Source organism: Actinomadura gamaensis, assembly GCF_042652125.1.
Taxonomy (GTDB): domain Bacteria; phylum Actinomycetota; class Actinomycetes; order Streptosporangiales; family Streptosporangiaceae; genus Spirillospora; species Spirillospora gamaensis.
This window is the reverse complement of record NZ_JBHSIT010000003.1, coordinates 1-57267: the sequence shown is the minus strand read 5'-3', so window position 1 is coordinate 57267 and position 57267 is coordinate 1. Positions and strand designations below refer to the sequence as shown.

Genomic DNA, 57267 nt, shown 5'->3' with positions numbered 1-57267 from the left:
CCGGTGCCGTTCCTGCGCCGGACGGTCCGGGGCGTCGTCCGCGGCTCGTCGATCTACCTCGTCCCGCGCGCGGACGGCGAGATCGTCGTCGGCGCGACGCAGGAGGAGCTGGGCTTCGACACGCGGGTGACCGCCGGGGGCCTGTGGGAGCTGCTCCGGGACGCCCGCGAGCTGGTGCCGGGCGTCACCGAGCTCGACTTCGCCGAGGTCACCGCCGGGCTGCGGCCCGGATCCCCGGACAACGCGCCGGTGCTCGGGCCGTCCGCGCTGCCGGGCCTGGTGCTCGGCGTCGGGCACTACCGCAACGGGATCCTGCTCACCCCGGTCAGCGCCGACGCCCTGAGCGCGGCGCTGCTGGACGGCGCGCTCCCCGAGGTCGCCCGGCCCTTCTCCCCCGACCGTTTCCAGGAGGGCTCATGAAGATCACGCTGAACGGCGAGCCGCGCGACGTCCCCGAGGACGCGAGCGTCGCCGACGCGGTCGCCGCGGTGACCGCCGCCCCGAGCGGGGTGGCCGCGGCGCTGAACGACGAGGTGGTGGCGCGCTCCGCGTGGGCCGCGACCAGGCTGAACGAGGCGGACCGGCTCGAGGTGCTGACCGCCGTGCAGGGAGGATGACGGTGACGGAGTCGGCGGACCGCGGCAAGGACGCCCCCCAGCCCCCGGAGACCGCGGCGGACGCCCGGAACGCGGCGGCCCCGGCCAGCGGGCAGCCCGCGCAAAGCCAAGGCGCAGACGGCCTGGACGCGCCGGGCCGCGATGATCGGGACGCGCTGGTCATCGCGGGTGAGGAGTTCGGCTCGCGCTTGATCATGGGGACGGGCGGGGCGCCGTCCATGAGCGTGCTGGGCGAGGCGCTCGCCGCGTCCGGGACGGAGCTGACCACGGTCGCGATGCGCCGGGTGGACCCGGCGGCGCGCGGGTCGGTGCTGGACGTGCTGCGCGAGCACGGCATCCGGGTGCTGCCGAACACGGCGGGGTGCTTCACGGCGGGCGAGGCGGTGCTGACCGCGAAGCTGGCCCGCGAGGCCCTCGGGACGAACTGGGTGAAGCTGGAGGTCATCGCCGACGAGCACACCCTGCTGCCGGACCCGATCGAGCTGGTGGACGCCGCCGAGCAGCTCGTGGACGACGGTTTCGTCGTGCTGCCCTACACCAACGACGACCCGGTGCTGGCGCGCCGCCTGGAGCAGGCGGGCTGCGCGGCGGTGATGCCGCTGGGCTCGCCGATCGGGTCGGGGCTCGGCATCCGCAACCCGCACAACATCGAGCTGATCGTGGAGGCGGCGAACGTCCCGGTGATCCTGGACGCGGGGCTCGGCACCGCCTCGGACGCCGCGCTCGCGATGGAGCTGGGCTGTGACGCCGTCCTGCTGGCGACGGCCGTGACGCGCGCCCAGTTCCCGGCGCGGATGGCGGCGGCGATGCGGCATGCGGTGGAGGCCGGACGGCTCGCCCGGCTTGCCGGCCGCATCCCGAAGCGCCGCTATGCTCAGGCGTCGTCGCCGTTCGAGGGCATGGCGAAAGGAAACGCTTAAGCACTTCTAACCGGTGGGTTGCAGTTTTACTCACTGGACCTCAACGGAGATCCGGCCCCACACTGGATCGACACTCCGGGCGAACGCCCTGCTCAGGCGTCCGAAAAGGTTCGACCGCCGTGGAAGTGTCCCGGATCTAGGTTGGGGCTCATGACGAAGCGGCAGGTGGACAGGCGCGCGATCCTCGCGGCCTCGGTGACGGTGCTCGCGTGGGCGTCGGCGTTCGTGGCGATCCGCAGCGCGGGCACGGAGTACACGCCGGGGGCGCTCGCCCTCGGGCGCCTGGCCTGCGGGTCGGTGGTGCTGCTGGCGATCCTCGCCGTCCGGCGCGAGGGGCTGCCGCCGCGCGCCGCCTGGCCGGGGATCCTGGTCTCCGGCGCGCTGTGGTTCGGCTTCTACATGGTCGTCCTGAACTGGGGCGAGCGGAAGGTGGACGCGGGCACGGCCGCCATGCTGGTCAACATCGGCCCGATCCTGATCGCGCTGCTCGGCGGCTGGCTGCTGCGGGAGGGCTTCCCGCCGCGGCTGTTCGCCGGGCTCGCGGTCGCGTTCGGCGGGGCCGTCGTCGTGGGGCTCGCCACGTCCACCGGCGGCGGGGCGTCGGTGCTGGGCGCGGTGCTGTGCGTGCTCGCCGCGATCGCCTACGCCGGCGGCGTGATCGCGCAGAAGCCCGCGCTGAGGCACGGATCGGCGCTCCAGGTCACCACGTTCGGCTGCGTGGTCGGGACGGTCTTCTGCCTGCCCTTCGCGGGCCAGCTCGTCTCCCGGCTGCCGCACGCCTCGGCGTCCGCGACGCTGAACATGGTCTACCTCGGCGTCGTCCCGACCGCGCTCGCCTTCACCACCTGGGCGTACGCGCTCGCGCGCACCTCGGCCGGACGCCTCGGCGCGACCACCTACGCCTCCCCCGCCCTCGTCGTGCTGATGTCCTGGGGCTTGCTGGGCGAGGTTCCCGTGGCCGGGGCGCTGGCCGGCGGCGTCCTGTGCCTGGCGGGTGTCGCGGTCGCGCGCAGCCGTCCCCGGAAGGCCGCCGCACCCGCCCCTGCGGCCCCGGAGCCGGTGGCCTCCGCACCCCGGTCCTGATCGCCGCAACCCCTGCCACGCACGACTCGACCGGCATGTTTTCGCTGGTCAGACGCCCTTTCGGGGCAGGGGTTCCGAAAAGGATCAGCCTCCGGTCCGATCGATGCTCATCCTCCCGGCTGATGAGATCGGTCCGGAAGCGCCTTTAGACTCGGCGCGTGGACACCACGGTTGCAGATCCCCTCGTCGGGCAGGTGCTCGACGGGCGCTACCGCATCGAGTCCCGGATCGCCCGCGGCGGCATGGCCACGGTGTACGTGGCCCGCGACGTCCGGCTGGACCGGGTCGTCGCGATCAAGGTCATGCACGCGGGCCTCGCCTCCGACGAGGAGTTCGTCGCGCGGTTCATCGGGGAGGCGAAGGCCGCGGCGGCGCTCTCGCACCCGAACGTGGTCGCGATGTACGACCAGCGCACCGACGGCGAGCACGCGTTCCTCGTGATGGAGTACGTGCCCGGCCGGACGCTGCGCGACCTGCTGACCGAGCGCGGCCGGATCGGCCCGCGCGAGGCGCTCGCCCTGCTCCAGCCGGTGCTGGCCGCGCTCGGCGCGGCGCACCGCGCCGGGATGGTGCACCGCGACGTCAAGCCCGAGAACGTCCTGATCACCGAGGACGGCCAGGTCAAGGTGGCCGACTTCGGGCTCGCCCGGGCCGAGACGGCGAGCAAGATGACCAAGACCGGGCTGATCATCGGCACGGTCGGCTACCTCGCGCCCGAGCAGGTGGTGTCCGGGCACGCCGACGTCCGGTCCGACGTGTACGCGGCCGGGATCCTGCTCTACGAACTGCTCACCGGCGGGCTGCCGCACCAGGCCGACTCGCCGCTCGCGGTCGCCTACAAGCACGTCAACGAGGTCGTCCCGCCGCCGTCGCAGGTCGTCCAGGGGCTGCCGCCGCAGGTGGACGCCCTGGTGACGCGGGCCACCTCGCACGCGCCCGACGAGCGGTTCCAGGACGCCAACGCCTTCCTGGCCGCCGTCGCGGAGGTCGCGGGCGGCCTGCGCCCGGACATCGACCAGCGGATCGCGGACGCCCGGCTGCGGCCCACGTCCGTCCTGGAGAACCCGGGGGATCCGGGCGCCGGCGGCGAACCGGGCGACGCGCGCGGCGGCCGGACCGCCGTCTACGAAGCGGGCGCCCTGCCGGACGAGGTCCCGCCGCGCCGCACCGGCGTCGACCGCGCGATCGGCGTGATGACCGGCCGGTACGCGCTGATCGCGGTCGCCGCGGTCGCGGCCGTCGTCCTCGGCTGGGCCGTCTGGTGGCAGACGTCCGGGCAGTACGACCACGTCCCCGACCGCATCGTCGGGATGAAGCTCGTCGACGCCAAGCGCGACCTGCGCGGCAAGGGCCTGAACATCCGCGTCGGCGAGGCCGCCTACAGCGACCGCGCGCCGAAGGGCACCGTGGCCGCGTCGAACCCGGCGGCGGGCGCGCGGGTGTCCAAGGGGCAGACGATCACGCTCACGCCGTCCCTCGGCAAGACGCCCCGCAACGTCCCGGACGTGGCGGGCGCCTCGCTCGACGACGCGCGGAGCAAGCTCAAGGACGCGGGTTTCACCGTCGGCGACGTCCGGCAGGCCACCTCGCAGACCGTCGCGAAGGACAAGGTGCTGCGCACCGACCCGGCGGCGGGCGCGAAGGTCTCCCCCGACGCCGGTCCGGTCGACATCGTCGTCAGCACCGGGATGACCATGCCCGACGTGGTCGGCCGCAGCGCCGACGAAGCCGTCAACACGCTGCGCTCCATGGGCCTGAAGGTCGAGACCCGCAAGCGCAAGGACAAGGGCAAGCCCGCCGACACCGTCCTGGAGCAGCAGCCCGCGCAGGGCACCGGGCTGTCCCGCGGCGACAAGGTCACGCTGGTCGTCAACAAGCAGGACTGCTGGGTCAACCTCGGCAGCTGGCACTTCGGCTGCGACGGCAACGGCGGCGGCGACCAGGCCGACCAGCTTCCCGTCCCGGACGTGACCGGCCGCTCGGTGGACGACGCGACCAGCGCCCTGGAGGACGCCGGTTTCAAGGTGAAGGTGCAGGGCTTCGGCGGCGACACCGTCCGCGCGCAGTGGCCCGCGGGCGGCGGCCAGGCCGGTCGCGGCAGCACCGTCACCGTCGTCAAGGGCCCCTGAACCCCGGCTAGGCTGGACGGTCTATGACCGTTCAGAAGAGCCCCGTCGGGGGGCACGTGCCGGTGGCCGGGGGCCTCGCCACCGGGGGGCTGAAGTACGCGGAGAAGATGGGCGCCGAGGTGATCCAGGTGTTCACCTCCAACCCGCGCGGCTGGGCCCTGCCCGAGGGCAACCCCAAGGAGGACGCCCTCCTGCGCGAGCGCGAGGACATCCCCGTCTACGTGCACTCGCCCTACCTGGTGAACTTCGGCTCGCCGAGCGGCGAGACGCTGGAGAAGTCCCTCGCGACCGTCCGGCACTCGCTGCGGCGCGGCCGGGCCGTCGGCGCGCGGGGCGTGGTCGTGCACACCGGTTCGGCCGTCAGCCAGACCTACGACGCGGCGATGGCGCAGATCCGCGAGCACGTCCTGCCGCTGCTGGACGAGATCCCCGAGGACGGTCCGGACCTGCTCCTCGAACCGATGGCCGGCCAGGGCGCCATGCTCTGCGCCGTCGTCCAGGATCTCGGCCCCTACTTCGACGCCCTCGACCGCCATCCGAAGCTGGGCGTCTGCCTCGACACCTGCCACGCGTTCGCCGCCGGCCACGACCTGGCCGCTCCCGGCGGCGTCAAGCAGACCCTGGACGCCCTGGTCGCCACCGTCGGCGAGAACCGGCTCAAGCTCGTCCACGCCAACGACTCCAAGGACGTCTGCGGCGCCAAGAAGGACCGCCACGAGAACATCGGCAAGGGACACATCGGGGAGGCCGCCTTCGCCGAGCTCTTCCGCCATCCGGCGGTGGCGGGCGTCCCCTTCGTGATCGAGACGCCGGGCCGGGACGCCGCCCCGCACGCCGAGGACGTGGCCACCCTGAAGCGCCTGCGCGACGGCGGGAAGTAAAGAGCTCGGGCGCCGCTGAACAACCCCCCGACTGTCCAGCGGCGCCCGAGCGGTAGGCCAGTGGATCCCACCCCCCCGGTACGGGATCCTCTGGCGCGATCCGGCGTTCGACTGGCGAGTGCCGGATCTCCGTGGTTGCCTTTGCGTCCTCCGGGAACGGTGTCGCTTCCCGGTGACACTGAGAACACTAGAGGTGAGAGGTCACGCGGCGGGGCTAGGGAAGGCCGGGATTCGGTAAACGGTGCGTAGTCAGAGTTATACGTAGCGTAGTCATACGACGAACGGTCGATCTTGTACGACGAACGGTCGTCCTGATCGCTCCCCGGACGGCGTCAGTGGACGACGAACTCTTCCGGGAGGTGCATTCTCGCCACCGCGCGTCCGGCGCGCGGTGGGACGTGCCGCGGGAAGGCCAGCGACACCCCGACCATCACGGCCACCGTCGCCGGGGCGAGGACGAGGGCGGGCTGGGCGAGCAGCGCGGCCGTCCAGCCGTGCCGGGGCCCGAGGAACAGGCCCGCGCCGCCCGCGGCGACGGCGAGCCCGCCGCCGAAGACCAGCCCGACGCCCGCGCCGAGCGGGGTGAGGCCGCGCCACCACAGCCCGAGCAGCAGCAGCGGGCACAGCGAGCAGGCTGAGACGGTGAGGGCGAGCGTGACCAGGCCGGCGGCGTTCCGCGTCCCGACGCAGCCCGCCACGCACAGCGGGACGGCCAGGGCGAACACCGCGCCCGCGCGGAAGCTGCCCGTCCCGCCGCGCAGGAACTGCGAGATCGTCCCCGCGATCGCGACCACGACGCCGCAGGTGGTCGAGATGAACGCGGCGAACGCGCCCGCCGCGACCAGCCCGACCAGCAGCGAGCCGGACAGTCCCGGCGCGAGCTTGCGCGGCAGGGTGAGGATGGTCGCGTCGGTGTCGCCGGTCATCAGGAGCTCGGGCGTGTAGAGGCGTCCCAGCGTCCCGTACAGGGCCGGGAACAGGTAGAACAGCGACAGCAGGGCGGGCACCATCGCGGCCGTCCGGCGCGCGGCGCGTCCGCTGGTGTTGGTGTAGAAGCGCATCAGGATGTGCGGCAGGCCCATCGTGCCGAGCAGCACGGCCAGCAGCGCCGAGTAGGTCGTGAACAGCGCGTGGTCGCGTCCGCGCTCGGACGGCATGGACCACAGCCGTCCCGACCGCGTCGGCAGCCGGGCCGCGTGCGGGACGGCCGCGCCCCGCGGGAAGACCAGCTCCGCGCCCTCCCCCACGGTGTGCTGCCCGGCCGACAGCACCACCCGGTCGCCGTCGTGCCGGTCGCCGTCCAGCTCGCCCCGGACGGTCACCGCGGTGTCCGCCGAGACCCGGACGGCCGACTCGGTCTGCACCCGGATCGTCGTCGCGCGGCCGAAGACCGGCGGCCCGGCGGGGGTGCCCGCGCCGTCCAGCCGCCACAGGACCAGCAGCGCGACCGCGGGCACGGCCACGGCGAGCAGCTTCACCCAGAACTGGACGGCCTGCACCGCGGTGATGCTGCGCATCCCGCCCGACAGCGTCAGCGCGAGCGCGACCGCGACGACGACGGCCCACCCCGCCCAGACGGGCGCGCCGGTCAGCACCCGCAGCGTGACGCCCGCGCCCTGGAACTGCGGCAGCAGGTAGAACCATCCGATGAAGCAGACGCACGCGGACACCGTCCGGCGCACGGCCACCGACCCGAGCCGCCATTCGGCGAAGTCGGAGATCGTGTACGCGCCGGAGCGCCGCAGCGGCGCGGTGACGAACGCGACGAGCAGCACGAACCCGCCGGTCGCGGCGACCGGGAGCCACAGCGTGTCGGTGCCGTAGGCCAGCACGAGCCCGGCGGTCCCGAGGAACGCCGCGGCCGAGATGTACTCGCTGCTGATGGCCGCCGCGTTCCAGAGCGGCGTCACGCCGCGCGAGGCGACCAGGAGGTCGCCGGGCGTCGTCCCGCCCCGGCGTCCGAGCGACCCGAGGCCGAGGGTCGCCGCCACGACGGTGAGCACCGACAGCGCCGCGGCCACCGCCGCGCCGGTCACGGGCGGCGCACCAGGCGGACGAAGTCCCGCTCGGCGGACTCGGCCAGCCGGGACTGGCGGTGCGCGGCGAGGACCCAGAGCGGCTGGATCCCCGCGGCCAGGACCAGCCAGGGCAGCGGCAGGCCGAGCAGCCGGCCGCGGGTCAGGCCGGGCAGCAGCTCCAGCAGCGGCAGCGCGGCGACCACGGCCAGGACGAGGCCGCCCGTGCCGAGCGCGGTGCGCAGTTGCGCGCGGACCAGCGTCCGGACGAAGACCGCGCCGAGTTCGGTCTGCTCGTCCAGGTCCGCCGTGATGTTCCAGTCGTGGTCGAGATCGCCGTACGGCCCCGCGTACGGCGCCTCGACCGGCCGCGGCGCACCCGACCGCGCGGCCCGCGTACGAGGGCTGGCGACGACGACCCGCCGCGGCTCACTCATCCCCGCCCCCACGCCCACCCTCCGAACGCGCAGCATCAGAACGCGCAGCATCAGAACGCGCAGCATCAGAACGCGCAGCATCAGAACGCGCAGTATCCGGACGCGCCCCGTCAGCGCGGACGGCGTCAGGCCGCACAACATCGCGGCGCGCCGCATCGGCCCGCGCGGCATCAGACCGCACGTCATCCGAACGCCCGCCCTCAGCGCGGACGGTGTCGGGACGGGTGATGTCGGGGCGGGCCGTGTCGGGGCGGGGGGCGGGTGAGTCGGGGGGGTCGGCTTGGCGGAAGCGGCGGACGAGGAGGTCGCGGACGGCCCGGGTGTGCCTGCGGCTCACCGGCAGCAGCTCGTCGCCTATCTGGACCGCCGCGCGGCCGCCGTCGAAGCGCAGCTCGGTGATGTGCTGGGACGCGACGAGCGTGCTGCGGTGGATGCGGATGAAGCCCGAGTCCTCCCAGCGGCGGGCGAGGGAGGCGAGCGGCATCCGGACGAGGTAGCTGCCGTCGGCGGTGTGCAGCCGGACGTAGTCGCCCTGCGCCTCGACGTGGGTGACCGAGCGGCGGGACACCAGCCGGGTGCGGCCGCCGAGCTCGACCGGGATCATCTCGTCCTCGTCCGCCGCGTCGGCCGGGCCGGCGGCCGGGTCGCCGTTCGCGCGGGCGCGCGCGACGGCCTCGTCCACCCGCCGGACGGCCTCGGCGAGCCGCTCCCGCCGCACGGGTTTCAGCAGGTAGTCGAGCGCGCCGAGCTCGTAGGCGGCGACGGCGCAGTCGTCGTGGGCGGTGACGAACACGACCTCGGGCGGGGCGGCGAACCCGGCGAGCAGGCGGGTGAAGTCGAGGCCGTCCAGGCCGGGCATCCGGATGTCGAGGAACACGGCGTCCAGCCGCTCCCCCGCCACCAGCATGCGGGACAGGTCGCGCAGGGCGCACGCGGCGTCGCCCGCGCCGCCCACCCACTCGACCCGCGGATCCTCCCGCAGCAGGTAGGACAGCTCTTCCAAAGCGGGCACCTCGTCGTCGACGGCCAGCACGCGCAGCATGAGACGACCTTGCCTCTCCTCACCGTCCGTCCGCAATCGGTTTCGCCAGGTAACGTTCGGCGGTTCCACGGCGCTCCGCGGCGGACGGCACGCGGATCAGCCGGGAAAGGCGGCGGGACGGTACTTCGGGACGCGGAGGTTCACCTTCGTGCCCGCGCCGAGCGCGGTCTCGACGGTCAGTCCGTATTCGTCGCCGTAGACCTGCCGCATTCGCTCGTCCACGTTCGCGAGGCCGATGCCGGCGCCGCCGCCCCGGCCGTGCGGGCCGCCCGCCGCGCGGCCGGAGCGGTCCCGCGTGCCGGTGCCGGGCGCGAGGATGCGGCTGAGCCGCTCGGGGTCCATGCCGACGCCGTCGTCCTCGACGCTGATCGCGGCCTCCGCGCCGTTGTCGCGGGCGACGATGCGGATCCGGAACTCGTCGCGGGCCTGCCCCTGCATCCCGTGCCTGATCGCGTTCTCCACGAGCGGCTGGAGCGACAGGAACGGCACCGCCACCGAGAGCACCTCCGGCGCGACCTCCACGCTGAACTGGAGCCGGTCGCCGAACCTGGCGCGTTCCAGCAGCAGGTAGCGGTCGATGGAGCGCAGCTCGTCCGCGAGGGTGGTGAAGTCGCGCGGGTTGCGGAACGAGTAGCGCGCGAAGTCGGCGAAGTCGAGCAGGAGCTCGCGCGCGCGCACGGGGTCCGTCCGGACGAACGAGGCGATCGTCGTCAGCGAGTTGTAGACGAAGTGCGGGGAGATCTGTGCCCGCAGCGCCCGCATCTCGGCCTCCGCCAAGCGCGCGCGTGAGGAGTCCAGTTCGGCGAGCTCGAGCTGGCCCGCGACCCATCGCGCGACCTCGCCCACCGCGCGCACGCGCGTGGCGGACGGCTGCGGGCCGTACGCGACGAGCGCCCCGACCACGTGCCTTTCGATCGCGAGCGGCGCGACGACCGCGACACGGATCGGACAGGACGGGTCGTCGCAGGCGAGCGGGTCCGTGCCGACGACCCGGGGGCGTCCGGTGGCGAGCACCGGACGGGCGTGCCGGGTCGCGTCGCACGCGTGCTCGTCCGCGCCGACGCCGTCCCACGCCAGCAGGACGGCCGCGGAGAGCGGGTCGTCGTCGTCGGCATCGTCCTCCGCGCCGACGCCGAGGAACGTCGCGACCCGTCCGGACGCCGCGGACGGCGCGATCGTCCCCGGCGGGGCCGCGACGAGCGCGATGGCGTCCGCGCCGAGGAGCGCGCGCAGGTGCCGCGCGGCCTTGCGGGCCGACTCGCTGGTCAGCCCGGCGCGCAGCGCGGGCGAGGCGCGGGAGATCGTGTGCAGGGTGGCGAAGGTCGCCTCGTCGGCCGGGTTGGCGAAGCCGCGCCGCCGGGTCCGGCGCAGCCGTGACAGGGCGACCGATCCGGCCGCCACGGCGGCCATCGATCCGGTTCCCATGACGTCGAGCACGGACGGTGCGTCCATGACGACCTAACGTAACGTCCCCGCGCCGCGAACGTCACCACTTCCGCGCACCTCGCCGTCGCGCCGGTCCGGGACTGGACCGGCAGCAGGCCGCAGTTGGCAGACCGCAGTTAGCGGGCGGCAGACCGCAGTTAGCGGCCGGCCGACCGCAGCCGGCAGATGGCAGGTGGCGTTAGAGGGGCGGAGCGTCCGATTCGTCCTCCTGGTAGGAGTAGCGCTGCTCGCGCCACGGGTCGGCGACGTTGTGGTAGCCGCGCTCCTCCCAGAAGCCGCGCCGGTCCTTGACCATGTACTCGATGGCGCGGACCCACTTGACGCTCTTCCACGCGTACAGGTGCGGGACGACCAGGCGGATCGGGAACCCGTGGTCGGGCGGCAGGCGCTCGCCGTCGCGGTGCGTGGCGAACATCGTGCCGTCGGCCAGGAAGTCGCCCATGCGGATGTTGGCGCTGTAGCCGTACTCGGCCCACACCATCACGTGCGTGACGTCCGGCTCGGGCGGGGCCAGCTCGACGATCGCCGAGCCGGGGACGCCCTCCCAGTGGTTGTCGGGGATGGTGAACTTCGTGACGCAGTGGAAGTCGGCGACGACGGAACGGCGCGGGAACTCGTCGAACTCGTCCCACGTCCAGCGGTACTGACCGCCGGTGGCGGTCGCGCCGAAGACGCGGAAATCCCACTCCTTGGGACGGAACTTCGGCACCGGCCCGTAGTGCAGGACGGGCCAGCCGCGCGGGACGTACTGCCCGGGGGGCAGCGTCTTCCGCCCGGCCTGCTCCTCGCCCTGGCTCTCGGGGCCGGGCCCGGAGTCCGCCGCCGCGGTCGCGCCGGGGCTCGGCTCGGGGGTCTCGTCGGACGGTGTCTCGGGTGGCGACATGACGCGGCCATCCTGCCATCCGGCGTGAGCTGAGCCATATTCGGGTCCCTCGCCTCCTGCACCCGCGCCGATGGGCTACTGTGAGCACGTGCGCAACGTCGTCTATCTCTTTTGGTTCGACCAGCCCGGGCGGCTGGTCTGCCAGACGTTGCGCTGACAGACCTCAAGCGGAGAAGCCCCGGGCCTAGACAGGCCCGGGGCTTTTTCGTTTCGCCGGAAAGTTCTCCGCGGGATCCGGCCGGGCTCCCGCACCCGTACGAGAGGCAGCAGCAGCATGGTCATCGTCATGGCTCCGGAAGCCAACGAGACGGATATCAAAGCCGTCGTCTCACTGGTCGAGACGGCGGGCGGCGATGCGTTCGTCAGCCGGGGCGTGGAGCGCACCATCATCGGGCTGGTCGGCGACGTCCAGCAGTTCGGCACGCTGAACCTGCGCTCGCTGCGCGGCGTGAGCGACGTCATCCGGATCTCGGCGCCGTACAAGCTCGTCAGCCGCGAGAACCACCGCGAACGATCGGTCGTGCGCGTCGGCGGCGTCCCGATCGGGCCGGGCACCATGACCCTGATCGCCGGGCCGTGCGCCGTCGAGACCCCGGAGCAGACGCTCGCCGCGGCGCAGATGGCGCAGGCGGCCGGCGCGACCCTGATGCGCGGCGGCGCGTTCAAGCCCCGCACCTCCCCGTACGCGTTCCAGGGGCTCGGCGAAGCGGGGCTGCGCATCCTCGCCGACGTCCGCGCCGAGACCGGCATGCCCGTGGTCACCGAGGTCGTGGACGCCGCGGACGTCGAGCTCGTCGCCTCCTACGCCGACATGCTCCAGATCGGCACCCGCAACGCCCAGAACTTCGCGCTGCTGCAGGCCGCCGGGGAGGCCGGGAAGCCCGTCATGCTCAAGCGCGGCATGAACGGGACGATCGAGGAGTGGCTGATGGCCGCCGAGTACGTCGCCCAGCGCGGCAACCTCGACATCGTGCTGTGCGAGCGCGGCATCCGCACCTTCGAGAAGGCCACCCGCAACACCCTGGACATCTCCGCCGTCCCGGTCGCGCAGCGGCTCGGCCACCTCCCGGTCATCGTCGACCCGTCCCACTCGGGCGGCAGCCGCGACCTGGTCCTGCCCCTCACCCGCGCGGCGATCGCGGTCGGCGCGGACGGCGTGATCATCGACGTCCACCCGCACCCGGAAACCGCCCTGTGCGACGGGCCGCAGGCCCTCGTGGACGGCGACCTGCGCGAGCTCGCCAGGGTCGTCCGCGACCTGCCGCCGCTCGTCGGGCGCACCCTCACCACCGAACCCGACGCCGTCCCCGCCTAACCCCCCGATCACGCCGACAGGCAGCGCGCGAGCGCACAGTCCGTCAGCGGCAGACACGCGGCCGCAGACGCGCTGGCGCAGAGCACGTCGGCCGCAGGCACGCGGGCGCAAGGCACGTCGGCCGCAGACGCGCGGGGCAAGGCACGTCGGCGGCAGGCGCGCGGGCGCAGAACACGCGGCCGCAAACGCGCGGGCGCAGGGCACGTCGGCGGCAGGCGCGCGGGCGCAGAGCACGCGGCCGCAGACGCGCGAGCGCGGGGCACCTCAGCAGGGGACGCGCTCGTGTGGGGCACCTCGTCGGCAGGCGCGCGGGCGCAGGGCACGTCGGCGGCAGGTGCGCATGCGTGGGGTATGTCGGCGGGGAACGCGCTCGGGTGGGCATGTCGGTGGGAGATGGGCGTGTGTGGGGCATGTCGGTGGGCGGGTTATGCTGCGGACGTGGAGTACTGGACCCCTGACTGTGGACCGCCCCGCTCCTGACCGGGGCGCGGCGACCTCCTTCTGAGACCTGACGACCGGGCTCGGCGCTGATCGGCGCCAGGCCCGTGTCCTCCCGCGTCCCGAACTCGGATGCCACCCTCCGTTTTCGAGACCGGGAGCGTTCTCTCCATGTCCCTGCGTCCTGCTCTGACGCGCTCTGCCACCACGTCCGGAACCCGGCCCCGCAGGGGCGGCGCCGCCGACGTGCTGCTCGCCGCCTCGTTCTGGGGCACCACCGGAACCGTCCGCACGTTCGCCCCGGACGGCACGTCCAGCGTGTCGGTCGCCGCGCTGCGGATGGTGCTCGGCGGGCTGATGCTCGCCGGGGTCGTCCTCGTCACCGCGCGCGGTGACCTGCGGCGGCTGCTGCGCGCGCCGCGCGCCCTGCCGATGCTCGGCGGCGGAGCGCTCGCGATGATCGTCTACCAGACGGCCTTCTTCGTCGCCGCCGGACGGACCGGAGTCGCCGTCGCGACCGTCGTCACCATCGGCAGCTCGCCCGCGTTCACCGGGCTGATCGGGCTGGCCACCGGGCGGTCCCGGCCGGACGCCCGCTGGCTGCTGGCGACCGCCGGGGCCGTCGCGGGCTGCGCCGCGCTGGTGATCGGCGGGCGCGGCGCGGGCGTCGAGCCGCTCGGCATCGTCCTGGCCCTGCTCTCGGGCCTGGCGTACGCGAGCTACGCGACGCTCTCGTCCGTCCTGATCATGCGGGGCGAGCGGGACCGGTGCGTGGTCGCCGCGCTGTTCGGGCTGGCCGGGCTGGCGTCCCTGCCCGTCCTGCTGCTGGACTCGCCCGGCTGGCTGGTCACCGGCACCGGCCCGGCGGTCGCGCTGTACCTGGGCGTGGTCGCGACCGGCGGCGCGTACCTGCTGTTCGCGCGCGGGCTGCGCACGACGCCCGCCACGACGGCGACGACCCTCACGCTCGCCGAGCCCGCCGTCGCGTCCGTGCTGGGCGTCGCCGTCCTGGGCGAGCACCTCGGGCCGGTGGCGCTGTCGGGGCTGGCCTTCCTGGCCGCCAGCCTGGTCGTCCTGGTCGTTCCGTTCCGGTCTTCGGGCCGATCTTCGGGGCGATCTTCGGGGCGATCTTCGGCCCGGCGAACCGAGCACGGCTGACCTGGTCCGACTTGGGGCGTGGTATCCGAGACGCCACTCTTCGGGGGATTTCGCATAAGGAAATGGTCTGAACCACTCGCCACGGCCCGTGCGCGCGAGGATGATGACCGGCATGACTACGGGCGATGGGGACGCCGGGGGTCGGTTGTTCCCCGAGGACCTCGACCGCGTCGATCCGGTGGCCGCGGTGATGCTGGCGGACGCCTGCCGCGCCATCAACGCCTATCCCGAGCTCCGGGTGGTGGGAGCGCTGTTCACCGCCGCCGAGCGGGTCGAGCGCGGCTGGCAGGTGGTGACGCCCTGCGACCCGGTGCCGGAGGGCGCGCGCGAGCTGCTCGCCGACCACCTCGGCGACCGCGCCGCGCTCACCGGCGGCCCGGACGGCCGGGACCTGCTGGCCGCCGCCCGCGAGCTGCGGATCGGCGCGCGCGACGAGGTCCGGGCCGCCGGGCGGACGTTCCGGATCGTCCGGATCGAGCAGCTCGTGCGGTCCGGACCGGACGGGCCCGAGCCGCCGCGGCCGAGCGACCTCGACCCGCGGCCGACCGTCCGGCGGGTCGCCCCGCGCCCGTACGAGCTGCTCGACGACGACCGCCTCCCGCCCGACATGGCCGCGTCCGAGCTGCTGTGCCAGCTCCTGGACGCGGCGGCCCACGCCGGGGCCGAGCCCGCGTCGGAGGCGTTCCTCACGCCGCTGCCGATGAACCCGGCGTTCGCGGTCGCCGAGCGGGCGGGCGGTTCGTGGCGTCCGACCGGGCGGCTGCACGACAGCCCGCGCGCCGCCCGCGACTCCCTCGCCGTCTACTTCCGGCACGTCGTGCCCGCCGTCGAGGACCCGGGCGAGGACGAGCGCGCGGCCTACACGGCGGCGGCCGACCTGATGGCCGACGGCACGCGCCGCAACGGCATCGAGGTCGCCGGACGGCGGTTCCGGATCGTCCGGATCGAGCGCATCACCCTCATGGGCCCGGACGGCCCCGAACCGCCCCGTCCGACCGATCTCGACGGCTTCTAAGCTCGCGAAGAACGGCCAGCCGGGGTCGGGGTCGGGGTCGGGGTCGCGGTCGTCAGGCGTCGCCGTAGACCGGGCGGTGCTCCTGGACGCTCTCGACCAGCTGCTCGGCGAGCTCGTTCACGTCCAGCCGCTTCTCGATCTGGCGGAGGTCGTCGATCTTGGCGCGGGTCTCGGCGCGGCGCGGGGCGAGCATCGTGCAGCAGTCCTCGTCCGGCAGCTCGGAGATCGTCAGGGTGCGGATCTTCCGCGCCTGGTCCATGATCTCGGACTTGTCCATGCCGACCAGGGGACGCAGGATCGGCAGCTCGACCGCGTCGTCCAGGGCGGTGATGTTGGCGAGGGTCTGGCTGGAGACCTGGCCCAGCGCGTCTCCGGTGATCAGGGCCGCGCCGCGCATCCTGTGCGCGAGCAGCTCGCCCGTCCGCAGCATGAGGCGGCGCTGCGCGATCACCGCGAGCCGGTCCGCGCCGGACGACTTGATCTGCTGCTGGGCCTTGCCGAACGGCACGACGAACAGCCGGGACCCGCCCTGGAACTTGTCCAGCTCGCGGACCAGCGCGTACGCCTTGTAGATCGACTCGGGGCCGGTGAACGGCATGCCGGAGAAGTGCAGGTAGTCGACCCGCAGGCCGCGGCGCATCATCCGGTAGGCGGCGACCGGCGAGTCGATGCCGCCGGACATCAGCACCAGGGCCCGGCCGCTCATCCCGACCGGCAGGCCGCCCGCGCCGGGGACGCCGCCGGAGAACACGAACGCCTCGTCGCGATCGATCTCGATCGAGACGGTGATGTCGGGGTTCTTCAGCCGGACCGGGTTGCCGTAGACGTCGTTGATCTTGCCGCCGACCTGGCGGTCCAGCTCGGTGGAGGTCAGCGGGAAGCGCTTGTCGCGGCGCTTGGACCGCACGGCGAAGCTGCCCTCGCGGTCGGCCATCAGCTCCAGCGCGGCGCGCTCGACGCTCGCCACGTCCTTGCCGACCCGCCAGGCGCGGTGCACCCAGACGATGCCCATGACGTCGGAGATCCGCTGGACGATCCGGTCGACGAGCTCGACCGAGGCGTCCTTGGTGCGGACGATGAACACGCCGTGGCGGCGGATCACGTCCACCTTCGCGATCGGGCGGACGGCCGTGCGGACGTTGTCGGCGAGCCGCTTCTCGAACAGCTCCCGGTTCTTGCCCTTGAGGACGACCTCGCCCAGCTTCAGCAGCGCGCACGGTTCACCGTCGACCGGCGCGTTCTCCCGGACGGCGACGGTCGGCGCCTCGAGCGTGGACATGCGGCTTCCTCCTGGGACGACATTCGGGGAAAGGGCCGAACTTCTAGTGTGGCCCAGGAACGCCAACGCCGCGACCAGAGATTCTCTTCCCGACCTTCGCCTCGACCGCGCTCCCTCCCCGTCGCCCGCGTTCTCTCCCTCGCGGACGTGCCCCTCCCCCTCGGCCGCGTCCCCTCACCCGCGGACCCGGCGACACCCCGCAACCCCGGCGCCCCCGCGGACCCGACGCCTCCCCGCGGACGCGGCGACGCTCCCGCGGGCCCGGCGAGGCTCCCGCGGGCCCGGCGACGCTGCCGCGGACCCGGCGACGCTGCCGCGGACCCGGCGACGCTCCCGCGGACCCGCCGACACCCCCGCAGACCCGCCGACACCCCCGCAGACCCGCCGACACCCCCGCAGACCCGCCGACGCCCCCGCAGACCCGGCGATGGTGCCGCGGACGCGGCGACGCCCCGGGCCGTGTGGGCTCCGGGGCGTCGGCGATCACTCGTCGGGCGTCGGGAGGGCGGGTCAGCCGAAGAAGACCTCGGCCTCGGCGTAGCGCTCCAGCGGGACGGTCTTCAGCTCGGCGGTCGCCTCGTCCAGGCCGACCCGGACGATGTCGGTGCCGCGCAGCGAGACCATCTTGCCGTAGTCGCCGTCCCGGACGGCGTCGATCGCCTGGAGGCCGAAGCGGGTGGCGAGGACCCGGTCGAACGCGGTCGGGGTGCCGCCGCGCTGGATGTGGCCGAGGACGGTGGCGCGGGCCTCCTTGCCGGTGCGCTTCTCGATCTCGGCGGCGAGGGCCGGGCCGATGCCGCCGAGCCGGACGTGCCCGAAGGCGTCCTTCTCACCGGTCTGGAGCTCCATCTGGCCGTCCTTGGGGTGCGCGCCCTCGGAGACCACGATGATCGGCGCGTACCGGGTCTTGAAGCGGGACTCGACCCAGGAGACGACCTCGTCGATGTCGAACGGCTTCTCCGGGATGAGGATCACGTTCGCGCCCGCGGCCATCCCCGCGTGCAGCGCGATCCAGCCCGCGTGCCGGCCCATGACCTCGCAGATCAGCGCGCGGTGGTGGCTCTCGGCGGTGGTGTGCAGCCGGTCGATCGCCTCCATCGCGATGTTCACCGCGGTGTCGAAGCCGAAGGTGTAGTCGGTGGCGTTCAGGTCGTTGTCGATCGTCTTCGGGACGCCGACGACGTTGACCCCGTGGGTGTAGAGCTGGCTCGCGACGCCGAGGGTGTCCTCGCCGCCGATGGCGATCAGCGCGTCCACGCCGAGCCCGGCCAGGTTGTCCTTGATCCGCTCGATGCCGCCCTCGACCTTGACCGGGTTGGTCCGCGAGGAGCCGAGGATCGTCCCGCCGCGCGGCAGGATGCCGCGCACCGCCTCGACGTCGAGGGCCATGGTGTCGCCTTCGAGCGGCCCGCGCCAGCCGGCCCGGAAGCCGACGAACTCGTAGCCGAACTCCTTGACGCCCTTGCGCACCACGGCGCGGATGACGGCGTTCAGGCCGGGGCAGTCCCCGCCCCCGGTCAGCACTCCGACGCGCATTCCCTCACCTTCCGACAGGACTATCCGCTGGTCTCGACACCGTCAGCCTAGTGCGCGGCGGAGCCGCCGCCCGGCATTCGATTGGTCTAGACCATAACGTGTCCGGACGGCTCAGGACTCGCGATCCAGGCCCTTCTCGATCGCATACCGGACGAGTTCGACGCGGTTGTGCAGCTGGAGCTTCCCGAGGGTGTTCTGCACGTGGTTCTGCACCGTCCGGTGCGAAAGGACGAGCCGCTCGGCGATCTGCTTGTAGGTGAGGCCCTTGGCGACCAGGCGCAGCACCTCGGTCTCGCGCTCGGTGAGCCGGGGCGTGCCGTCGTCGCCGCCGTCCGGCCGCGCCGGGGCCGCCGCGAGCCGCCGGTACTCGCCGAGGACGAGCCCCGCGAGGCCCGGCGTGAACACCGCGTCCCCGTTCCCGGCCGTCCGGACGGCGGCGAGGAACTCCTCGCGGGCCGCGGATTTCAGCAGGTAGCCGGTCGCGCCCGCCTTCACCGCCTCCAGCACGTCCTGCTGCTCGCCGCTCGCCGACAGCACCAGCACCCGGACGGGCGGGTCGGCCGCGACCAGCCCGCGCGTCACCTCGACGCCGCTGATGTCGGGCAACTGGAGGTCCACGACGGCGACCTCCGGACGGGCGGCGGCCGCCACGCGCAGCGCGGTCCGGCCGTCCCCGGCCGTGGCGACCACCTCGTGACCGGCCTCCGCCAGGTCGCGGGCCACGGCGTCGCGCCACATCGGATGGTCGTCCACCACCATCACGCGCAGGGATCGGGTGCTCTCGTCGCTCACCGCACCACCCTAGGGGACACCCCGCCCGAACCACGAGAAATACGAACGTCCTGGCCACCTTCGAACCAGCCCCCGCAAACAAGACAATCCCCCGCCGCCCGACCGAACCTTCGGCTCTTCGAACGAACTCGCCCCGGCGCCAACGAACTCTCACCGCACAAACGAACACCCGCAGCGCTCAAGTGATCCCGCCCTGCTCAAACGATCCTGCGGCGCTCAAACGAACTGGCGCCGTTCAGGCGAGCTGGAGACGGGTGCCGGGCTCGGCCGGGGCGAGCCGACCGGACATCCCGGCGGCGTCGAAGGCAGCCCGGACGTCCGCCGCGTCCTCGGTGAAGTGGGACCAGGAGTCGCAGTGGACGGCCACGACGTGCCGGGCGGCGAGGATGCGGGTCGCCTCGACGAGTCCCGCGGCGTCGAGCGTGAGGTTCGCGTCGAGCCCCGGCGTCCGGACGGCCCCGCCGAACAGCACCGCGACGTCGATCCTCGGGAAGCGCTCCGCGATCCGGCGGACGTGATCGAGGCACGCGTTGTCCCCACTGACGTACACGGTCGGCAGTCCGCCGGATCCCCCGAGCACGAACCCCGTCACCGTCCCGGTGAGGCGTTCGCAGCCCGGCGGACCGTGCCGCGCCGGGACGGCGGTCACCGGCACGTCGCCGAGGTCGTGCCGCCACCAGGGCGGCAGCGCGGTCACTCCAATCCGTGCCGCCGCCTCGACGGTGCTGAGCGTCACCGGGACGGCCCGTACGAACTCCCGCCCCAGCGTGTCGAGATTGTCCGGATGCTGGTCGTGGCTCAGCAGCACCGCGTCCACCCGTCCGAGGTCGGCGGGCGACAGGGCCGGGCCAGCGGTCTTGGTCAGCGTCACCGATCCGAACGGGTACTCGCCCGGCGGGTCGAACGTCGGGTCGACGACCAGCCGCAGCCCGCCGATCTCCAGCACCGTCGTCGGCCCGCCCACGACGGTGACCCCCAGCGCCCCGGCCATGTCTCCGCCAGTCATGTCTCCACCAGCCGTGTTCCCGCCGGGCATGTCTCCGCCGGGCACGTTCGCACCCGGCACGTCCGCGCCGGACATGCCTCCGCTGGTCGTGTCTCGGCTGGTCGTGTCTCCGCTGGCCATGTCCGCACCCGGCACGTTCGCACCCGGCGCGTCCGCGCCGGACATGTCTCCGCTGGTCGTGTCCGCGCCGGGCAGCTCCGCGCGGGTCATGTCTGCGCCGGGCATACTCCCGCCGGCGGCGTTTCTCCCGGGCATGTCCGCGCCGGGCAGGTCTGCGCTGGTCATGTCCGCGCCGACTCTGCTCGTAGCGACGCCTGGTACGGCCGTTGCACGAAGACCGCGTCGTCGATGAGCAGGTTGAAGATCGCGACGACGGTGTGCGGGTCGGCGTCCAGCCGCTGCGCCAGCCGTTCGGCCCGCTCCAGCACCCGGACCTCCTGCCGCAGGTCCCGCACCGGGACGCGGGCCCGCCGCTTGACCTCGCCCGCCAGCCGGGCCAGGGACCGGCGGTGCGCCACCAGCTGCACGATCTGCGCGTCCAGAAGCCGCATCCGGGACCGCACCGCCGCGAGCCCGAAACCCGCCCCGTCCGGCGCCACCTCCCCCGGCTGCGCGGACGCCGCCACGGCGGGGACTTCGGCTGCCGGTGCGGCGGTCGCGTTCGGCGGTGGAGCCGCGTCCGCAGGAGGCCCCGCGGTGGTGAGGAGCAGCGGGAGGACGGACGCCAGCGCGGGCACGTCGGCGGCGGACACCCCGCCGTCCTCCGTGATCTGCGCGAGGACGCCGTCCGCGCCGACGCCGGCCGCCGTCAGGGAGAGCGGCGCGAGCAGTCCGGCGTCCACTCGCGGGCCGCGCAGGTCGAGGATCACCGGACGTCCGGTCCGCTCGCGCACCGCCCAGGCCTCGGCGGCCCCGGTCGCGCCGAGCCCCAGCACCACCTCCCCGATACCGGCGTCCGCCAGGTTGCGGACGGCCTCGTCGAACTCCTCGGCGGACGGGTCGTCGCCGGGCTTCCCGGTCAGGAGGACCGGAAGCCCCGTGGCGGCGACCGCCCGGACCAGCTCGGGTCCGGGGGCCGCCACGCTCAGCAGGTCGGCCCAGGGCAGGGCGTTCCGGACGTCCTCGGGAGACGAGACGGCCACCATGAGCGGCAGTCCCGCCTCCCGCGCCACCCGCCCCAGCACCGCCGCGGAGGTTGCGCCGTGCGCGGGCGCCCCCGCCAGGACGCTCGCCCCCGCCGGGACGCTTTCGCCCGGCAGGACGCCGCCGCCCGTCAGGACGTCCGCGTCCGGCAGCACGTCCCCGCCCACCTGGACGCCAGGCCCCGCCGGGACGCCGGCCCCGGGTGGGACGCCAGGCTCCGCCGAGACACCCGCGTCCGGCAGCACGTCCCCGGCCGCCTGGACGTCAGCCTCCGCCGGGACGCCAGCCCCGGGTGGAACGCCAGGCTCCGCCAAGACACCCGCGTCCGCCAGCACGTCCCCGCCCGCCTGGACGTCAGCCCCCGCCGGGACGCCGGGCCTCGTTGGGACGCTAGGCCCCGCCCAGACGGCTGCGCTCGGCGCCATGGCCACGGTTGCCAGGATGTCCGCGCCCGCCGCGCGGGCAGCTTGCGCCGCGGCGCGGAGCGGCGCCGCGGACGCGGCTTCGGGGAGCGCCGCGATCACCGTCGGGGCGTCCGATCCGAAGACGGCCGATCCGACCTTCACCACCCGCGCGTCCGGCATGGGTCCTCCTCAGCTTCGCGTCGTCGTCGGACGGGTCACACCGGCAGGATCCGCAGGGACGGATGCGCGACGGTGTTCAGGTAGAGCTTGTCGGTGCCGTGCTCCTTCTCCAGTTCCAGGACGAACCGGTACCGGTACACGCCCGGCGGGGCGGTGCTCATGACCGCGCCGGCCCAGTAGTAGTAGACGGCGGTGTACGGGTCGCGCATGAGGTCCGGGCCGCCGTACACCTTGAGCTCGGTCATGACGCGGCGCTCGGCGACGTCCTCCTCGTCGCCCTTCTCGATGTCCAGGAAGACCAGGTTGTTGATCTTCGGCATGGGCGGCCAGGTGCCGTCCGGGCGCTTGTGCATGTCGATCGGGCGGATGATCCAATTGATGACCTGGCCCTGCTTGCAGACGGTCTCCACGTGGTCGGTGCCCTGCCCGGTGCCGCCGATGCTGTTGTCCATCATGCAGAGGCAGCCTTCGAGGGAGCCGGTCGCGGCGGCCCGGTCCATGTCGACGAGGGTCACCACGTTCAGCTGGACCGAGTTGAGCTGGCCCCGGCCGGACAGGTCGGCGGCGGCGTACTGCGTGCTCATCGGGTCCCCCTCCCGTCGCCCATGGCGCCGACCAGGTGCGCGGCGGCGTCCGGGACGAACGGCTTGTCCACGGTTCCGAGCAGGAAGGACAGCCGGTAGGAGACCGGCTCGGTGAGGTCGCGCCGGACGGTGGCCGTCCAGAACACGATGTCGGTTCCGGGGTAGACGCGGCGCTCGGGCTCGGCGACGTCGCGGGCGATCTCGACGTCGGCGATCGAGACGTAGGTCTCGCACTCCAGCGGGACGACGTTCCAGAGCAGCGTGTCGCCCTTGCGGACGCGGGTGCGCAGGCCCGGCGTGCCGAACCCGGTGGAGCCGGAGGTCCGGTTGGTGTCGTACAGGTACAGGTTCTCGTCCAGGCGCCCGGACGCCAGCGCGGCGACGGGGTCGACGACGGCGGTGATCGTCACGGGCCGGACGGAGCGGCGCTCCGAAGTTCTGTTCCTCGGGGGCATGACGCCTCCTCCACTGTTCGGGGATCGGGACGGGTCGGGGCGTGGTCAGGGCGACGTCGGGACGGACGGCGCGGGCGGGACGGGCGGGAGGGGCAGCGTCCCGACGCCCGCCCCCGTGAAGGCGTTCCGCTTCGGGTCCTTGATGACCTTCAGGCTCGACCCGCACTCCACGTCCACCGGCTCCCACACCAGCTCGCCGTCGTCCTGGTGCAGCTGGTGCAGCTGGACGTGCATCGTGTACGCGTAGGTGCCCGGACGGCTGGTGTCCACGGTCGCGGCCCAGTACCAGCCGTCGTAGACCATGTCCGGCGAGCCGTACTGGGCCGGGTAGATGACCTTCTCCTCCACGGCCGGGCCGGTGATGCCGGTGATCACCGGCGTCGGGTAGTCGTAGGCGGCGGGGGCGTCGGCTCCGGCGACGCGTCCCATGACGTCCAGGACCTGTCCGGTGCCGAGGCTGCGGCTGCTGCGCGGACGCCGCGCCCGCACGCCGACCTGACGCGCGACCCGCTCGACCTCCGCGCCCGTGGTGGCGGGCGCCGCGCCGGCCGTCCCGCCCCCGTCGGACGCGCCCGACCCGCCGGACCCGCTCGCGAGCGCCCGCAGCTCGCGCAGCGCCGCCTGCTCGCTACGCCGCGCCTGCTCGACGTGGTAGTTGCGCGGGACGGTCGGCGGGATCGCGCCGAGCGCCGCGGGCAGCCAGTTGAGCACCTGCTCGGTCGCCTGCGAGCCGTCCATGTAGTAGGTGCCCGGGACGATCGTCACCAGGTTCGCGGTGCCCTGCCCGGTCGAGCCGAGGAACCGCATGTTGTCGAACCAGTACGCGTTGCCGTCGAGGGACCGCGTCCGCAGTGCGTTCTCGACGTCGATCATCAGGATGATCCCGTGCTGTTGGGCCATGAGTGCGCCTCCCGGGGCTCAGCCGCGCAGCAGCGCGGGCGAGTCGATGGACATCACGCTGTGCACGCCGTCGTGGATCCGCAGCGTCAGCCGGTACCGGTAGGGGACGCCGAACGCCATGGTGAACGGCACGAACCCCTCCCAGGTGAGCAGGTCGTGGTTCTCGAACCCGTTGGACGCGGTGGCCACCGGCCCCAACGCCGTCCCGTTCTCGGCCGCCGTCCCGGAGACCGCCGTCCCGGGGGCCGCCGCCGTTCCGGAGGTCGCCGCCATTCCGGACGGCAGAGCGCCCTGCGCCGCGTAGGCGGGGGCTCCCGCGAGCGCGGCCTGCGCGGACGGCGCCAGCGGCGTGCTCGGGCCGCCGGACGCGGCCTGTCCCGCGTAGACGGGCTGGACGCTGTATCCCGGCTGCGGCGCGTAGCCGGGCGGCGCGGCGGCGGTGGGCTGCTGCGCGGGCGCCGGGGTGCTCAGGAACTCGATGTTCTGGATCTCGACCGGGGTCTGGACGTCCACGGCGATGGGCGTCCACTGGACGACCTGTCCCGGCCGGACGACCGTGACCAGGTCGGGCGTGCCGCGGTTGCGGCTGCCGAGCGGGTTCTGGAGCGGACTGTCGTCCACCATGGAGAGGTTGCCGTTGTGCAGCGTCCCGTCGGAGAGGGCTCCGACGGCGTCCACCAGGACGACGATGCTGACCTTGGGTTTCACTACGTCTCCCGTCTGTGTCGGGGCAGGGTTTCGAAGGGGGCCTGTTTCGGAGGAGGGCTGTTTCGGAGGAGGGCTGTTTCGAAGGGGGGCTGTTTCGAAGCAGGGAACTGGGCGGCGCGGACGGTCAGGTGCGGTCCCGGACCAGCGGGACCTTGCCGACCGCGGTCCGCTCGATCTCCGGCGAGGCGCGCGGCACGAACAGCAGCCGGAACCCGTAGCCGGAACGCTCGATCGTCTCGGGGGTGGCCTCGCGGTCGTTGAAGAGCGAGAGCGCGCGCGGCAGGGCGGCGGTGAACAGGCGGGCCGGGCCCGCGGGGCCGAGCGCGGCGTCCAGCTCGGCGGTCCGCCCGTCGGCGTCGTCCACCGCGACGACCAGGCACAGCACGCGGCTCTCCCGGTGGTTCACGAACTGGACGTCGTGCGCGTCGCGGTCGAGGTCGATCCCGGCCGCCGCGCGCAGCTCGTCGCGCAGCGCGGCGTACGCGAGGGCCGCCGAGTACTGGCTGTCGTTGAGGTGCAGGACGTCGCCGCTGCGTCCGGCGAACTCGAACCGGGCGGTGCGCGGGCCCGGGCCGTCCGTCGGACCGCGCCGGATCATGCGGTCGCCGAGCTTGAGGCGCAGCAGCGGCGTCTCGTGCGCGTGCAGGCGCGTCACGACGAGCTCGCCCTCCTGGCCCTCGGGGACGGCCCGTCCGTGCTCGTCCACGATCTCGACCAGGTGCAGGCCGGGGACGGCGGCGAGCTCGGGCCGCGTGTGGTCGAGCTGGAGCCCGACGCACTCGGCCTGGGTGGCGGCGAAGTAGCTCAGCACCGACGCGTTCGGGTAGACGGCGGCCAGCTCGGTGCGCTTGCGCTGCGGCAGGAGCCCGCTGCCGTACATCGCGACGCGGAGGCTCTCGCGCGCGGGCGCCGGCATCGCCGCGCCCATCTCGCCGAGGATGCCGATGCTCGCGGTGATGCCCATCACCGCCTTCGGTCCCGGATAGGAGAAGAGGTGCGCCAGGACGGGCGGCGTCACCGGCCCCGCCCCGATGTAGTTGACGCCCGGCACCCGCGACAGGACGCCGCCGACCATCGTCCCGCTGCTCCACATCTGGTAGTCGGCGAGCGTGGTGGACAGCCAGCGCGGCCCGGGTCCGTGCAGGTAGCGGGCGAGCTGGTAGGCGCCCATGAACGCGCCCGCGATCCGGTAGGTGTCGCGCAGCTCGCGCAGCGAGTACACGATCTCCAGGGGCATCCCGTCGCCGGTGCCGCCGCTCGCCACGACCTGGAACCCGCCGCGCTCGATCGGCACGACCATGCCCGCCCGCGCGCCCATGAACATGTCCCGCTGGACGGTCCGGTCGGAGAGCGGGATGCTCTCCCAGTCGGCGAGCGTGTCCGGGGGGCCGGTCACGCCGAAGTGGTGCAGCCGCTCCCGCCACAGCGGGTTGAGCAGGACGGTGTTGACGATCTGCCGCAGCCGCCGCAGCACCAGCGCGTCCTGGACGGCGGCCGGCGCCTCGCAGTACGGCACGCCGACGAGCCGTCCGCACTCCTCCAGCTTGGCGGCGAACGGCGGCAGCGCCGCCACCTCGTCCACCGACCGGGGCCGCAGCTCCCGCTCCGGGATCAGCCGCGCCGCGATCGCGGCGGCGGAGTCCCGGTCGAGCTCGACCATCGTCGTCACGGTCTCCTCCTCTCGTTCGGACACCCCTCGCCGTCCGGACGTCCCGGACCCTCAGGGCTCTTGCGGACGCTCGAAGCTCCCTACGCCCCGCCACCAACGAATCCGTCACCGTCCGCGCGCCCGCCCCGCCCGTCGTCATCCGCGCGGCCGCCCAGACCGGCACAGCCGTCGCGGCCGACGCGATCGTCCAAGCCGTCGCGCTCGGCGCGGGTGGTGCGGTCGGCACGGTCGGCACGGTCGGCGCGACCGTCCAGACCGCCGCGGCCGTCCAAGCCGGCGTGCCCCTTAGGGCCGTCGTGGCCGGCGCGACCGTCCAGACCGGCACAGCCGTCGCGGCCGACGCGATCGTCCGGGCGGTCACGGTCGGTGCGGGGGGCGGGGGGTGTGGGGGGCTTCGGGGCGATCGCTTCGGAGAGGGCGCGGCGTCCGGTGGCGCGGGTCTCCTCGATGAGCGCCGCCAGGTGCGGCGCGTCGATGCGGTGGTTCATGATCACGAGGCGGAGCGCGGCGACGCCGTCCACGTTCACCTTCGAGATGAAGAAGCGGCCCGCGGTGCGCAGCCGGTCGCGGATCGCGAGCTGGAGCCGGTGGGTCTCGGTCCGGCCGAGGCGCGCGGGCTCGTAGCGGAAGCAGAGGATGTTCGCCTCGGGCTCGTGCAGCACCGTGAAGTCGGGCTCGTCGCGAAGCATCCGGTGGGCGAGCCGCGCGGTCGCGCAGAGCCGGTCGAGCTTGCGCTCGAACAGCGCGGGGCCGTAGAGCGCCCAGAGCGTCCACAGCGGCATGATCATCGGACGCTTCGTGCACTCCAGCGTGCGGTCGCCGCTGTCCAGCGCGCTGTAGGGGTCCGGCTCGTCGTCGAAGACGTAGCTGGCGCGCTGCCGGAACGCGCCGCGCGCGGCCTCGCCGTCCCGGTAGAACAGCAGCGTGCAGGCGGCCGGGACGAACATCATCTTGTGCGCGTCCCAGGTCAGCGAGTCGGCCTCGGCGACGCCGCGCAGCAGGTGCCGGTGCCGTCCGGAGACGAGCAGGCTCGCGCCGTGCGCGCCGTCCACGTGCAGCCAGATCCCGCGCGGGCGGGTCAGCGCGGCGAGCTCCGGCAGCGGGTCGAACGCGCCCATGGACGTCGTCCCGGACGAGGCGACCAGGCAGAACACGTCCAGCCCGCGCCGCCGCGCCGCGTCCAGCTCCCGCTCGGCGCGGGCCACGTCGATGCGCCCGCGCCGGTCCGCCGGGAGCCGGACGAGTTGCTCCTCGCCGACGCCGAGCACGCCCGCGGCGCGCGCCACGCTGTAGTGCGCCTCCGTGCCGAGCGCGACGGCCGGCCTGCCGCCCGCCCCCGCCGCGCCGTGCAATCCGGCCGCGCCGTGCGTCCAGAGGCCGGGGTAGGCGCGCCCGCGCGCGGCGAGCATGGCGGTGAGGTTGGCCAGCGAGCCGCCGGAGGTGGTGACCATGGCGAACCGGTCCGGGTCCCAGCCGATGTACCGGTTGAGCTCCGCCGCCATGAGCCGCTCGGCGACCTTCGGGAGCTGGGCGGCCTCGTAGAACGAGCTGGGCTGGCTGACCGCCGAGCCGACCAGGTCCACGACGGCGGCGAGCGGGACCGGTCCGGAGAACTGGCGTCCCATGTAGCCGGGCGAGTGCACCTGGATGCCGGTGGCGAGGTAGAGGTCGAGGATCTGGTTCAGCCGGGTCTCGTCGAACTCGGCGACCCGGTCGCGCTCGGTCGTCATCAGCTCGCGCGCGGTCTTGGCCAGCGCGGTCGGCTCGACCAGCTCCAGCCCGCGGACGGACCGGTCGTCGAGATGCCGGCGCAGCAGCCGGGCGGCCTGCTCGGCGGCGCGCTGGAAGCGCTCGGAATCGAAGGCGGCGGCCAGCTCCGCGCCCGGCGATTCCCCCTCGCCGGCGGCGGGGGAAACGGCGGCGGCGCGCGGAATCTCGGAGGCTGAATGCATTTCGGATGACCGCCTTCCCGTCCACGCGAATCACGGAATTGGAAACCGATCGCATCGTACGCACGCCGGTAAAGGCGCACGCAAACGAGTGGCCGCATGAGGACGACGGCACGAAATAAGGGCCTCCGTAAACAACCTGCGGCGGACATCCGGAGCGGGCAGAAATTCATGGCGCGCGTGATTCGGGTCGCTTCGGGGGCACGCGTGTGACGGATGTGGCGTCCAATAAACCACTCCGGCGGGTGTCCCGGCCGTCGCTGCGCGTGTCGGCGACCCTGTCACGCTGCCGTCGGACGCGGCGGAGGTGCCTTGACAAACGTGTTAACGCGCGCGGTACTGCCTTTCTGAACACGATCGCGTCATCGAGATGAACGGACGCCGTCCGGCGGATGGATGACGCTCCGCGTTCACCCGTCCGGCGGGCGGTCGCGGAAATTCGGATACCGATCGGTATTCACTGAAGGGAACCTGGATTCTGCCGGTATCGGGAGCGCCCGCCCCGGCGTCCGGACGACCGGCCCGCCCGCCACGCCGATCTTCGCGCTGCCCGGGAACCGCAATGCCCGGGCAATTTTCAAGGGTGTTCTTCCGGAGCGCCTCGCCTATTCTGGAACGACCCCTCCATCGAGCATCCGCGGAGATGCCATGGCGCGAGGCAGTGCTCGAAGCGCGGCGCGCGATGCGCCACGCGTCCGGGCGCAGGGCAGGACCCGACGTGCCGCGCACCATGCGGCGCGAGACCGGACGCACGGCAGCGCGCGCCGGGCGGGGCGAGGCAGGGCGGGGCGAGGCAGGGCGGGGCGAGGCAGGGCGGGAGGCGTGGCGGGTGGCGGGCCGGCCGGGCGGGGTTCGGCGGGGCGGTTCGCCGTCGGGGCGGCGGCGGCCGCTCTGCTGCTGCTCGCCGTGACGGGCTGCGGATCGCCGCGCTACACCTACGTCAAGAACTCCGGTGAGCGGACGTACTTCAAGGTGCCGGCGGGCTGGAACCGGATCGGCCAGCACGACCTCGACCAGCTGCTCTCCGGCGACGATCCCGACTCGGCGGCGGCCCGGGCCCGCCCGCAGGTCAGCTGGTCGGTCGCCTACGACGCGACCCGTCCGGCGGACGCGACGCACCTGTTCGGGCTGGACGGCGGCGAGCAGCCGTTCGTTTACGCCCAGATCCGGCGGGTCAGCGACGAGACCCGCGACCAGATCTCGCTGAACCTGCTGCGGGACGCCTTCCTGCCGGTGACCGCCCAGTCGCGGCAGCAGGCCGCGGACGCGGGGCAGCCGCTCACCGGGTTCGAGCTGCTGCGCGACCAGGTGCTGACGCCCGGCGGCGGGCTGCGCGGCGTCCGGTCGGTGTTCAACTACCGGCTCGGGCGGCTCGCGCTGCTCCAGACCTTCGACGTCACCACCTACGCCAGCGACGACGGCCGCCTGTACGAGCTGGTCGTCCGCTGCTCGGCCCGGTGCTACCGGAACCGGTCGGCCGAGCTCGACGCGGTGGCGCGCTCCTTCACGGTGAGGAAACATCGATGATCTTCCGACGCGGCCGCTCCCCCGAACACCCGCCTCCGGACCGTCCGGCCGGCGAGCCGCCGGGAGACTCCCTGTCCGAGGACGCGCTGCCGTCGGAGGCGCCGTCAGCGGACGCTTCGGCGGAGAGCGCGCCGACGCCGCCGGGCGCGCGGGTCACGCGTCCGCGGCAGACGTGGTGGGAACGCGTCCGGTACCTGCTGCTCTTCGCGGCGCTCTGGTTCCTGCTCGTGTGGGCGGCGATGGCGGACGACCCGCTGAAGTCGTTCCGGGACGCGGCGCTGATCGAGGAGCGGACGGCGTGGTGGGTGTTCGCGCTCGCCGGGATCGAGCTGGTCCGCCAGGCGCACTTCCTCGCCAGTGAGCGCTCGGCGCGCTACCACCGGTTCTGGACGGTCCGGATCTGCGGCGGGTTCGAGCGGTTCACGCATCGCCGGTTCCGTCCCTGGACGCGGTTCCGGGCCTGGCGGGCGGTGCTGGTCCTCGGCTGGCTCGCGGTGTTCGCGCTGGTCGCGGGCAAGATGCTGCACACCTCGCCGGTGGAGGCGCTGTTCCAGATCCCGGCGCTGCTCTGGCGGGCGCTGCCGCTGCTCGTCCAGGTGCTGTTCCTGTTCTTCTTCATCGCGATCCAGTTCGTCGGGATGTTCTGGTTCCTGTCGCGCGGCGGCGTGGACACCTACATGCCGGACGACATCAAGACGCGGTTCGCCGACGTGTGGGGGCAGGACCACGTCCTCGACCGCGTCCGGGAGAACATCGTGTTCCTCCAGCGGCCGGGCGAGATCGAGGCGCGGGGCGGGTACGTGCCCGGCGGGATCCTGCTGTGGGGTCCGCCCGGGACCGGCAAGACGCTGATGGCCGAGGCCGTCGCGGGCGAGACCGGCCTCCCCTACGTGTTCGTGGACCCCGGCGCGTTCATCCAGATGTTCATGGGCATCGGCATCCTGAAAGTGAAGTCGCTGTTCCGGAAACTCCGGAAACTCGCGCTGCGGTACGGCGGGGTGGTCGTGTTCTTCGACGAGGCGGACTCGCTCGGACGGCGCGGCGCGCTGGCGCAGGCCGGTCCGGGCGGCCGTCCGGCCGGGTCCCGCTCCCCCGCGTTCCAGGCGGCGGGCTGCAACGGCGTCGCGTACCTGTCGTCCGACACGCGCTGGCAACTGGCGCGGGACGCGCTCGGCACGATGGAGGAGGTCCCGCGCGTCCGGCGGGACCGGTTCGTCATGGGCGGCGGCATGAACAGCGCCGGCAGCGGTGATCCCGGAACTCTCCAGGCCCTCCTCACCGAGCTCTCGGGCCTGAAGAAACCGCGCGGCATCCTCAACCGGTACGTCCGCCGGCTGCTGGGGATGCGTCCGAAACCGCCGCCGAAGTACCGCATCCTCGTGATGATGGCGACGAACATGCCCGAGGCGCTGGACGAGGCGCTGCTGCGTCCCGGCCGCATCGACCGGATCTACAAGGTCGGCTACCCGTCCAAGGCCGGGCGCGTCCGCACCTACGAGGGCTACTTCGGCCGCGTCCGGCACGAGCTGACCGCCGAGGAGATCGACAAGCTCGCGACGATCACCCCCTACGCGACCGGCGCCTCGATCAAGGACCTGGTGAACGAGGCCCTGATCACCGCGATCCGCGCCGACCGCTCCGTCATCACCTGGGCGGACGTCATGAAGGCCAAGCAGCTGAAGTCGCTCGGCCCGCCCGAGGGCGTCGAGTACCACGACCGGGAACGGCACGCCACGGCCGTCCACGAGGCGTGCCACGCCGTCGTCGCCTACCGCGTCCGGCGCCACCTGGAGATCGACGTCGCGACGATCGAGAAGGGCGCGGAGTACCTCGGAATGGTCGCGTCCATCCCGGTCGAGGACCAGTTCACGCAGTGGCGCAGCGAGTACGAGGCCGACATCCTCGTCTCCCTGGCGTCCCTCGCCGGGGAGCGCATGTTCTTCGGCGGCGACAGCTCGTCCGGCGTCTCGGGCGACCTGGAGTCGGCGACCCGCGTCGCGTCGCTGATGGAGGGCTACTGGGGCATGGGCTCGACCGTCTCGTCCCACGCCGTCTCCACCCAGCTCGGCGTCGGCGCGCCCGGCGGCCCGAAGGGCGCCAAGGACGCCGAGCGGGAGATGCGCCGCCAGCTCGCCGACCGCATCGAGGACCATCTGGCCGGGCTCCTGGCGCAAGTGGAGCGCGTCCTCACCGAGGACCGGGCCGCCGTCCTCGCCGTCGCCCACGCCCTCGAAATCCACAAAACGCTCCAGGGGGACGACGTGGTGGCCGTCATCGAGGCCCGCCGGGGCCGCCTGATCGACGGCCGGATCTACGCCGACCCCGCCTTCCGCGAGGCCCTGGAGACGTACCACCGCGCCGCCGAATCCGCGCACCGGTCGAGAGCCGCCCTCGCGCGTCCGCTCCCGTCCCTCCCCGAAGCGACTCCCTTCTGAGCCCGCCTACCTGAAGGCGGCGGCGTTGCGGGCGCACCAGTCGGCGAAGGTGCGGGGCTTGCGACCGAGCAGGCGCTCCACGGTCTCGGCACGGAAACCGCTCGTGTCGGCGCGCATGAGGGTGAACCCTTCGACGATCGCGTCGGCCAGCGCCGGAGGCGCGCCGTTCGGGAAGCGGGACGCGACCGCATCCTCCGGAGTGGCCACCGCGCGGACGTCGATGTCGCGTCCGACCGCCGCAGCGAGGATCCCGACCTGCTCGGCGAGCGTGAGCGGCTCGTCCCCGTGAGGATGTACTCCCGTCCCTCGTGACCGTCCGACGTCAGGACGAGCGCGGCGACGGCGGCGATGTCGGCGGGGTCGATCGGCGCGTGACGTCCGGGGCCGATCGGGGCGGACGAGCGCCGCCGGCCTGCTCACCCGCCGCCGCGACGACCGCGACCAGCGCCTCGCCCGGCTCTGGCTCACCGACGCCAATGCCTCCTCACCGCCCTGACCAAAATCCACCGCCCCGCCACCGCCCTCACCACCCCCGCCGACGAGGCGTCCTCCTGAGCACCCGGCCGGACCGGCGGGTTATTGGGGGGTTTCTTTTGGGGGGATGAGGGATTGGGCGCACTTGCGGAAGTCGGCTACCAGGCGGCTGCGGTCGTCGGCTCGGGTGGCGAGGACGACGTGGCTGGGTTCGACGCCTTCCAGGGGGATGGCCGCGAGGTCGGGGCGGAGGGTGGTTCCGCGGCCTCTCGGGGAGACGGCGATGGCCTGCCCTGAGGCGACCACCTCGAACTTGTCCTCCAGGTGGTCGATGTAGGGGCCGTCGGGGACGCGGCGGCCGCCCGGGCGGGGTTCGAGCCGCCAGTAGGCGCTCCACTCGGGGTCGGCGTCGCGGATCCGGGGGAACGGCTCGTCCGCGATGTCGTCGAGCGTGACGCTCTCCTTCCCGGCGAGGCGGTGGTCCAGCGGGACGAGCACGACGAGCGGGTCGTCGTACAGGACCGTCACGTGCAGGCCCTCGGTGCGGAAGGGCAGGCGGCAGACCACGGCGTCCACGCGGTGGTCGACGAGGGCGTCGCGCCCGTCGGTGAATTCCACGTGGACGGCGTGGACCTCCGCGTCCGGGTGCAGCCGGCGCAGTTCCCGGACGGCCGCGGTGACGATCATCCCGTTCGAGTAGCCGACGGTGATGCGGCTCGGTCGCGCGGCGGCCCTCGTCCGGGAGACGGCCTGCGCGGAGGAGCGCAGCAGGGACCGGGCGAGCGGCAGGAACGTCTCGCCCGCCTCGGTGAGGCGGCTGCCCTGCGGGGTGCGGTCCACGAGCCGGGCGCCCAGGTCGCGTTCGAGGCGGCGGATCTGCCTGCTCAGGGACGGCTGGGTCAGGTGCAGGTGCGCGGCGGCGCGGCCGAAGTGCCGGTGCTCGGCGAGGACGGTGAAGCAGCGGACGAGTCGCAGATCGAGATCCGTCGGGGACGTCGGTTCGGCCATGTGGAGAGCGTATGCCGTCCGGCCCTGGGTTGGCCGGACGGCTGCGAGTCCGAGCTGTGGTGATACGGGTTTCGTATTGCGCGGTGCGGAAGCGTCATTGGACGCGCGGTGAGCGCAGGGCGCAGTGTTGGAGCACCGGCCGATCGGCCGGGTCCCCATCGGTTTCAGGAGTTTCGGTCATGCGTGTTTTCGTTACGGGCGCATCAGGTTTCATCGGCGGCGCCACGGTCCGCGAGCTGCTGGAGGCCGGGCACGAGGTGGTCGGGCTGGCCCGGTCCGACGCGTCCGCGGCGGCGGTCGAGGCGGCCGGGGCCGAGGTGCTGCGCGGCTCGCTCGACGACCTCGACGTCCTGCGTGAGGGAGCGGCGGCCTCGGACGGCGTCGTCCACACCGCGTTCATCCACGACTTCACCCGCTACGAGGAGAACATCCGGACCGACCGGCAGGCGATCGCGGCGATGGGCGAGGCGCTCGCCGGGTCCGGGCGTCCGCTGGTCATCGCGGCCGGGCTCGCCTCCACGCCCGGCGAGGTGTCGACCGAGGACAGCCGCAGCGCGCCCGGCGCGTTCGGTCACGCCCGGTTCCTCAACGAGGAGGCCACGATCGCGCTCGCCGACCGGAACGTGCGGACGTCCGTCGTCCGGCTGCCGCCGACCGTGCACGGTGAAGGGGACCACGGGTTCGTTCCGATGCTCATCGGCATCGCGCGGGAGAAGGGCGTCTCGGCCTATCCCGGTGACGGCGCGAACGTGTGGCCGGCCGTCCACCGGCTGGACGCGGCGCGGCTGTTCCGGCTCGCCCTCGAGAAGGCGCCCGCGGGGTCGCGCCTGAACGCCATCCACGACGAGGGCGTCCCGGTCCGGGAGATCGCCGAGGCTTTCGGGCGGCACCTCGACGTGCCGGTGAAGTCCGTCCCGGTCGCGGAGGCCCCGGCCCACTTCGGCTTCCTGGGGATGTTCTTCTCGGCGGACCTCCCGGCGTCCAGTGCGAAGACCCGCGCGCTGCTGGGCTGGGAGCCCGCCGCCCCCGGGCTCATCGCGGACCTGGACGCGGGGCACTACTTCGCCTCCGCACGGCCCTGACCAGGTGGAGGGCCAGGCCGACCCCCGCGCCGACGCTCACCGCGTCGAGCGCGGCGGCGGCCAGGGGCGCCTCGTAGGGCTGGTAGCCGCCCGGACGGATCAGGACGAGCGGCATCCGCCACGCGCCCCAGCCCGCGAGCGACCCGGACGCCACGAACCCCGCCGCCACCGGAGGCCACAGCGGCAGCCGTCGGCCGTGTCCGGCGAGCGTCCACGCGCTCCACGCGCCGGCCAGCGACCAGAACGCGTCGCCGATCGCGAGGACGCGTCCGGAGGTGTCCAGTCCGCCCTGGTGGCGGGGGTTGGTGGCGAGCCCGCCGCCGCAGGCCCAGTAGAGGTCGATGGCGGCGATCACTCCGGTCGCCGCCATCACGGCCCACGGCGGACGGGCGGTGCGGAGCGCGGCGACGCGTCCGGTGAGGGCGGCGGGCCAGCGTTCCCGCAGGTAGATCGGGAGGGCGATCGCCACGCCGACGGCCATGCCGGCGAACCCGACCGTGATGAGCGCCATCTCCCAGGACGGCGCGGCCGAGCCGTCCGAACCGCCACCGCCGCCACCGCCGTCACTGCCGCCGCCGCTGCCGAGCAGCGAGCCGAGCAGGCTGAACGGCACGGTCGAGATCAGCAGGCCGCCCGCCAGCCACGCGAACAGCAGCACCGGCGTGCCCGGCAGCCGCAGTCCCCACTCGCAGGCGAGCGCGAGCCCGAGGCCGATGCCGACCGACGCCATCCCGATCGTGACCGTGTTCAGCGCGACCCACGAGCCGGTGCTCGCCCCGGCCACCGGCGACCGTCCGGTGCCGAGCGCGACGGCGACCCAGACCACCTTGACCAGCAGATACATCGCCAGGGTGCCCGCCGCGCCGAAGCCCGCCCAGCGGCGCACCACCGTCCGTCCGTCCATGATCGTCAGTCTGCGGGGGCGGCGCGGGGGCACGCCTCCCCCGCGGGAGCCGGTGGTCTCCCCCGCACGGGTGATTCACGAGACGCGGCGCGGGACCGGTGCGCCCGGTCCCGCGCCTTCAGCGGCCCCTACTTGATGGCGAGCGAGAAGAGATGGGTGGATGTCGTGGTCGGGAGAGTCACGGCGACGAGCTTCTTACCCGCCGCCAAAGGCACCTGATTGGCGAAGAGGTAAACGGGGGTGTTGTCTTTGCCTGTCTGGTTGTTGCGGTACGGCAGCTTGGCGACCTGTGTGGCGCCGAGGCCGCTCGCCGAGCCCCAGTGAGGGAACCCGAAGTAGCGGCGCTCGCTGGTGCCGTCCGCGTAGTGCAAAGTGACTCCGCCCAGGTCGGGGCCTGCGCCCGAGCCCAGGAAGGCCACGGCCGTTCCCGTTCCGGTGAGCGGCACGGTCTGGCCGTCCGGACGGACGTTGTTCGGCGTTCCCGTAGTGGACGGCCACGTGAACGTCGCGCCGAGAGCCTTCACCTGTCCGCCGGGGGTGATTCCGGCGGCGCTGAGTGCCTGGGCCGAGAACGAGCGTTTGTAGCCGTCGAAGTCGCCGGGCTTGGTGTTGGAGTCGTCCGTCACGCCGACGTTGTTGTAGGCGGCGGCGAGCGAGGCGTAGGGAACGTGGACCTGGCCTCGTGCGCGCACGGTGTAGGTGGTGGCGTGCGCCTTGTACGAGACGTTGGCGGTCACGTCGTACGCCTTCGGCGACGCGTTCGCCGGGGCCTGGACGCGGAAGGTCCGGTCGCCGCGCGGGGTGACCGTCCAGCCGGACGGCGCGGTGAGCGTGACCTTGGCCGAGGGGGCGTGCCCCTTCACCTTCACGGGGATGTCGGCGGCGCCGCCCGGCGCCACGACCGGCTCCGCTCCGAGGGACGCCTCGACGGACGCGTCCTCGGGGTGGACCCCACCGACCGCGCTCGCATCCCGCAAGATCACCGTGGACGGCCCGGACGTGCTGACCGAAACCACCCCATCGGCGTAGGACCAGCCGGACACCGCCCTACCGTTCACGAGCACCGCCTTGGGACGGCTCCCGGTGTGGACGGTCAGCTCGTACGCGCGCGCGTTGGGCATGCCCGCGTACGAGCCCTTCGGCGCGTCGATCCGTACGCGCACGTCGCCTCGTCCGGAGTGCGGCGCGTCCACGGTGTAGGTCTGCGTCGCGTAGGAACCCTTCTCGAACTGCCGCGTCGCGCCGTCGTCCTCGTAGGCGGTGAAGGACGAGTGGCCCTGCGGGTAGACGTCCAGGCTGAGACGCGACTTGTCACGCGTCTGCCACGAGAGCGTGCCCTTGGGCCACATCGGGACGATGGCCCCTGCGCGCACGAAGAGCGGCAGGGTGTCGAGGGGCGCGCTGTAGTGGTCGAGCGTGACCGGGCCTCGGTAGGTGCGGCCCGTCCAGTAGTCGGTCCAGGATCCCTTGGGCAGGTAGATGCCGTCCCGGCTGGACGCGTCGGCCGTTACGGGCGCGACGAGGAAATCGGTCCCGGAGAGGAACTCTTGACCGGCCTTCCAAGCTTGCGGGTCGTTCGGGTACTCCAGCGCCAGCGGACGCGTCGCGCCTACGCCGGTGCGATGTGCCTCGGCCGCGAACGTGTACGCGTAGGGCAACAGCCGCTCGCGTAGGAGAAGGTACTTGCGGTTGATCGACGTGTAGGGCTCGCCGTAGCGCCATGGCTGCTTGTCGTTGGGAGCCCAACCGTCCATCGTCATCGCGGCGGGCAGGAACGCCTTCCACTGCAAGTCACGCGTGTACGTGTTCGGGCCGCCTCGGAAGATGCCGTCCACGTCGCCGGTCGTGTAGGCGAGGCCCGACAGCGTCGCGCCCTGGTAGGTCGGGACCTGCCAGCGCGAGTATTCGTAGGCTCCGCTCTGGTCGCCGCTCCACTGGACGCCGCAACGCTGCGCACCCGCCCACGACTCGGGCGCCCAGGTGAATCCGCGCGCGTCGGAGTTCGCCTGGATGCCGTTGTAGGCGTCCTGGCAACCGCTCAGCGCGAAGCGGTAGCCGTCGCCCACCCACGCGACGTCCAGTTTCGCCACGCGCTGGCCCGCCTTCACCTGGTCGGCGAGCTTGCCGAGGCCGTTCTCGGTCCAGAGGCCGAGCTGCATGTTCCGGCCCTGGAGTCCCTGAGCGGTCTCCTTCAGGTTCTCGTAGCCGCAGCCGTAACCGTCGTTGACGAGCATCCAGCCGTTGGGCATCCCCGCCTTCTCGTAGCCGTCGGCCACCTTCAGCGCGTCGAGCGTGTGCCGCTCGCCCCGGTTGGCGTTGTGCAGGTAGCAGTCGGAGTCGCCGAGTTCGAGCCCGTACATGGGCGGCATGAACGGCCGCCCGGTCAGCTCGGTGTACCGGTCGATCGGCGTCTTCAGGTCGTTCTTCCTGGGCGCGACGAAGTAGAACGCGTCGAAGCGGTTCTCGGCGTGCGTCGCGACGACCGGATCGGTGAACGCGTACGACCCCGGCGCGAACGTGTCGCGCAGGACGCCGTAACCGCTGGTCGAGGCGTAGTACGGCACCGAGTTGGGATGTCCGCCCTCGTCCCAGTTGTAATCGACCCCGATCTGCACGGTCTTGCCGCGATGGCTGAACGACCCGTTCTGCTCGCCGCCGCCGACGAACTGCTCGTCCGGACGCTCGGCCAGCGTCTGGGTGGTGTTCTTGCCGTCCCAGCTCAGCGGTTCGGTCTCGGCCCAGACCAGGCTGCCGTCGGATCGCCGGACGCTGAACAGCGCCGGGTCCTTCCGCACCTCGACGGTGATCTTCCCGGTGCCGATCCGGTAGGACGACGCGTCCCGCCGGAGCCACGTGCGCGGTTGCGGATAGTCGGTCTTGACCACGATGTTCGCGGCCGGATCGCCCGGTTTGGACGGCGGGCTGTTCGCCGGGTCGGTGAAGTTCCCGTCCGGGGCCGTCCAGAGCCGGAACACGTCGTCCTTCAGGAAGACCACGCGGACCTTCGCCTTCCCGGCGTCGAGGGTGAAGGTCGCCCCGTCCTGATGGATCCCGGTGATGGGGCCCAGCCGGCCGGCGTCCGGCTCGGCGCCGGGTCCGCCGGGGGCCGCCGCCGCGGTTCCGGGCAGCGCCGCCAGCCCGCCGGCGGCGACACCCAGCAACCCCGCCCATTGCGCGAATCTGCGCATAGGCTCGTCCCTTCGATCAAGTATGAGCACTCGATCTAGGTATATGGCCGCATGCGTCAGCCGTTAAGCCTTCTGTTCCGGGAGTCCCGTTCACACCGTTTGTTCACACCCGTCGGGGACGGCGGACGGTGAGTTCCAGCTCGGTGCCCTCGCCCGGGACGGAGTGGATCGCGACCGTCCCGCCGAGGTCCCGGACGCGGCCCCGGATCGACTGCGCCACGCCCAGGCGGCCGTCGGCCTCGGCCCGCTCCAGCCGGCCGGGCGGGATGCCGGGACCGTCGTCCCGGACGCTGACGATCACCTCGTCCGTGCCGTCGTCCTCCAGGAGCACCCAGGCCCGCGCGTGCTCGCCCGCGTGGCGGCGGACGTTCGAGAGGGCCGCCTCGACGGCCGCGGTCAGCTCGTCCGCCACGCGCTCGGGGAGCAGGACGGGAGTCGCCGGGGTCGCGACGCTCACGCGGGGCGAGGCGAGCGCGGTCAGCCGCGTCCGGAGGTCGGCCTCGCCCGCCGCCGCACCCGCCGGGGCGTTCGGGACACCCGGGGGTGCCGCGTCGATGCGTGGGCGCGGACGCGGCACCGGAGCCCCGGTGATCAGCGAGCGGAGGGCGGCCTCCTGCTCGCCCGCCAGCCGCCCCAGTTCGGCGGCCTCACCGCCCGCCTCAGCGCCCCGGCGCTGCACCATCGCCAGCACCTGGAGGACCGAGTCGTGGATGTCGCGGGCCAGCCGCTCCCGCTCGCGCGTGGACGCCTCCATCTCGACGGCGCGGGCCAGCCGCACCTCGGCGTCCACCGCCATCCGGACGACGTGCCCGACGACCAGCCCGGTCAGGAAGAGCAGGACGATGTTGCCGAACGTCACCGGACCGGGCGTCGAGCGGTTCAGCAGATGCACGACAAGGTCGGCCGCGCCGATCGCGGCGGCGGCGATCAGGCCGAGCGCGCGTCCGCCCGACACCGCCCAGGCCAGCAGCGCCGCGACGACCCAGGCGACGGGGATCGTCGGACGGCCCTGGGCGATCCCGAACGGCGTCTCGACCCACGCGGTGGCGAGGACGGCGGCGACCGCGACGGCCAGGTCGGCGGCGAGCAGCGGCCAGCGCTGCCTGCGCCCGCCGCCGTAGGCGAGGGCCGCGTACAGGGTCCAGACGACCATGCCGGTCAGCACGATCCAGGACGCGTAGGGGCGCTCGTACTTGTCCTGGTTCCAGGCGATCAGCACGCCCGCGTACAGCAGCGCCAGGAACCGGTAGACCGCGACCGAGCGCCAGAGCGCCGCCCCGACGCCCACCCGCTACTCGTCGTCGTCCGACGAGGGGCGCGGGGCCTTGCCCGCCAGCTCGGCCTTCACGTCGGCGGCGTACCGGTCGACGTACTCCTGACCGGACAGCTCCCGGATCGCCGACATGATCTGGTCGGTGACCTTCCGCAGCACCTCCCGGTCGTCCTCCAGGCCGTAGTACTCGGAGAAGTCGAGCGGCTCGCCGAACCGGACGCCGGGCCGCGGCCGCAGGTTCGGCAGCGCCTGCCCGGGCGGCATCAGCTCGAAGGTGTTGATCATGGCCATCGGGATCACCGGCACCCGGGACGCCAGCGCCAGCCGCGCCACGCCCGTCTTGCCCCGGTACAGCCGGTTGTCGGGGGCGCGGGTGCCCTCGGGGTAGATCCCGAGCAGCTTGCCCTCCCTCAGGATCCGCAGGCCGGTCTGGAGCGCGGCCTCGGCGGCGCTGCCACCGGTGCGGTCGACCGGCACCACGCCGACGCCGGTGAAGAAGCCCTTGCTGATGAGTCCCTTGATCCCCTTGCCGGTGAAGTACTCCCGCTTGCCGATGAACAGGATCGGGCGCATCAGCGGCAGCGGCCCGAAGAAGTGGTCGGCGAAGGACAGGTGGTTGCTCACCAGCAGCGCCGGTCCCCGCTTGGGGACGTTCCGCATGCCGGAGTTCTTCGGCCACCAGACCAAGTACAGGATCGGCGACAGCACGATCCTCAACAGGATCCAGAACCACAGCATGACGACACCTTCCTAGGGGAGATGATGGGACATCTTCCCATCTGGGCGGGGTGCTGCCCACACCGTGGGCCCGCTCCGGCCGCCGCTTCGCGCGCGCGGGGGTGCCCGGGGACCGTAGGCTCTGCTGTGGAAGTACAGCAGTACCACAATCGGGTGTGCCCGAGGGCTTGTTCCGGGCGGCGCAGCGAATACCGTGGGACACACGTTTCGGGGTGTCCGGGTGAGCCGCCGACCGGTGGGCCTCGTGCACGCGCGAGCGCGCACGCCGTACACAGAGTAATGGGGGAGCGGAGGCCGTCATGCCGGTGCCATCGGTCACGCAGGAGTCGAAGGGGCCGACCCCGTGAATCGCCGCGGCAACGGCCTGACCGCCGACTCCTACGCCCCCCTGGTGGACCTCGCGCCCCACCTCGCGGACGCGATGCTCGACGCGCTGCGCGAGGCGGGCGTCGCCGCCTACGCCGTCCCGCCGGACCAGCCGTCCGCCGAGGAGGAGCTCGACCGGCTCTACGTGGACGTCGATCTCAAGCACACCGCGGAGGGCATCCTCCGCGTCCACCTCACGCGGCTGCGTGACGCCGCGTCGCGGGGCTCGGACGGCGCGGCGGCCGAGGACCCCTCCCCCGCCGCCGAGGACGTCGGACCGAAACCCGGACCGACCCCCGGCCCGAAACCCGGCCCGACTCCCGGTTCGCGTCCCGGTTCGGCGGCCGGTCCGAAGTCCGGGTCGCAGGCGGCGGCGTCCGGGCCGGACGCGGACTCCGCGGCGAACGAGACCTCCGACACATCTCGGCAGGACTCCCCCGGGCCCGACACGGCGCCCGCGTCCGCGCCGTCCTCCGGGACGGCCGAGCGCGACGAGGCCGCGATCTTCGCCGCCCTGGTCGCCAACTTCGACGCCGAGCCCGAGGGCGACCGCGTCCCCTGGCCCGACCAGGAGAACATCCACGAGGACGAGGAGCCGCCCGGCGAGGGCGACGACCGCACCGGCCGCCTCCCCCGCGCGCGCGTCATCCGGGCCGCCGACCTCGACGACGACGAGGAGCCCCCGCCGCCGGACGACGACGGCCACTACGTCCCGCCGCCCCCGCCGCCGCTGCCCACCGCCGACCCGCTCACCAAGGGCGCCTGGATCGCCCTGGTCGGCGGGCCCCTCTACCTGCTCATCACGGTCGTCCTCAACTGGGACGTCCCCGGCTGGGCCGCGTTCCTCGCCGTCGCCGCCTTCATCGGCGGCTTCGTCACCCTCGTCCTGCGGATGGGCGACGAGCCGCGCCCGCCGGACGACGACGGCGCCGTCGTCTGACGCCCGCCGCGCGTCCGACACCCGCCGCCGTTCAACGCCCGGTGTCGTCCGGCGCCCGCCGCCGTCTGACGCCCGGTGTCGTCTGACGCCCGGTGTCGTCTGACGTCTGCGGTCGTCCGAGGGCCGCTCGGCTCAGAGCTCCAGCCTCGCCAGGACGGGGCGGTGGTCGGTGGCCTTCGGGTAGTCGGCCAGCAGCTCCGGCGCCGTCGGGACGCCGCAGCCGAGGACCTCGACGCCCTTGTCGGTGAACACGCCGTCGATGCGGCGGACGGGGTCGGCGGCCGAGAACGTCAGCGCGTCGCCCTCGGGCGCCACGGCGTGGGCGTCCTTGAAGCGGGTGGCCAGGCGGGTCCACGCGGCCCCGCCGGGCTCCTCGTTGATGTCGCCGGTGAGGACGAGCGGGGCCCGGTGGCGGGCCTTCGCGCGCTCCAGCCGGGCCAGGATCTCGGCGACGTGCCGCAGGCGCGGCTCGTCCTCCAGGTCCAGGTGGGTGCTGGCGGCGATCAGCGGCGCGCCGTCCACCTGGAGGACGGCGACGGCCAGCGCCCGGCGGTGCAGGTTCGGCACCCGGGACAGCAGGTGGAACTCGCGCTTCACCCGCCGGACGTGCGGGGCGGTGAACACCGCGAGCCCGCAGGCGCGGCGACCCGCCGCGACGCGCATGCCGCAGGCGCGCGCGAGGCCGCGGCGCCGCCACCACCAGCTCGCGAAGCGCGGCACCTCCTGCAGGCACAGGACGTCCGGACGCAGCGCGCGGACGACCCGCGCGACCGCGTCCGGGTCGTCCCGCAGCGATCTGATGTTGTAGCTGACCACGCGAACCGTGACGGCCACGGCGATCCCCTCCCACGGGTGGACGCCGGGTCCGCGCGGAGCGGACGCCGGCGGCGGTCGTTCGTCGGGGGTTGCTCGTCGGGGGTTGCTCGTTGGGGGCTGCTCGGCGGGGGGACGCTCGGCCGGGGGGCTGGTCTCCGGAGTGTGGGGTCGCTCTCCGGAGTGTGGGGTCGCTCCCGGAGGGCTCGGTCAGGTTCGGGCGAGGTCGGCGGCGCCGACGATGCCGGCGGCCGAGCCCAGCTCGGCGATCTTGATCTCGGGGAGGGGACGGTGGCCGCGCCCGGTGAGCGCGTTCGCGAACGCCTGCCGGACGGGCTCCAGCAGCAGGTCGCCGGCGTCGGACAGACCGCCGCCGATCACGAAGCAGCCGGGGTCGAGGACGGCGGTGAGGTCGGCCAGGCCCTGGCCGGTCCACTGCGCGATCGTCCGGAAGCACTCCAGCGCCGCCGCGTCGCCCTCGCGGGCGGCCTCGGTGACCTGCGGGCCGTTGATGCCCTCGGGCTTGCCGCCACCGAGCTCCAGCAGCCGCCCGGCCATCGCCGGGGACACCCGCGCCAGCTCGCGCGCCTCGTAGACCAGCGCGTTCCCGCTCGCGTACTGCTCCCAGCAGCCCCGGTTGCCGCAGCCGCAGCGCCGTCCGTCCGGGACGACGCGGTAGTGCCCGTACTCCGCGCCGACGCCGAACCGGCCCCGGTACAGCTCGCCGTCGATGACCAGGCCGCCGCCGATGCCGGTGCCGAGCGCGACCAGGACCATGAAGTCGTGGCCGCGGCCCGCGCCGTAGCGGGCCTCGCCCCACGCCGTGGCGTTCGCGTCGTTCTCCACCACGACCGGCAGCCCGACCAGGCCCTCGACGATCGCCTTGATCGGCTCGTTCCGCCAGGCCAGGTTCGGGGCGAACATCACGACCGAGCGCGTCTCGTCGACGAACCCGGCGCAGCCGAGCCCGACCGCCGACACGTCCTCGAACTTGCCCTTCAGCAGATCGACGACCTCGGCGATGGTGTCGGCGGTCTCCTTGGGGTTGGTGGACGGGGTCGGCCGCCGCACCTTCTCCAGGATGTTCCCCCGGTCGTCGACGACACCCGCGGCGACCTTCGTCCCGCCCACGTCCACGCCGATGGTCAGGGCCATGAGCGTTTCCCTCCGCCGTTCCTCTTCGCTGTCAACCGACGTCCATCGCGTCCCGGCCGGACCGCTCGCGCGATCCGGACGTCCCGGACGAGTCCGATGCCCCGGACGGCCCGGATCCCGCCCGGCCGGCGCGGGAGCGCTCGTACGCGGCGACGACGTCGAACGCCGCCGCCAGCAGCGAGCGCCCGGCCTGCTCCAGGTGCCGCCGGACGTCCGGACCGGACTCCCGGGCCAGCGCGATCGCCCGGCACACCGGGCAGTCCCGGCACTCCGGGGCGCCGGTCGCGATGTGCGGCCCCTCCGCGAGGACGCGCGCCCACACGTCCTCCCGGGCCGCCTTACCTTGCCTTCCCGCTCTGCCACGGGACGTCTCGGCCCGAGCCTCCTCCGTAGCCCGGGCCCACACATCCTCACGCGCACGCGCACGTGCATCCGCACCCGCGTCCCCGCGCGCATCTGTACCCGCGTGCGCGCGCGCGTTTGCGTCGTCCTGGTTCGGCTCGGGAGTGCTCGGGCGGCCCTCCTCGGGGGCGGTCGCCTTCGCCCACACGTTGTCGTCCGAGCCGGGGAGTCTTCCGGACGTGGCGGCCCGCGCGGCGTCGCCCACCCGGCGCCGGACGGCGTCGAGGAGCTTGGCCGCCTCGTCGAGGACGTCGCCCGGCTGCTGCTCGGTCATGAGAACATTGTCCATCCCTGGTCGGCGGGCCGCGGTAGCGGCCCGCTCGCGGCGCTGTCGCATTACTCAGCGCTCGACGTGTCGTTTCAGCCCCTTGAGGGCGGAGTCGATGATCCGCTTCTCGCCCTTGCGCTTGACCATGCCGATCATCGGGATCCGGACGTCCACGGCGAGCTCGTAGGTCACCTCGGTCTCGCCCGTCCCGGCGCCGTCGAGCGTGTAGGCGCCGTGCAGGCCGGTGACCACCGTGCCCGGCTCGACCAGCTCCCAGCGGACGGCGTCGTCGCCGTCCCAGGTGTAGGCGAGCCCGACCGTGTCGCTGATCGGGCCGCCCTCGAAGGTCATCCGGGCGCGCCGGGCGCGGCCGTCGTCGCCGGTCTCGGTGACCTCGAACGCGCGGATCCCGCTCGCCCACTCGGGGTAGGCGTCCAGATCGGCGATCACCGCCATGATGTCGGCCTTCGCGGCCTTGATCGTGATGGACGAGCTCGTGCGGTCCGCCATGGGCCCCTTCCCTCCGGCTGTCCTGCCTAGTGCTCCGCCGCACACATCCTCGCGGAGTTCCCGTCAGATCGTCAGTACGTACGGTTTACCGCTCGCCCGGAAATGCCCCACGTTGATGCATTCGGTCCGGCCGATCCGCGTGCGCCGGGCGAGCGGCTGGTGCACGTGCCCGAACAGCACGTAGCGCGGGGACGTGGCGCGGATCGCCTCCAGCACCGCCTCGCTGCCCCGCTCGAACCGCCGCGCGACCGTGTCGTACAGCAGCTCGGGGACGGCGGGCGGGATGTGGCAGCACAGCACGTCCACCGCGCCGACGGCGGCGACCTTCGCGGCGAACTCCGCGTCGTCGATCTCGTTCGGGGTGCGGTACACCGTCCGCAGCCCGCCACCGACGAAGCCGAACCGGACGCCGCCGATCTCGGTGACCTCGCCGTCCAGGACGCGGTGCCCGGGACGCAGGTAGTCCTGCCAGATGCGCGGGACGTCCACGTTGCCGTAGGTCAGGTAGGCGGGTGCCGGCATCGCGTCGAACAGCTCCGCGTACTGCCCGCGGACGGCCTTCTCGATGTGCGGCCAGGCGTCGCCGTCCAGCGAGGACCACATCCGCCGCGAGAACTCGCGCGCCTCGTCGAACCTCTTGGCCGTGCGGAGGGCGATGAACCGGTCCGCGTTCTCCTGGCCGAACAGGTCGGCGAAGATGCCCCGGCCGTGGTCGGAGTAGTCGACGAACAGGATCAGGTCGCCCAGGCAGACCAGCGCGTCCGCGCCGTCCGCCGCGTGCCTGAGCGCCTCCGCGCGGCCATGGACGTCGCTCACCACATGGATCCGCATGAACCGAGCCTAATAGGCGTCCCGGCGTCCCGACACGACGAGGCCCGTCTTGTCGATCACGCCGTCACCGTCCGTCGCGCCGCGCCCCGAACCGCCGAGATGCGACGCGCACGATCAAGAGGCCGACCCCGGTGCGCACCCCCGCTGGTCAGAAGGCGGACACCAACTGCGCGCCCCCGCCGATCAAGAGACGGACACCTGCGCGTCCCTGCCGATCAAGAGACGGACACCTGCGTGCCCCTGCCGATCAAGAGACGCACACCACTGCGCGCCCGCTGGTCAGAAGGCGGGCGCTCGGGCCGCATCCGTCGGTCAGGAGGCGGGGACGAGGGCGCGCCACTCGGCGACGAGGGCCGGGTCGAGCGGGGCGTCCCAGGAGCCGTCGCGGCGGACGGCCGTGCCCACGTGGAAGGCGGGCACCCCGGCGGCGGCGAGGACGGCGACGTGCTCGCGGCGCAGCCCGCCGCCCGCCATCAGCAGGCGCGCGGACTCGGGGCCCTCGGCGGCGCGGCGGGACAGCACGTCCAGGCCGGACCCGACGCCGCGCGCCGATCCGGCCGTCAGGACGGTGTCGCAGCCGAGCGCGCGGACGGCCGTCCATCCGGCGGACGGGTCGGCGGCGTGGTCGAGGGCGCGGTGGAACGTCCAGGGCAGGCCGCCGGGAAGGGCGGCGGCGAGCTTGGCGGACGACTCGGAGTCGATCGCGTCCGACGCGTCGAGGAAGCCGAGGACGAAGCCGTCCGCACCGGCCTCGGCGAGCTCCCCGGCGGCGCGGGCCAGCCGCTCCAGCTCGGGCCCGCTGGTGCGGAAGCCGGCGGCGGCGCGCAGCATCACCCGCATCGGCAGCGATGTGACCCGCCTCATCTCCGCCACGACGCGCGGGTCGGGGGTGAGGCCGTCGGCGGCCATGTCGGCGACGACCTCCAGGCGGTCCGCGCCGCCCTCGGCCGCGGCGCGCGCGTCGTCCGCCGTGAGCGCGATCACTTCCAGCAGGGCCACGCCGCGCCTCCTCGCGTAAGCTGAACCCGTCCCGTCCGTCCTGGTCAAGCGTAGGCCAACGGCGAGCCGGACGCCGCGCCGCCCACCTGGCACGACACCCGTGCGGCGGCGGTGTGGCGGCCGTCACGCCGCGTGCCGCCCGGCCCGGCCGCGGGCCCCCGGCCGGGCCGGTTCGCGGCTACCGACCTGCGCGGACCCGTAGCTACCATCGAGTAGCAAGAGGTTGTACCGTCGTCCCCGCCTTAGCCGTGATCAACCTAGGAGTGGCCGTGCGCGAGTTCAGCGTCCCCGCCCTGGTGGAGGTCCCCGACTCCGCCAATCTGACCGACGCGCCGTTCGGCCGGGCCGCCGCGCAGCCCGGGCAGATCGTCATCCGCCGCCGCACCGCGGGCGGGGCGTGGACGGCCGTCACGGCGGGCGAGTTCGCCGCCGAGGTGACCGCGCTCGCCAAGGGCCTGGTCGCCGCCGGGATCGAGCCGGGCGACCGGGTCGCGCTCATGTCGCGCACCCGCTACGAGTGGACGCTCGTCGACTACGCCGTCTGGGCCGTGGGCGGCGTGACCGTCCCGATCTACGAGACGTCCTCGCCCGAGCAGGTGAAGTGGATCATCGGCGACTCCGGCACGAAGGCCGTGTTCGCCGAGACGGCCGACCACCTGGCCGCGATCGCCGAGGTCCGGGACGAGCTCCCGGGCCTCGCGCACGTCTGGGGCATCGACGCGGGCGCGATCGCCGAGCTGACCGCGTCCGGCGCGGACGTCCCGGACGCCGAGATCGACAAGCGCCGCCGCGTCCCGACCTCCGCCGACGTCGCGACGCTCGTGTACACCTCCGGCACGACGGGCCGCCCGAAGGGCTGCGAGCTGACCCACGGGAACCTCGTGCTGACCGCGCGCAACGCGATCCAGGGCGCGCTCGCCGAGGTCACCGTGGACGGGTCGTCCACGCTGCTGTTCCTGCCGCTCGCGCACGTGTTCGCGCGGCTCATCCAGGTCGCGACCATCGAGGGCGGCATCGTCCTCGGGCACAGCGACATCAAGGGCCTGCTGCCCGACCTGGACTCCTTCAAGCCGACCTTCCTGCTCGCCGTCCCGCGCGTGTTCGAGAAGGTCTACAGCGGCGCCGAGCAGAAGGCGATCGCGGGCGGCAAGGGCAAGATCTTCGCCGCCGCGGCCGACACCGCCATCGCCTACAGCAAGGCGCTCTCGGCGGGCGGTCCGGACCTCAAGCTCAAGCTGAAGCACAAGGTCTTCGACGTGCTCGTCTACGGCAAGCTGCGCGCGGCCGTCGGCGGGCGCGTGCAGTACGCGGTGTCCGGCGGCGCGGCCCTCGGCGACCGGCTCGGGCACTTCTTCCGCGGCGTCGGGATCACCATCCTGGAGGGTTACGGCCTGACCGAGACCACCGCGCCGATCAGCGTGAACCGGCCGTCCGCGCTGAAGATCGGCACGGTCGGGCAGCCGATCCCGGGCGTCTCGGTCCGCATCGCCGAGGACGGCGAGGTGCTCGCCAAGGGCGTCAACATCCTGCGCGGCTACTGGAACAACGACACCGCCACCAAGGAGGCCGTCGAGGACGGCTGGTTCCACACCGGCGACCTCGGCGAGCTCGACGCCGACGGCTACCTGAAGATCACCGGCCGGAAGAAGGAGATCCTGGTCACGGCGGCGGGCAAGAACGTCGCCCCCGCCCCGCTGGAGGACCGGCTGCGCGCGTGTCCGCTGATCAGCCAGGCGCTCGTGGTCGGCGACGGCCGCAAGTTCATCAGCGCCCTCATCACCCTGGACGAGGAGGCCCTCGTCCCGTGGAAGGCCCAGCACGGCAAGCCCGCCGCGATGACCGTCGAGGAGCTGCGCCGCGACCCCGACGTGATCGCCGAGATCGACCGCGCGGTCGCCGAGGCGAACAAGTCCGTGTCGCACGCCGAGGCGATCAAGAAGTACGAGATCCTGGGCGTGGACTTCACCGAGGAGGCCGGGCACATGACCCCGAGCCTCAAGGTGCGCCGCCACGTCGTGATCAAGGACTTCGCCCGCGAGATCGACGCCCTCTACTCCTGACCCGCCGCCGCCCCGACCGGCCCCGCCCGCCCAGCGCGCCGGGGCCCACCGACCGCCCCGACCGGCCCCGCCGACCGGATCGGCTCGACTGGCCGACCGACTCGGCCGACCTCGGCGGCCGGCCTGGCCGACCGGCCTGACCCGCGACCGACCCGAGCTGCCCGCTCCCGGACCTGAGGAACCGATGCGCGAGACCGACGTCCCCGTCCGGGAGCGGTTCCCGGAGACCGCCAACCTGACCGACGCCCCGTTCACCCGCGCCGCCCGCACCCCGACCGCCATAGTCGCCCGCCGCCGCGTCCCCGCCCCACCCGGATCCGGAGACGGAGCACGCTCGGTGGGCGTGTTCTCGGCGGTGGACGGGGATGCGTGGAGTGCGGTGACGGCCGGGGAGTTCGCCGCGGAGGTGGCGCGGCTGGCCAAGGGCCTGATGGCGATGGGCGTGGAGCCCGGGGACCGGATCGCGCTGATGTCGCGGACCCGGTACGAGTGGACGGTCCTGGACTACGCGATCTGGGCGGCGGGCGGCGTGACCGTGCCGGTGTACGAGACGTCCTCGGCGGAGCAGGTCGCGTGGATCCTCGGCGACTCGGGCGCGCGCGGGATCTTCGTGGAGACGGCGGAGAACCGGGCGGCGGTGGCGTCCGTCCGGGGGCGGTTGCCGGAGCTCGCGCAGGTCAGCGGGCTCGAACGGGACGACCTGGACCGGCTCGCGGCCTGGGGAGCGGCGGTCTCCGATGAGGAGCTGACCGCGCGGCGGCGGTCGCGGCGGGCGTCCGACCCGGCCACGATCGTCTACACGTCCGGGACGACGGGACGGCCGCGCGGCTGCGAGCTGACGCACGCGAACTTCCTGGCCACGGCGCGGAACGTGGTGCTCGCCGGGGTGCCGGAGATCACCGGGGACGGCGCGTCCACGCTGCTGTTCCTGCCGCTCGCGCACGTCTTCGCGCGCCTGGTGCAGGTGGGCTGCGTGGAGTGCGGCATGGTGCTGGGCCACGGCACGCCCGGCACCCTGCAGGACGACCTTGGAACGTTCCGCCCCACCTTCCTGCTCGCCGTGCCGCGCGTCTTCGAGAAGGTCTACAACGGCGCGGCCCAGCGGGCCGAGGCGGACGGCAAGGGCCGGATCTTCCAGACCGCCGCCGACACCGCCGTCGCCTACAGCCGGGCCCTGGACGCCGGGCGCGTGCCGCTCGCCCTGCGCGCCCGGCACCGCGCCTTCGACGCGCTCGTCTACCGGAAGCTGCGCGCGGCCATGGGCGGACGCCTCCGCTACGCGATGTCCGGGGGCGCGGCGCTGAACGAGCGCCTCGGGCACTTCTTCCGGGGCGTCGGCGTGTCGATCATCGAGGGCTACGGCCTCACCGAGACCACCGCCCCGATCGTCGGCAACCGCTTCGCGCCCGGCGGCAACCGCATCGGCACGGTCGGACGGCCGTTCCCGGGCACCGCCGTCCGGATCGCCGAGGACGGCGAGATCCAGGCGCGCGGCGTCAGCGTCTTCCGCGGTTACTGGAACGACCCGGAGGCCACCGCGCGCGCGTTCGACGGCGGCTGGTTCCGCACCGGCGACCTCGGCGAGCTCGACGCGGACGGCTACCTGAAGATCACCGGCCGGAAGAAGGACATCCTCGTCACGACCGGCGGCAAGAACGTCGCCCCCGGCCCGCTGGAGGACCTGCTCCGCGCCCACCCGCTCATCGACCAGGCCGTGGTCGTCGGCGACGGCCGCAAGTACGTCGCCGCCCTCCTCACCCTGGACGAGGAGGCCCTCCCCACCTGGCTCAGCACGCGCGGGCTCCCGGTGCCGCGCCTCGCCGGCGGCCTCGACCTGGCCGCGGTCCGCGACGTCCCGGAGGTCCGGGCCGCCCTGGACGCCGCGGTCGCCGAAGCCAACCGCACCGTCTCCCACGCCGAGGCCATCAAGAAGTACCGCGTCCTCGACCGTCCCCTCACCGAGGCCGAGGGGCACCTGACACCGAGCCTGAAGGTGCGCCGCCACATCGTCACGAAGGACTTCGCCGCCGACATCGAAGCCCTCTACGCCTGACCCGCCCGTGCCGAAGGAAGGCACAGCACGCACCCGCCCACGCCGGGCGGGACGGCATGGGCTGCATGGACGGTACGGGGTCCTTGGCAGGCGCACTCAGTCGGCCCGGTCGGGCCGGTGGGCCGGTCGGGTCAGGCCAGGTTGGCCACTGCTTCGGCTATCGGGGTCGGACCATTGATCACCTCCAGGGTGGTGCGGTTGACGGTGGGTTCCGACAGGAGGGCGGCGATGACCGTCGCCACGTCGTCGCGGGTCACCTCGCCGCGGCCGACCTCGGGTTCGGCGAGGGTGACCATGCCCGTGCCGTCGTCGTTGGTCAGGCGGCCGGGACGGAGGATCACCCAGTCGAGGTCGCGGCGGCGCAGGTCGTTCTCGGCCTCGGTCTTGGCCGTGATGTAGGCCGACCAGACCTCGTCACTGCCCGGCGCAGGCGGACGGCCCGCGCCCATCGAGGAGATCTGGACGAACCGGCGGACGCCCGCCTGCTCGGCCGCGTCCGCCAGCAGCGCCGAGGCGCCGCGGTCGACGGTGTCCTTCCGGGCGGCGCCGCTGTTCGGGCCCGCTCCGGCCGCGAACACGACGGCGTTCGCGCCGGTGAGCTGGTCGACCAGGTCGTCGGCCGCCAGCTGCTCCAGGTCGGCGATGACCGGCCCGGCGCCGGTCGCGCGCACGTCGTCCACCTGCGCGGGGTCGCGGATCAGGCTGATCACCGCGTCCCCCCGTGCGCTGAGCAGCCTGGCCAGCCGCAGCGCGATCTGGCCGTGTCCTCCCGCGATCACGATGTTCATGACGTCCACCCTACGGATCCGCGCGCCGCCGCGCCCGCCGCGGCGCCGCCTGTGGATAACCGTGGCGGACGCCCGTCGTCCCCGGTCAGGAGCATCAACAGTTGCGGCCGGAATTGATGCAGGCCGCGGCGCGCCGCATCAGGTCGGCGGACATGACGTTCTCGAAGTCCGCGTGGTCGGTGACCGGGTCGTGCCCCTCCTCGGGGAACGTGTCGACGGCGAACGCGAGCGGACGCGCCGGAAGGTCGTAGGTCAGCGTCATGCGCAGCTGCGGGACGGCCTTCGTCCCCTGCGGGCACGCGCCGGACGCCGGATCCGGGAAGACGATGTGCGTGCGGTGGTTCGCGCTGTCGGTGTTGCGGCCGTCCCAGCAGCTCGGGAAGTCCAGGACGCGGGTCACGCGGCTGCCGCCCGGGCACAGCGGGTACTTGTCGGTGAAGGCGCGGTCGGTGAACCCGGTGCAGGTCCACTGCGCGTGCGCGTTCGCGCCGCCGTTGCTCGCGGCCTTCGCGTCGCCCGTGATGGCGCGCATGAAGCGCGGCATCGGGACGACTCCGCCGCGCGCGTTCCCGAGGAACTGCATGCGCGCGGACGCGGGGAGGACGACCCGTCCGACGTTGCCGTCCGCCTGGCTCTGCGCGGCCTGACCGGAGCCGTCCCGCTGGCCGCGCAGCCGCATGACCGGCCAGTAGTAGGCGGACTTGTCGCCGTTCGTGCAGGTCGTCCCGGCGGCGGCCAGGCTGTCGTCGGTGGAGAACCCGTCGGTCGACTTGTTCCCCACGTAGTCGTGGATGTGGTGCGCGCCGTTCGACACACCGGGCGCGACGATGAAGTTGTCCGGGTTGTGGTGCTGGTTCTGGTTGCGTCCGCAGGGCGAGGTGAACGATCCGCGCGAGGCCCGCTTCCCGGGCGCCGGCTGCCGTCGCGGCGGCGCCTGCCGGATGTCCGCGAACTGCCCGGCGTCCGGCCCCGGCTTCACCTGCTGCCCCCCGCCGCCACCGTTCTGCCCACCGCGCCCCTGCCCGCCGCCCTGCCCGCCGTTTTTCCCCCCGCCGCCCTGCCCGCCGGCCTGCCCACCGTTCTGCCCACCGTTCTGTCCGCCGGTCTGCCCGCCGTTCTGTGCGCCGCCGTTTCGGCCGCCTTGCTGGTCGGCGCCTTGCCGGCCGCGGTGCTGGTGGTGGTCGTTGGGCGTGCCGGACGGTCCAGGCGTGTCCGCCAGCGCCGGATATTCGGCGCCGGCCACCAGGACGAGCGCCGACGAGACGGCGAGTACGGCTTTCTTCTTACGCATGAAGAATCTCCCTCCGCGGGTTAGGGAATCGCTCAGGAAACGGCCTGCTTCGTCACCAGGCCGGTGCTTTCGAGAAGCTGCATGTGCGTGTTGACGAACGTCATCGCGCGTTCCGCGAAGGCGCGGATCTCGGTGTTCCGGGTCTGCGCCCGCACCTGCGCGATGACGGCGAAGACCTTTCCGTGCGCGGCGCGCAGCCGCAGCACGAAATCGCGGTCGTAGTCGTCGCCGAACTTTCCGGACAGCTCCTTCAGCCAGCGCTGCTGGTCGCGGTTCGGCTGGTTCGGCAGGATGACGCCGAGCCGCTGGGCGGTGGCCCGGACGTCGGCGTCCAGCCGCATGTGCTGCGACATGATCATGTCGCCGACCTGCTTCACCCGCGGGCTCGCCGCCCGCTGCGCGGCCTGCTGACCGGCGGGCATCTCCCACAGCCCGGCCTGCCTGACCTTGACCAGCAGCGTCCGGTCCTGCGGCGTCAGCGGGCCCCACCGGGTCCGGACGGTCCCCGTCGCGGGCCCGCCGTCGGACGGGACCCCGGGCGGCGACAGGACGGTCAGCGCCGCCGCCGCGACCGCGACCACCGCGGCGGCGGCGAGCAGGAGCCGGGCGCGTCCCAGTCGCCGCAGAGCCCGGAAGCCGGCGAGGCCGTATGGGCGTCTCATTCGCGCTCGCTCCCTTCTTCCTTCAGCCGTTGATACGCGGCCGCTCGAAGGGGAGTTCAGCGTTCCGGGCTTTTTCTCAACCGTCCCGCCACTGGTACGGGAAATCGGTTAAGCGCCTCCGGTAATGCGCAGGGCGAGCGCCGGGCACATCGCGACGGCCCGCTGCACGTCGCGTTCCATCCAGGACGGGACGTCCGTTCCCAGAACGACCGGGAAACCGTACCGGTCGAGCTGGATGAGTTCCGGGACGAGATAGGCGCACAATCCGTGCCCGTCGCACCGGCTCCAGTCGATCGCGACGCGGGACTCCTCGCCGGTCGGGACGGGCAGCGGCAGCACCCCGAACGTGGGCCGGCCGCACGATCCGCCCCACCGGTGGGTCTCGACGTCCGCCTCGAACGCTTCCAGAGCGGACAGGACGAACCGGGCCGTCCCGTCCGGATGCGAGCAGGCGCCGCGCCCCCGCCCGATCCCGGCGGCGCGCCGGACGTCGTCCACGGACCCGCCGCCGTCGGCGAGCGCGTTCAGCGCCCGGACGACGTCCGGCAGCCCGAGCCGGCACGGCCCGCACTGCCCGGCGGACTGCGCGGCCAGGTACGACGCGATCCGGGTGACCTCGCCGAGCGGGCAGGTGCCGTCCGGCAGCGGGAGGATGATGCCCGCGCCGACCGTCCCGCCGACCGCGCGCATCCCGCGCCGGGACAGCCCGGCGCGCGCGACGCGTTCCGGCCCGAGCCACTGCCCGTGGTATCCGCCGACGAGGACGGCCTGGTCGGCGGGCGTGTCGCAGGACGCGAGGACGTCGGCGAGCCGCGTCCCGAGCGGGGCCTCGATCACCCGCGTCCCGCCGACCGTGAGCAGCGTGGTGCCCGGTTCGTCCGGCGTGCCGACCGCGGCGTACAGGTCGGGGCCGAGCGAGGTCAGCACCGCGAGCTGCGCGAACGTCTCGGTGTTGGACAGCAGCGTCGGGCAGCCGTCCACGCCCGCGTCCGACGCGCGCACCTTCACGCCCGGCGGGATCGGCGTCCCGCCGTTCACGGCCCGGATCACCGCGCCGCTCTCCCCTGAGACGAACCGCTCCGCCAGCCGGACGACCCGCGCGGGCAGCCGCCGCTCGGCGATCGCCGCCCGGACGGACCGCGCCGCCCCGTCATCCTCGACCGCGACCACGACCCGCTCGGTGCCGAGCGCCGCCGCCGCGATCTGCGCGCCGTCGAGCACGAGGTGCGGCGCGCGCGTGAGCAGGACGCGGTCCTTGGCGCTGCCCGGCTCGCCCTCCGCGCCGTTCACGACCACGACCGCGTCCTCGGCGGGGACGCGCCGCCCTCGCCGCTCCTCGGGCAGCGGGTCGCCGCCGCGGTCGAGCCGTGCGGCCACGGCGGCGAGCTTGCGCGCGAACGGGAACCCGGCCCCGCCCCGTCCGCGCAGGTCGACCTGCTCGGCGAGGCGGCTCACCTCGTCCAACCCGGGCGTCGCGAGCCGTCCGTGGACGGCCTGGTGCCGGTCCAGGTCCAGCCGCTCGAACCGGTCGAAGCCCAGCGTCAGCCGCGCGCCGCTGATCGCCCCGACCGTCACCGGGCCGCTCATCGCACCCGCTCCCGCCCGGCCACGGCGTCCCGCACGCGACTCGGCCGTTCCGCCCGTCCGGACACGGCCGAGGGGCGGACGGGCGGCGGGTCGTCGGCGCGGCGCACCTCGCGCGGGCGCACGACGACGATCATGCGGGTGGCCAGGGCGAGCGCGACCGCGCCCCCGCACAGGACGTAGCCGAGCGTCACCCAGGACGCGGCGGGCCGTCCGGCGGTCAGGCCGTGCCAGATCGCGACCGGCCAGGACAGGTACGCGACCGCGTGCAGCGAGCGCCACGCCCAGGACGGCAGGCCGGTCGCGAACCGCGCCCGCAGCAGGCCGGTGACGACGATGACGGCCATCAGGTCGGACGCGACCGCGCCGAGCGCGACGGGCCCGGCGCCCGGCACGACGATCTGCGCGGGCGTGGCGAGGCCCGCGAGCACCTTCACCACGATGTGCGCGACGAGGAACGTCACCGCGAGCAGGGACGCGGCGCGGTGCAGTCCCTGCGCCAGCACCCGGTGCCGGATCCGCAGGATCAGCCGCTCGGTCGCCAGCAGGCCGCTGACCACCGCGGCCGTCAGCGCGAGCAGGCTGAACACGCCGGCGTAGAAGTTGAGGAAACGCTGGAGGCCGCCGGTCACGACGGCGCCCTGCGGGGTGGCGGCCCCGGCGAGGACGGCGAGGCCGCCCGCGAGGGCCAGCCGCCAGCCCCACGGCGCACCGCGCTGCGGGTCGCCGCTGTCGTAGCTCTGCACTGGTCGAACTCCTCTACTTGCTGGGGACGGGCAGTGGCAGGGTCGGCCCGTCGGTCGGCGGCGCGGGAGATGCGGGACGTGTGGGGGCGGGGGACGCGGCGGCGGGCACCGGCCCGAGATTGCTCAGGCTTCCGCCCGAGAGCACCTGGTTCGCTCCGCGTTCGGCGAACCCGAGCAGCGGACGCGCCGTCTCGCGCAGCGTCCACCCGCCGAGGGACACGCCGTCGAGCGGCACGCGCCGATCGCCGTGCCAGACGCCGAAGCGGACCTGGGGGTGCGGCGCGGGCATGCCGCCGCACGGACGGCCCGTCCCGGTGCGTCCGAGCTGGTCACCGCGCTGGACGACGCTGCCGTCGCGGAGCGGCGTGGAGTCGCGGAGCCCGTCGTAGGCGGTGGCGAGGCCGTCCGGGTGGACGATCACCAGCAGCCCGTCGTCCGCGCCGCAGAACCGGTAGAGGCGCCCGCTCCCGGCGGCGAGGACGCGCCCGTCGCCTCCGGAGAAGCCGAGGCCGTCGAGCGGGCGCGGCGCCGTGCCGCCGTCGGCGGTGTCGAGCGTCCAGATGCCGCCGATCTTCCAGGGCAGCATCAGCGCGCCCGGCCGGACGGTCGCTTCCCCGGTCGAGAACGCGGCGAGCGCCCGCGCCTCGCCCGGCGGCATCAGCGCGTCCGGCGCGCGCCGGACGAGCGCCGCGAACCCCGGCATCCCGGACAGCGCCGGCGTCCACCGGGAACCCGTCCAGTGCGCCGCGAAGAACGCCAGGCGCGGGCTCGCGGCCGTGCTCGCGGGAGCCGGGATGGCGGTCGTCCCGAACACCCACGTCCTGTCCGGCGAGATCCGACCGAGCGAAACGACCGGCGCCTTGTCCGGCGCTTCTCCGAACGCCTGCCGCGCGTCGGCTGCGCGCTCGTCCGTCATCAACTTCCGCACTTGCTCCGTCAGGACGGCCGTATCCGGCGGCGTCACCGAGGGCGTGCTGGGCCGGACGGTCGGCCGAGGCGACACCCCGCCGTCCGGCGGCGCGCTGCTCCGCGGCGTCCGGCTGCTCACGGCGAGCCGCGACCCCGCGGGCCCCGCGTCCCCCAGCGGCGTGCTGTCGAGCAACGTCCGCTCCGCGACCGCCAGCAACGCCACCCCGACGAGCACGGAGACCACCAAGGCCCCCACCCCCACCCGATCCCCCGCCCC

At 73.6% G+C, this 57267-nt stretch carries 50 protein-coding genes (1 of these 50 only partly in view); 16 read left to right on the top strand and 34 right to left on the bottom strand.

Going from position 1 to position 57267, the window contains the following annotated elements:
* The 6 genes from thiO to ACFPCY_RS10700 all read left to right on the top strand — a co-directional run.
* Positions 1-420, top strand: the final stretch of a protein-coding gene (gene thiO, locus ACFPCY_RS10725) for a glycine oxidase ThiO (RefSeq protein ID WP_378253887.1). The gene continues 702 nt to the left of window position 1, outside the view; only the last 420 of its 1122 coding nucleotides appear in the window; its start codon lies off the left edge, out of view; it ends in the stop codon at positions 418-420.
* Positions 417-617, top strand: coding sequence for a sulfur carrier protein ThiS (thiS, locus tag ACFPCY_RS10720; protein WP_378253885.1), 201 nt, complete (start codon positions 417-419; stop codon positions 615-617). Before thiO ends, thiS begins: the two co-directional genes overlap by 4 nt.
* A gap of 122 nt (positions 618-739) precedes the next feature.
* A complete protein-coding gene (locus ACFPCY_RS10715; protein ID WP_378255106.1) occupies positions 740-1537 on the top strand; it encodes a thiazole synthase in 798 nt (265 codons plus the stop codon).
* Positions 1538-1687: 150 nt separating this feature from the next.
* A complete protein-coding gene (locus ACFPCY_RS10710; RefSeq protein ID WP_378253883.1) occupies positions 1688-2620 on the top strand; it encodes a DMT family transporter in 933 nt (310 codons plus the stop codon).
* Between the two features lie 158 nt (positions 2621-2778).
* Positions 2779-4749 (top strand): Stk1 family PASTA domain-containing Ser/Thr kinase, encoded by a 1971-nt coding sequence (pknB, locus tag ACFPCY_RS10705; protein ID WP_378253881.1) that lies wholly within the window; start codon positions 2779-2781, stop codon positions 4747-4749.
* 23 nt (positions 4750-4772) lie between these two features.
* On the top strand, positions 4773-5630 hold the full coding sequence (locus ACFPCY_RS10700) for a deoxyribonuclease IV (protein ID WP_378253879.1): 858 nt from the start codon (positions 4773-4775) through the stop codon (positions 5628-5630).
* Between the two features lie 332 nt (positions 5631-5962).
* Here ACFPCY_RS10700 and ACFPCY_RS10695 read toward each other — a convergent pair whose 3' ends face one another.
* The 5 genes from ACFPCY_RS10695 to ACFPCY_RS10675 all read right to left on the bottom strand — a co-directional run bounded on the left by ACFPCY_RS10695 (position 5963) and on the right by ACFPCY_RS10675 (position 11453).
* A complete protein-coding gene (locus ACFPCY_RS10695; protein ID WP_378253877.1) occupies positions 5963-7666 on the bottom strand; it encodes a sodium:solute symporter family transporter in 1704 nt (567 codons plus the stop codon).
* Positions 7663-8082 carry a hypothetical protein gene (locus tag ACFPCY_RS10690; RefSeq protein WP_378253875.1) on the bottom strand — a complete coding sequence of 140 codons (420 nt, stop codon included), beginning with the start codon at positions 8080-8082 and terminating at the stop codon, positions 7663-7665. The genes ACFPCY_RS10695 and ACFPCY_RS10690 overlap by 4 nt, the downstream gene beginning before the upstream one ends.
* On the bottom strand, positions 8075-9124 hold the full coding sequence (locus ACFPCY_RS10685; protein ID WP_378253873.1) for a LytR/AlgR family response regulator transcription factor: 1050 nt from the start codon (positions 9122-9124) through the stop codon (positions 8075-8077). Before ACFPCY_RS10685 ends, ACFPCY_RS10690 begins: the two co-directional genes overlap by 8 nt.
* A gap of 96 nt (positions 9125-9220) precedes the next feature.
* The gene (locus ACFPCY_RS10680; protein ID WP_378253871.1) at positions 9221-10576 is read right to left on the bottom strand and encodes a histidine kinase; all 1356 of its coding nucleotides are present in this window, start codon (positions 10574-10576) and stop codon (positions 9221-9223) included.
* 172 nt (positions 10577-10748) lie between these two features.
* Entirely contained in the window at positions 10749-11453 is a 705-nt protein-coding gene (locus ACFPCY_RS10675; RefSeq protein ID WP_378253870.1) for a sulfite oxidase-like oxidoreductase, read from the bottom strand.
* Positions 11454-11727: 274 nt separating this feature from the next.
* Here ACFPCY_RS10675 and aroF point away from each other — a divergent pair, with 274 nt between their 5' ends.
* The 3 genes from aroF to ACFPCY_RS10660 all read left to right on the top strand — a co-directional run bounded on the left by aroF (position 11728) and on the right by ACFPCY_RS10660 (position 15379).
* On the top strand, positions 11728-12768 hold the full coding sequence (gene aroF / locus ACFPCY_RS10670; RefSeq protein WP_378253868.1) for a 3-deoxy-7-phosphoheptulonate synthase: 1041 nt from the start codon (positions 11728-11730) through the stop codon (positions 12766-12768).
* A 609-nt stretch (positions 12769-13377) separates the two neighbouring features.
* Positions 13378-14364 carry an EamA family transporter gene (locus tag ACFPCY_RS10665; protein WP_378253866.1) on the top strand — a complete coding sequence of 329 codons (987 nt, stop codon included), beginning with the start codon at positions 13378-13380 and terminating at the stop codon, positions 14362-14364.
* Positions 14365-14476: 112 nt separating this feature from the next.
* Positions 14477-15379, top strand: coding sequence for a DUF5954 family protein (locus ACFPCY_RS10660; protein ID WP_378253864.1), 903 nt, complete (start codon positions 14477-14479; stop codon positions 15377-15379).
* Positions 15380-15431: 52 nt separating this feature from the next.
* Here the strand turns inward: ACFPCY_RS10660 and thiI are convergent, their stop codons facing one another.
* The 11 genes from thiI to ACFPCY_RS10605 form a co-directional block, all read right to left on the bottom strand.
* Entirely contained in the window at positions 15432-16658 is a 1227-nt protein-coding gene (thiI, locus tag ACFPCY_RS10655) for a tRNA uracil 4-sulfurtransferase ThiI (RefSeq protein ID WP_378253862.1), read from the bottom strand.
* A gap of 510 nt (positions 16659-17168) precedes the next feature.
* Positions 17169-18194 carry a 6-phosphofructokinase gene (locus tag ACFPCY_RS10650; RefSeq protein WP_378253860.1) on the bottom strand — a complete coding sequence of 342 codons (1026 nt, stop codon included), beginning with the start codon at positions 18192-18194 and terminating at the stop codon, positions 17169-17171.
* A gap of 111 nt (positions 18195-18305) precedes the next feature.
* Positions 18306-18953 carry a response regulator gene (locus ACFPCY_RS10645; RefSeq protein ID WP_378255104.1) on the bottom strand — a complete coding sequence of 216 codons (648 nt, stop codon included), beginning with the start codon at positions 18951-18953 and terminating at the stop codon, positions 18306-18308.
* Between the two features lie 268 nt (positions 18954-19221).
* Positions 19222-20202 carry an MBL fold metallo-hydrolase gene (locus tag ACFPCY_RS10640; RefSeq protein WP_378253858.1) on the bottom strand — a complete coding sequence of 327 codons (981 nt, stop codon included), beginning with the start codon at positions 20200-20202 and terminating at the stop codon, positions 19222-19224.
* 71 nt (positions 20203-20273) lie between these two features.
* Positions 20274-21719: a chorismate mutase gene (locus ACFPCY_RS10635; protein ID WP_378253856.1), complete on the bottom strand. Its 1446-nt coding sequence runs from the start codon at positions 21717-21719 to the stop codon at positions 20274-20276.
* Positions 21720-21754: 35 nt separating this feature from the next.
* Positions 21755-22303, bottom strand: a complete 549-nt coding sequence (locus ACFPCY_RS10630; protein WP_378253854.1) for a hypothetical protein — start codon at positions 22301-22303, stop codon at positions 21755-21757.
* A complete protein-coding gene (locus ACFPCY_RS10625) occupies positions 22300-22758 on the bottom strand; it encodes a hypothetical protein (RefSeq protein ID WP_378253852.1) in 459 nt (152 codons plus the stop codon). The genes ACFPCY_RS10630 and ACFPCY_RS10625 overlap by 4 nt, the downstream gene beginning before the upstream one ends.
* A gap of 45 nt (positions 22759-22803) precedes the next feature.
* Complete coding sequence (locus ACFPCY_RS10620; RefSeq protein WP_378253851.1) at positions 22804-23658, bottom strand: hypothetical protein; 855 nt, start codon at positions 23656-23658, stop codon at positions 22804-22806.
* Between the two features lie 18 nt (positions 23659-23676).
* Positions 23677-24366: a hypothetical protein gene (locus ACFPCY_RS10615; RefSeq protein WP_378253849.1), complete on the bottom strand. Its 690-nt coding sequence runs from the start codon at positions 24364-24366 to the stop codon at positions 23677-23679.
* A gap of 124 nt (positions 24367-24490) precedes the next feature.
* The gene (locus ACFPCY_RS10610) at positions 24491-26035 is read right to left on the bottom strand and encodes a phenylacetate--CoA ligase family protein (RefSeq protein WP_378253848.1); all 1545 of its coding nucleotides are present in this window, start codon (positions 26033-26035) and stop codon (positions 24491-24493) included.
* 80 nt (positions 26036-26115) lie between these two features.
* Positions 26116-27987 (bottom strand): pyridoxal phosphate-dependent decarboxylase family protein, encoded by a 1872-nt coding sequence (locus ACFPCY_RS10605; RefSeq protein WP_378253846.1) that lies wholly within the window; start codon positions 27985-27987, stop codon positions 26116-26118.
* Positions 27988-28806: 819 nt separating this feature from the next.
* On the opposite strand from ACFPCY_RS10605, the gene ACFPCY_RS10600 reads away from it, so the two are divergent.
* Positions 28807-29511: a hypothetical protein gene (locus ACFPCY_RS10600; protein WP_378253844.1), complete on the top strand. Its 705-nt coding sequence runs from the start codon at positions 28807-28809 to the stop codon at positions 29509-29511.
* Positions 29508-31946, top strand: a complete 2439-nt coding sequence (locus ACFPCY_RS10595) for an AAA family ATPase (protein ID WP_378253842.1) — start codon at positions 29508-29510, stop codon at positions 31944-31946. The genes ACFPCY_RS10600 and ACFPCY_RS10595 overlap by 4 nt, the downstream gene beginning before the upstream one ends.
* Before the next feature lie 6 nt (positions 31947-31952).
* Here the strand turns inward: ACFPCY_RS10595 and ACFPCY_RS10590 are convergent, their stop codons facing one another.
* Both ACFPCY_RS10590 and ACFPCY_RS10585 read right to left on the bottom strand, forming a co-directional pair.
* The gene (locus ACFPCY_RS10590) at positions 31953-32153 is read right to left on the bottom strand and encodes a hypothetical protein (RefSeq protein ID WP_378253841.1); all 201 of its coding nucleotides are present in this window, start codon (positions 32151-32153) and stop codon (positions 31953-31955) included.
* A 369-nt stretch (positions 32154-32522) separates the two neighbouring features.
* Complete coding sequence (locus ACFPCY_RS10585; protein WP_378253839.1) at positions 32523-33428, bottom strand: LysR family transcriptional regulator; 906 nt, start codon at positions 33426-33428, stop codon at positions 32523-32525.
* 179 nt (positions 33429-33607) lie between these two features.
* Between ACFPCY_RS10585 and ACFPCY_RS10580 the strand changes: the two genes are divergently transcribed.
* Complete coding sequence (locus ACFPCY_RS10580) at positions 33608-34510, top strand: SDR family oxidoreductase (RefSeq protein WP_378253837.1); 903 nt, start codon at positions 33608-33610, stop codon at positions 34508-34510.
* Here ACFPCY_RS10580 and ACFPCY_RS10575 read toward each other — a convergent pair.
* The 4 genes from ACFPCY_RS10575 to ACFPCY_RS10560 form a co-directional block, all read right to left on the bottom strand.
* Positions 34461-35414, bottom strand: coding sequence for a hypothetical protein (locus ACFPCY_RS10575; protein WP_378253835.1), 954 nt, complete (start codon positions 35412-35414; stop codon positions 34461-34463). The genes ACFPCY_RS10580 and ACFPCY_RS10575 overlap by 50 nt on opposite strands.
* Before the next feature lie 128 nt (positions 35415-35542).
* Positions 35543-38602, bottom strand: coding sequence for a TIM-barrel domain-containing protein (locus ACFPCY_RS10570; protein WP_378253833.1), 3060 nt, complete (start codon positions 38600-38602; stop codon positions 35543-35545).
* Between the two features lie 103 nt (positions 38603-38705).
* Positions 38706-39890 carry a MacS family sensor histidine kinase gene (macS, locus tag ACFPCY_RS10565; RefSeq protein ID WP_378253831.1) on the bottom strand — a complete coding sequence of 395 codons (1185 nt, stop codon included), beginning with the start codon at positions 39888-39890 and terminating at the stop codon, positions 38706-38708.
* Positions 39891-39893: 3 nt separating this feature from the next.
* On the bottom strand, positions 39894-40613 hold the full coding sequence (locus ACFPCY_RS10560; RefSeq protein WP_378253830.1) for a lysophospholipid acyltransferase family protein: 720 nt from the start codon (positions 40611-40613) through the stop codon (positions 39894-39896).
* A gap of 343 nt (positions 40614-40956) precedes the next feature.
* Here ACFPCY_RS10560 and ACFPCY_RS10555 point away from each other — a divergent pair, with 343 nt between their 5' ends.
* Positions 40957-41919: a hypothetical protein gene (locus ACFPCY_RS10555; protein WP_378253829.1), complete on the top strand. Its 963-nt coding sequence runs from the start codon at positions 40957-40959 to the stop codon at positions 41917-41919.
* Positions 41920-42051: 132 nt separating this feature from the next.
* Here ACFPCY_RS10555 and ACFPCY_RS10550 read toward each other — a convergent pair whose 3' ends face one another.
* The 6 genes from ACFPCY_RS10550 to ACFPCY_RS10525 form a co-directional block, all read right to left on the bottom strand.
* The gene (locus ACFPCY_RS10550; RefSeq protein WP_378253827.1) at positions 42052-42753 is read right to left on the bottom strand and encodes an endonuclease/exonuclease/phosphatase family protein; all 702 of its coding nucleotides are present in this window, start codon (positions 42751-42753) and stop codon (positions 42052-42054) included.
* A 189-nt stretch (positions 42754-42942) separates the two neighbouring features.
* Positions 42943-43887, bottom strand: a complete 945-nt coding sequence (locus ACFPCY_RS10545) for an ROK family glucokinase (protein ID WP_378253826.1) — start codon at positions 43885-43887, stop codon at positions 42943-42945.
* Between the two features lie 31 nt (positions 43888-43918).
* Complete coding sequence (locus tag ACFPCY_RS10540; protein ID WP_378253825.1) at positions 43919-44563, bottom strand: hypothetical protein; 645 nt, start codon at positions 44561-44563, stop codon at positions 43919-43921.
* A gap of 66 nt (positions 44564-44629) precedes the next feature.
* Positions 44630-45067 carry an SRPBCC family protein gene (locus ACFPCY_RS10535; RefSeq protein ID WP_378253823.1) on the bottom strand — a complete coding sequence of 146 codons (438 nt, stop codon included), beginning with the start codon at positions 45065-45067 and terminating at the stop codon, positions 44630-44632.
* Positions 45068-45130: 63 nt separating this feature from the next.
* Positions 45131-45898: a metallophosphoesterase family protein gene (locus ACFPCY_RS10530; protein ID WP_378253821.1), complete on the bottom strand. Its 768-nt coding sequence runs from the start codon at positions 45896-45898 to the stop codon at positions 45131-45133.
* A 312-nt stretch (positions 45899-46210) separates the two neighbouring features.
* Positions 46211-46897: a copper homeostasis protein CutC gene (locus ACFPCY_RS10525; RefSeq protein ID WP_378253820.1), complete on the bottom strand. Its 687-nt coding sequence runs from the start codon at positions 46895-46897 to the stop codon at positions 46211-46213.
* Between the two features lie 269 nt (positions 46898-47166).
* Here ACFPCY_RS10525 and ACFPCY_RS10520 point away from each other — a divergent pair, with 269 nt between their 5' ends.
* On the top strand, positions 47167-48957 hold the full coding sequence (locus tag ACFPCY_RS10520; RefSeq protein ID WP_378253818.1) for an AMP-dependent synthetase/ligase: 1791 nt from the start codon (positions 47167-47169) through the stop codon (positions 48955-48957).
* Positions 48958-49141: 184 nt separating this feature from the next.
* Positions 49142-51010 carry an AMP-dependent synthetase/ligase gene (locus ACFPCY_RS10515; RefSeq protein WP_378253817.1) on the top strand — a complete coding sequence of 623 codons (1869 nt, stop codon included), beginning with the start codon at positions 49142-49144 and terminating at the stop codon, positions 51008-51010.
* A 131-nt stretch (positions 51011-51141) separates the two neighbouring features.
* Here ACFPCY_RS10515 and ACFPCY_RS10510 read toward each other — a convergent pair whose 3' ends face one another.
* From ACFPCY_RS10510 to ACFPCY_RS10485, 6 genes are all read right to left on the bottom strand, one after another.
* Complete coding sequence (locus ACFPCY_RS10510) at positions 51142-51798, bottom strand: SDR family oxidoreductase (RefSeq protein WP_378253815.1); 657 nt, start codon at positions 51796-51798, stop codon at positions 51142-51144.
* 94 nt (positions 51799-51892) lie between these two features.
* On the bottom strand, positions 51893-53089 hold the full coding sequence (locus ACFPCY_RS10505; protein ID WP_378253813.1) for a DUF1996 domain-containing protein: 1197 nt from the start codon (positions 53087-53089) through the stop codon (positions 51893-51895).
* Positions 53090-53121: 32 nt separating this feature from the next.
* On the bottom strand, positions 53122-53751 hold the full coding sequence (locus ACFPCY_RS10500) for a DUF4142 domain-containing protein (protein WP_378253811.1): 630 nt from the start codon (positions 53749-53751) through the stop codon (positions 53122-53124).
* A 108-nt stretch (positions 53752-53859) separates the two neighbouring features.
* Positions 53860-55338 carry a ferredoxin gene (locus ACFPCY_RS10495; protein ID WP_378253809.1) on the bottom strand — a complete coding sequence of 493 codons (1479 nt, stop codon included), beginning with the start codon at positions 55336-55338 and terminating at the stop codon, positions 53860-53862.
* A complete protein-coding gene (locus ACFPCY_RS10490; protein WP_378253807.1) occupies positions 55335-56081 on the bottom strand; it encodes a hypothetical protein in 747 nt (248 codons plus the stop codon). The genes ACFPCY_RS10495 and ACFPCY_RS10490 overlap by 4 nt, the downstream gene beginning before the upstream one ends.
* Positions 56082-56094: 13 nt before the next feature.
* The gene (locus ACFPCY_RS10485; protein WP_378253805.1) at positions 56095-57009 is read right to left on the bottom strand and encodes a hypothetical protein; all 915 of its coding nucleotides are present in this window, start codon (positions 57007-57009) and stop codon (positions 56095-56097) included.
* A 43-nt stretch (positions 57010-57052) separates the two neighbouring features.
* Between ACFPCY_RS10485 and ACFPCY_RS10480 the strand changes: the two genes are divergently transcribed.
* On the top strand, positions 57053-57267 hold a 215-nt coding region (locus ACFPCY_RS10480), incomplete at its 3' end, for a hypothetical protein (RefSeq protein WP_378253803.1).

Bases quoted from the DNA above. Each gene is read 5' to 3' on its own strand.
- thiS (WP_378253885.1), top strand. From the start codon at position 417: ATGAAGATCACGCTGAACGGCGAGCCGCGCGACGTCCCCGAGGACGCG.
- ACFPCY_RS10710 (WP_378253883.1), top strand. From the start codon at position 1,688: ATGACGAAGCGGCAGGTGGACAGGCGCGCGATCCTCGCGGCCTCGGTG.
- ACFPCY_RS10700 (WP_378253879.1), top strand. From the start codon at position 4,773: ATGACCGTTCAGAAGAGCCCCGTCGGGGGGCACGTGCCGGTGGCCGGG.
- ACFPCY_RS10690 (WP_378253875.1), bottom strand. From the start codon at position 8,082: ATGAGTGAGCCGCGGCGGGTCGTCGTCGCCAGCCCTCGTACGCGGGCC.
- ACFPCY_RS10685 (WP_378253873.1), bottom strand. From the start codon at position 9,124: ATGCTGCGCGTGCTGGCCGTCGACGACGAGGTGCCCGCTTTGGAAGAG.
- ACFPCY_RS10680 (WP_378253871.1), bottom strand. From the start codon at position 10,576: ATGGACGCACCGTCCGTGCTCGACGTCATGGGAACCGGATCGATGGCC.
- ACFPCY_RS10675 (WP_378253870.1), bottom strand. From the start codon at position 11,453: ATGTCGCCACCCGAGACACCGTCCGACGAGACCCCCGAGCCGAGCCCC.
- aroF (WP_378253868.1), top strand. From the start codon at position 11,728: ATGGTCATCGTCATGGCTCCGGAAGCCAACGAGACGGATATCAAAGCC.
- ACFPCY_RS10665 (WP_378253866.1), top strand. From the start codon at position 13,378: ATGTCCCTGCGTCCTGCTCTGACGCGCTCTGCCACCACGTCCGGAACC.
- ACFPCY_RS10660 (WP_378253864.1), top strand. From the start codon at position 14,477: ATGACTACGGGCGATGGGGACGCCGGGGGTCGGTTGTTCCCCGAGGAC.
- thiI (WP_378253862.1), bottom strand. From the start codon at position 16,658: ATGTCCACGCTCGAGGCGCCGACCGTCGCCGTCCGGGAGAACGCGCCG.
- ACFPCY_RS10650 (WP_378253860.1), bottom strand. From the start codon at position 18,194: ATGCGCGTCGGAGTGCTGACCGGGGGCGGGGACTGCCCCGGCCTGAAC.
- ACFPCY_RS10645 (WP_378255104.1), bottom strand. From the start codon at position 18,953: ATGGTGGTGGACGACCATCCGATGTGGCGCGACGCCGTGGCCCGCGAC.
- ACFPCY_RS10640 (WP_378253858.1), bottom strand. From the start codon at position 20,202: ATGACCCGCGCGGAGCTGCCCGGCGCGGACACGACCAGCGGAGACATG.
- ACFPCY_RS10635 (WP_378253856.1), bottom strand. From the start codon at position 21,719: ATGCCGGACGCGCGGGTGGTGAAGGTCGGATCGGCCGTCTTCGGATCG.
- ACFPCY_RS10630 (WP_378253854.1), bottom strand. From the start codon at position 22,303: ATGAGCACGCAGTACGCCGCCGCCGACCTGTCCGGCCGGGGCCAGCTC.
- ACFPCY_RS10625 (WP_378253852.1), bottom strand. From the start codon at position 22,758: ATGCCCCCGAGGAACAGAACTTCGGAGCGCCGCTCCGTCCGGCCCGTG.
- ACFPCY_RS10620 (WP_378253851.1), bottom strand. From the start codon at position 23,658: ATGGCCCAACAGCACGGGATCATCCTGATGATCGACGTCGAGAACGCA.
- ACFPCY_RS10605 (WP_378253846.1), bottom strand. From the start codon at position 27,987: ATGCATTCAGCCTCCGAGATTCCGCGCGCCGCCGCCGTTTCCCCCGCC.
- ACFPCY_RS10595 (WP_378253842.1), top strand. From the start codon at position 29,508: ATGATCTTCCGACGCGGCCGCTCCCCCGAACACCCGCCTCCGGACCGT.
- ACFPCY_RS10585 (WP_378253839.1), bottom strand. From the start codon at position 33,428: ATGGCCGAACCGACGTCCCCGACGGATCTCGATCTGCGACTCGTCCGC.
- ACFPCY_RS10580 (WP_378253837.1), top strand. From the start codon at position 33,608: ATGCGTGTTTTCGTTACGGGCGCATCAGGTTTCATCGGCGGCGCCACG.
- ACFPCY_RS10575 (WP_378253835.1), bottom strand. From the start codon at position 35,414: ATGGACGGACGGACGGTGGTGCGCCGCTGGGCGGGCTTCGGCGCGGCG.
- ACFPCY_RS10570 (WP_378253833.1), bottom strand. From the start codon at position 38,602: ATGCGCAGATTCGCGCAATGGGCGGGGTTGCTGGGTGTCGCCGCCGGC.
- ACFPCY_RS10560 (WP_378253830.1), bottom strand. From the start codon at position 40,613: ATGCTGTGGTTCTGGATCCTGTTGAGGATCGTGCTGTCGCCGATCCTG.
- ACFPCY_RS10545 (WP_378253826.1), bottom strand. From the start codon at position 43,887: ATGGCCCTGACCATCGGCGTGGACGTGGGCGGGACGAAGGTCGCCGCG.
- ACFPCY_RS10540 (WP_378253825.1), bottom strand. From the start codon at position 44,563: ATGACCGAGCAGCAGCCGGGCGACGTCCTCGACGAGGCGGCCAAGCTC.
- ACFPCY_RS10535 (WP_378253823.1), bottom strand. From the start codon at position 45,067: ATGGCGGACCGCACGAGCTCGTCCATCACGATCAAGGCCGCGAAGGCC.
- ACFPCY_RS10530 (WP_378253821.1), bottom strand. From the start codon at position 45,898: ATGCGGATCCATGTGGTGAGCGACGTCCATGGCCGCGCGGAGGCGCTC.
- ACFPCY_RS10515 (WP_378253817.1), top strand. From the start codon at position 49,142: ATGCGCGAGACCGACGTCCCCGTCCGGGAGCGGTTCCCGGAGACCGCC.
- ACFPCY_RS10510 (WP_378253815.1), bottom strand. From the start codon at position 51,798: ATGAACATCGTGATCGCGGGAGGACACGGCCAGATCGCGCTGCGGCTG.
- ACFPCY_RS10505 (WP_378253813.1), bottom strand. From the start codon at position 53,089: ATGCGTAAGAAGAAAGCCGTACTCGCCGTCTCGTCGGCGCTCGTCCTG.
- ACFPCY_RS10500 (WP_378253811.1), bottom strand. From the start codon at position 53,751: ATGAGACGCCCATACGGCCTCGCCGGCTTCCGGGCTCTGCGGCGACTG.
- ACFPCY_RS10495 (WP_378253809.1), bottom strand. From the start codon at position 55,338: ATGAGCGGCCCGGTGACGGTCGGGGCGATCAGCGGCGCGCGGCTGACG.